Source organism: Lentilactobacillus sunkii DSM 19904, assembly GCF_001435575.1.
GTDB lineage: Bacteria > Bacillota > Bacilli > Lactobacillales > Lactobacillaceae > Lentilactobacillus > Lentilactobacillus sunkii.
Genome location: NZ_AZEA01000006.1, coordinates 1 through 57671 on the forward strand (window position 1 = coordinate 1; position 57671 = coordinate 57671).

Annotated in this window: 45 protein-coding genes (1 of these 45 running past the window's edge); 32 read left to right on the top strand and 13 right to left on the bottom strand. The window is 41.4% G+C overall.

Translation table 11 applies throughout. The features are described from left to right. On the bottom strand, positions 1–425 hold a 425-nt coding region (locus tag FD17_RS13185), incomplete at its 3' end, for a transposase (RefSeq protein ID WP_477218324.1). Between the two features lie 520 nt (positions 426–945). Next, positions 946–1908: an AraC family transcriptional regulator gene (locus FD17_RS05445; protein WP_057824400.1), complete on the bottom strand. Its 963-nt coding sequence runs from the start codon at positions 1906–1908 to the stop codon at positions 946–948. A gap of 253 nt (positions 1909–2161) precedes the next feature. On the opposite strand from FD17_RS05445, the gene FD17_RS05450 reads away from it, so the two are divergent. The 3 genes from FD17_RS05450 to arfA are packed head-to-tail and all read left to right on the top strand — an operon-like array spanning position 2162 to position 7109. Then, a complete protein-coding gene (locus FD17_RS05450; protein WP_057824403.1) occupies positions 2162–3577 on the top strand; it encodes a glycoside-pentoside-hexuronide (GPH):cation symporter in 1416 nt (471 codons plus the stop codon). Positions 3578–3605: 28 nt separating this feature from the next. Continuing rightward, positions 3606–5567 carry a glycoside hydrolase family 127 protein gene (locus tag FD17_RS05455; RefSeq protein ID WP_057824404.1) on the top strand — a complete coding sequence of 654 codons (1962 nt, stop codon included), beginning with the start codon at positions 3606–3608 and terminating at the stop codon, positions 5565–5567. Positions 5568–5606: 39 nt separating this feature from the next. After that, positions 5607–7109: an arabinosylfuranosidase ArfA gene (arfA, locus tag FD17_RS05460; protein ID WP_191983128.1), complete on the top strand. Its 1503-nt coding sequence runs from the start codon at positions 5607–5609 to the stop codon at positions 7107–7109. Between the two features lie 617 nt (positions 7110–7726). On the opposite strand, the gene FD17_RS05465 is transcribed toward arfA, so the two are convergent. The 3 genes from FD17_RS05465 to FD17_RS05475 all read right to left on the bottom strand — a co-directional run bounded on the left by FD17_RS05465 (position 7727) and on the right by FD17_RS05475 (position 10626). Beyond that, positions 7727–8245, bottom strand: coding sequence for a hypothetical protein (locus FD17_RS05465; RefSeq protein WP_057824407.1), 519 nt, complete (start codon positions 8243–8245; stop codon positions 7727–7729). A 29-nt stretch (positions 8246–8274) separates the two neighbouring features. Beyond that, the gene (locus tag FD17_RS05470; protein ID WP_057824409.1) at positions 8275–9333 is read right to left on the bottom strand and encodes a lipoate--protein ligase; all 1059 of its coding nucleotides are present in this window, start codon (positions 9331–9333) and stop codon (positions 8275–8277) included. 99 nt (positions 9334–9432) lie between these two features. Next, positions 9433–10626, bottom strand: a complete 1194-nt coding sequence (locus FD17_RS05475) for an MDR family MFS transporter (RefSeq protein WP_057824411.1) — start codon at positions 10624–10626, stop codon at positions 9433–9435. 191 nt (positions 10627–10817) lie between these two features. Between FD17_RS05475 and FD17_RS05480 the strand changes: the two genes are divergently transcribed. After that, entirely contained in the window at positions 10818–11243 is a 426-nt protein-coding gene (locus tag FD17_RS05480; RefSeq protein WP_057824413.1) for an OsmC family protein, read from the top strand. Positions 11244–11504: 261 nt separating this feature from the next. On the opposite strand, the gene FD17_RS05485 is transcribed toward FD17_RS05480, so the two are convergent. Then, positions 11505–11999: a C40 family peptidase gene (locus FD17_RS05485; RefSeq protein ID WP_057824415.1), complete on the bottom strand. Its 495-nt coding sequence runs from the start codon at positions 11997–11999 to the stop codon at positions 11505–11507. 36 nt (positions 12000–12035) lie between these two features. After that, the gene (locus FD17_RS05490) at positions 12036–12935 is read right to left on the bottom strand and encodes a DUF5776 domain-containing protein (protein WP_057824417.1); all 900 of its coding nucleotides are present in this window, start codon (positions 12933–12935) and stop codon (positions 12036–12038) included. A 411-nt stretch (positions 12936–13346) separates the two neighbouring features. Here FD17_RS05490 and FD17_RS05495 point away from each other — a divergent pair, with 411 nt between their 5' ends. Both FD17_RS05495 and gnd read left to right on the top strand, forming a co-directional pair. Next, complete coding sequence (locus FD17_RS05495; RefSeq protein WP_057824419.1) at positions 13347–15941, top strand: YfhO family protein; 2595 nt, start codon at positions 13347–13349, stop codon at positions 15939–15941. A gap of 229 nt (positions 15942–16170) precedes the next feature. Beyond that, on the top strand, positions 16171–17073 hold the full coding sequence (gene gnd / locus FD17_RS05500; RefSeq protein WP_057824421.1) for a phosphogluconate dehydrogenase (NAD(+)-dependent, decarboxylating): 903 nt from the start codon (positions 16171–16173) through the stop codon (positions 17071–17073). A gap of 329 nt (positions 17074–17402) precedes the next feature. Here the strand turns inward: gnd and FD17_RS05505 are convergent, their stop codons facing one another. Next, positions 17403–18245 (bottom strand): AraC family transcriptional regulator, encoded by an 843-nt coding sequence (locus FD17_RS05505; protein ID WP_057824423.1) that lies wholly within the window; start codon positions 18243–18245, stop codon positions 17403–17405. Between the two features lie 510 nt (positions 18246–18755). Between FD17_RS05505 and FD17_RS05510 the strand changes: the two genes are divergently transcribed. The 6 genes from FD17_RS05510 (at position 18756) to FD17_RS05535 (ending at position 28111) form a co-directional block, all read left to right on the top strand. Beyond that, on the top strand, positions 18756–20351 hold the full coding sequence (locus FD17_RS05510; protein WP_057824425.1) for an MFS transporter: 1596 nt from the start codon (positions 18756–18758) through the stop codon (positions 20349–20351). A 44-nt stretch (positions 20352–20395) separates the two neighbouring features. After that, on the top strand, positions 20396–20758 hold the full coding sequence (locus tag FD17_RS05515; protein WP_057824427.1) for a hypothetical protein: 363 nt from the start codon (positions 20396–20398) through the stop codon (positions 20756–20758). A 137-nt stretch (positions 20759–20895) separates the two neighbouring features. Then, positions 20896–22956, top strand: coding sequence for a glycosyl hydrolase 115 family protein (locus tag FD17_RS05520; protein ID WP_235803177.1), 2061 nt, complete (start codon positions 20896–20898; stop codon positions 22954–22956). A gap of 47 nt (positions 22957–23003) precedes the next feature. Next, a complete protein-coding gene (locus FD17_RS05525) occupies positions 23004–23822 on the top strand; it encodes a sialate O-acetylesterase (RefSeq protein ID WP_057824432.1) in 819 nt (272 codons plus the stop codon). 154 nt (positions 23823–23976) lie between these two features. Continuing rightward, on the top strand, positions 23977–24999 hold the full coding sequence (locus FD17_RS05530; RefSeq protein ID WP_057824434.1) for an AraC family transcriptional regulator: 1023 nt from the start codon (positions 23977–23979) through the stop codon (positions 24997–24999). Between the two features lie 439 nt (positions 25000–25438). Next, positions 25439–28111, top strand: coding sequence for a family 78 glycoside hydrolase catalytic domain (locus FD17_RS05535; RefSeq protein WP_057824546.1), 2673 nt, complete (start codon positions 25439–25441; stop codon positions 28109–28111). A 244-nt stretch (positions 28112–28355) separates the two neighbouring features. Here FD17_RS05535 and FD17_RS05540 read toward each other — a convergent pair whose 3' ends face one another. Together FD17_RS05540 and FD17_RS05545 are read right to left on the bottom strand one after the other, a co-directional pair. Next, the gene (locus tag FD17_RS05540) at positions 28356–29663 is read right to left on the bottom strand and encodes a PstS family phosphate ABC transporter substrate-binding protein (protein ID WP_156653608.1); all 1308 of its coding nucleotides are present in this window, start codon (positions 29661–29663) and stop codon (positions 28356–28358) included. Between the two features lie 316 nt (positions 29664–29979). After that, the gene (locus FD17_RS05545) at positions 29980–30642 is read right to left on the bottom strand and encodes a GntR family transcriptional regulator (protein WP_057824438.1); all 663 of its coding nucleotides are present in this window, start codon (positions 30640–30642) and stop codon (positions 29980–29982) included. Positions 30643–30850: 208 nt separating this feature from the next. Here FD17_RS05545 and FD17_RS05550 point away from each other — a divergent pair, with 208 nt between their 5' ends. The 10 genes from FD17_RS05550 to FD17_RS05595 all read left to right on the top strand — a co-directional run bounded on the left by FD17_RS05550 (position 30851) and on the right by FD17_RS05595 (position 42676). Further along, positions 30851–32476, top strand: a complete 1626-nt coding sequence (locus FD17_RS05550) for a mannitol dehydrogenase family protein (RefSeq protein ID WP_057824439.1) — start codon at positions 30851–30853, stop codon at positions 32474–32476. Between the two features lie 17 nt (positions 32477–32493). After that, positions 32494–33918, top strand: coding sequence for a glucuronate isomerase (uxaC, locus tag FD17_RS05555; RefSeq protein WP_057824441.1), 1425 nt, complete (start codon positions 32494–32496; stop codon positions 33916–33918). Between the two features lie 25 nt (positions 33919–33943). Continuing rightward, a complete protein-coding gene (locus FD17_RS05560; protein ID WP_057824443.1) occupies positions 33944–34825 on the top strand; it encodes an aldose 1-epimerase family protein in 882 nt (293 codons plus the stop codon). A gap of 95 nt (positions 34826–34920) precedes the next feature. Further along, positions 34921–35913, top strand: coding sequence for a D-isomer specific 2-hydroxyacid dehydrogenase family protein (locus FD17_RS05565; protein ID WP_082617140.1), 993 nt, complete (start codon positions 34921–34923; stop codon positions 35911–35913). Between the two features lie 150 nt (positions 35914–36063). Continuing rightward, positions 36064–37608 (top strand): gluconokinase, encoded by a 1545-nt coding sequence (gene gntK, locus FD17_RS05570; protein ID WP_057824446.1) that lies wholly within the window; start codon positions 36064–36066, stop codon positions 37606–37608. Between the two features lie 228 nt (positions 37609–37836). Next, complete coding sequence (locus tag FD17_RS05575; protein ID WP_057824447.1) at positions 37837–39006, top strand: acetate/propionate family kinase; 1170 nt, start codon at positions 37837–37839, stop codon at positions 39004–39006. Between the two features lie 310 nt (positions 39007–39316). Next, entirely contained in the window at positions 39317–40207 is an 891-nt protein-coding gene (locus tag FD17_RS05580; RefSeq protein ID WP_057824450.1) for an ABC transporter ATP-binding protein, read from the top strand. After that, positions 40207–40950 (top strand): ABC transporter permease, encoded by a 744-nt coding sequence (locus tag FD17_RS05585; RefSeq protein WP_057824452.1) that lies wholly within the window; start codon positions 40207–40209, stop codon positions 40948–40950. Before FD17_RS05580 ends, FD17_RS05585 begins: the two co-directional genes overlap by 1 nt. Further along, positions 40947–42071, top strand: a complete 1125-nt coding sequence (locus FD17_RS05590; RefSeq protein WP_057824459.1) for a sensor histidine kinase — start codon at positions 40947–40949, stop codon at positions 42069–42071. The genes FD17_RS05585 and FD17_RS05590 overlap by 4 nt, the downstream gene beginning before the upstream one ends. Next, positions 42068–42676, top strand: a complete 609-nt coding sequence (locus FD17_RS05595; RefSeq protein ID WP_057824461.1) for a response regulator transcription factor — start codon at positions 42068–42070, stop codon at positions 42674–42676. Before FD17_RS05590 ends, FD17_RS05595 begins: the two co-directional genes overlap by 4 nt. A 68-nt stretch (positions 42677–42744) precedes the next feature. On the opposite strand, the gene FD17_RS05600 is transcribed toward FD17_RS05595, so the two are convergent. Together FD17_RS05600 and FD17_RS05605 are read right to left on the bottom strand one after the other, a co-directional pair. After that, on the bottom strand, positions 42745–43755 hold the full coding sequence (locus FD17_RS05600) for an Abi family protein (protein WP_082617143.1): 1011 nt from the start codon (positions 43753–43755) through the stop codon (positions 42745–42747). Between the two features lie 174 nt (positions 43756–43929). Continuing rightward, the gene (locus FD17_RS05605) at positions 43930–44946 is read right to left on the bottom strand and encodes an aldose epimerase family protein (RefSeq protein ID WP_057824465.1); all 1017 of its coding nucleotides are present in this window, start codon (positions 44944–44946) and stop codon (positions 43930–43932) included. A gap of 185 nt (positions 44947–45131) precedes the next feature. Between FD17_RS05605 and FD17_RS13330 the strand changes: the two genes are divergently transcribed. The 7 genes from FD17_RS13330 to FD17_RS05635 all read left to right on the top strand — a co-directional run bounded on the left by FD17_RS13330 (position 45132) and on the right by FD17_RS05635 (position 51795). Next, positions 45132–45308, top strand: a complete 177-nt coding sequence (locus FD17_RS13330; RefSeq protein ID WP_164479006.1) for a hypothetical protein — start codon at positions 45132–45134, stop codon at positions 45306–45308. A 32-nt stretch (positions 45309–45340) separates the two neighbouring features. Further along, positions 45341–46423, top strand: coding sequence for a GntR family transcriptional regulator (locus FD17_RS05610; RefSeq protein WP_057824467.1), 1083 nt, complete (start codon positions 45341–45343; stop codon positions 46421–46423). Between the two features lie 240 nt (positions 46424–46663). Beyond that, a complete protein-coding gene (locus FD17_RS05615) occupies positions 46664–48025 on the top strand; it encodes a sugar porter family MFS transporter (protein ID WP_057824469.1) in 1362 nt (453 codons plus the stop codon). Between the two features lie 58 nt (positions 48026–48083). Further along, complete coding sequence (araA, locus tag FD17_RS05620; RefSeq protein ID WP_057824471.1) at positions 48084–49508, top strand: L-arabinose isomerase; 1425 nt, start codon at positions 48084–48086, stop codon at positions 49506–49508. A gap of 323 nt (positions 49509–49831) precedes the next feature. Next, positions 49832–50389, top strand: coding sequence for a sugar O-acetyltransferase (locus FD17_RS05625; RefSeq protein WP_057824473.1), 558 nt, complete (start codon positions 49832–49834; stop codon positions 50387–50389). Positions 50390–50403: 14 nt separating this feature from the next. Next, positions 50404–51261, top strand: coding sequence for an aldo/keto reductase (locus FD17_RS05630; RefSeq protein WP_057824475.1), 858 nt, complete (start codon positions 50404–50406; stop codon positions 51259–51261). 171 nt (positions 51262–51432) lie between these two features. Further along, the gene (locus FD17_RS05635; RefSeq protein WP_235803178.1) at positions 51433–51795 is read left to right on the top strand and encodes a hypothetical protein; all 363 of its coding nucleotides are present in this window, start codon (positions 51433–51435) and stop codon (positions 51793–51795) included. A gap of 52 nt (positions 51796–51847) precedes the next feature. Here the strand turns inward: FD17_RS05635 and FD17_RS05640 are convergent, their stop codons facing one another. Beyond that, complete coding sequence (locus tag FD17_RS05640; RefSeq protein WP_057824479.1) at positions 51848–52669, bottom strand: ZIP family metal transporter; 822 nt, start codon at positions 52667–52669, stop codon at positions 51848–51850. 185 nt (positions 52670–52854) lie between these two features. Here FD17_RS05640 and FD17_RS05645 point away from each other — a divergent pair, with 185 nt between their 5' ends. From FD17_RS05645 to FD17_RS05655, 3 genes are all read left to right on the top strand, one after another. Next, positions 52855–53514: a histidine phosphatase family protein gene (locus tag FD17_RS05645; RefSeq protein WP_057824481.1), complete on the top strand. Its 660-nt coding sequence runs from the start codon at positions 52855–52857 to the stop codon at positions 53512–53514. A 157-nt stretch (positions 53515–53671) separates the two neighbouring features. Further along, on the top strand, positions 53672–55297 hold the full coding sequence (locus FD17_RS05650; RefSeq protein WP_057824483.1) for an ABC-F family ATP-binding cassette domain-containing protein: 1626 nt from the start codon (positions 53672–53674) through the stop codon (positions 55295–55297). Between the two features lie 362 nt (positions 55298–55659). Beyond that, positions 55660–57671, top strand: partial view of a MucBP domain-containing protein gene (locus FD17_RS05655; RefSeq protein WP_235803179.1) — the 5' portion only. It continues 904 nt past the right edge of the window; the window shows 2012 of its 2916 coding nt (coding positions 1–2012); the start codon lies at positions 55660–55662; its stop codon lies off the right edge, out of view.

The following is a 57671-nucleotide window of genomic DNA, read 5'->3' on the forward strand; positions in this document are numbered from 1 at the left end:
AATAGAGCTCTCGTTTTTTGATCAAGCTTACATTCAAAGTTTTCAATGCTTTTGCGCCAAACAAATGAATATTTATTGGCATCGGCAAGAATTTTAGTACCATCAATGAAAATGGCCTCATCACTTAACAGATTGTTGTCAATTAAAGATTGCCGGAACTGAAGATACATGAGGGCAATGTGTTTGGTTGTTTGCTCATCAGTACGGAAACGATCGATTGTTCGGTAACTGGGGACCACATCAGGATCACCAATTAACCATTTCATTGGAATGCTTTCCTCAGCCATTTGTTGAATTTTGCGGCCAGAAAACACTTTGCGTGAGTAAGCAAATAACGTCATTTTAAGCATCATTAGTGGTGAATATTGTGGTCGCCCGAAGGTCGATTCCTCACCATAGATTAATTTATATGGAATGGTATCCACAAAGGCACTAATCGCACGAACAACATGAGTTTCTGAAATCTAAATTTCTAACGGCAATGTTAAACTGGTTTGATTATTGTTATAATATCTATACATAGAGATTCACTCCTATCCTTGGTTCTAGTCGATTTAAGAATAGCAGAGTTGAATTCTCTGTGCTACATAAAATTCAAAAAAAGCCTCGGAAAATTAATTCCGAAGCTTTTTCTGTATCCACTGGGACTTTTGTCCCAGCCTCGTGTTTACTAAGCTGTTTCTTGAGGCTTCTTTGATTGTTGATGACTGNTTCTAGTCGATTTAAGAATAGCAGAGTTGAATTCTCTGTGCTACATAAAATTCAAAAAAAGCCTCGGAAAATTAATTCCGAAGCTTTTTCTGTATCCACTGGGACTTTTGTCCCAGCCTCGTGTTTACTAAGCTGTTTCTTGAGGCTTCTTTGATTGTTGATGACTGCTATCATGTTTTCACAGACTTTCAGGCGCTAAATGTTGATAGTGATAATATTCTCTGGATGTGGCTATCATGACGTTAAGTTATCTTCTAACCTTGCATCTACCGATTCATTAATTGAGTCTGCAATCCGCGAAGGTACCGGGATGAATGGATCAACGTGGGTATTATTCAAATGGATATTGCTGTAGAGCCCACGATATTCACTGGGTGACAATCCGGTATCCTTTTTAAACCGTCGCATAAACACTTTTGGATTTGTGAAGTAAGAACTGTAAGCAATTTCTTTAATTGACATTTCTGTGCGAACTAATAGGAGTGAAGCCACATCGATTCGTTGCTTGTTGATGTATTGCAAGATCGTCATTCCAGTTTGCTTCTTAAAAATACGAGTCAAATAATCCCTATTCAGGTTCACACTATTTGCAACAACCTCAACGTTGATTTTGTTAGACATGTGGGCACGAATCCATTCCTTGATATAGTCAATCTTGGCATTTTCTTCGTTCGGATTATGTTGGTTCACATAAGAATCAAATAATTCAATTAGTAACGCAGAGGTCAAGAAATCACGTTTCTCCATATAAGTAATTTTCTTCTTGGCTGCTAAAATCTTGTGAATAGTAACGACCGCATCTTCATAGTCAGGAAGGTCAAAAATAATTGGCAAAGTAACATCATCATGTTTTCCAGACGTGTTTGTCTTCAAACGGCTAATCACATCACTTTCTTTAGCGTCAAATTCTGACACTTTCTCCTGTGGGAAAAAATGTAGCCAATAAAAATCTGCACCGCTTGGGTTTTTACGATACCCAAAATAATGAGTAAATGGGGGCACAATTAACACTTGATTTTTGTTCAATATATACTTATCGTCACCTACTTGTAAATATATTGGTCCACGATTACAAAAAATAATTTCATAATCACCTTTATGAAACAATGCCCGGTGTTGCCAAGACTCGTTAACCTTAAATTCACCACCCATGTAATACAAGACAGGTTTTGCGAGTACAAAAGAATAAAATTTCATGAAACCGCCCTCCTAAGTGTATCCACATAATTCACGTATCGTAAATGAACACCATATGTTCAAAAAAAACGACCAACTATGATTAGTGTACTAAATACAAGTCGTATATTGATACCATTGGTGATATTATAGACCTTTTTTTAAAATATGTAAGCGGTTAATATATAAAATGTAATCGTTATCAATGCGCATTGAGACTGATTCACTTTTCAATTTATTTGTTTTGACTTTACACATAAGGGAGACGTAATCAATGGAAAGTTCAGATCAAAAAGCAGCTGCGGCTGTTTCTAACATCAGTAGCCATGGGGCGGTCAAGCTACCATTATCAGAAAAGCTTGGTTATTCATTCACTGATATGGCCGGGAATCTGCTATACGTTACTATCACAAGTTATATTCTTTATTTCTATACAGATGTTTTTCAAATTTCAGTCGCTGGAGCGGGATTAATTTTACTGGTTGCCCGAGTAGTGGACGCAATTAGTGCACCTGTTTGGGGATCAATTGTTGACCACACACACACCAAATGGGGACAAAGTCGACCATTCTTCTTATGGTTGGCCATCCCATTTGCAATTGCAACCTTTTTGGCATTTACTGCACCAAATCTTCATGGAACATCAAAACTTATATACGCTGGTGTGACTTATATCTTAGCAGCAGGCATTATCTATACAGGAATTCAAACACCTATCACTGCTATCCTACCAAGTTTAACCTCTGATCCAACAGAACGAATCAGTGCCAATACCTGGCGAATGGCCGGTGGATCAATTGGTGCCTTCATTACCAGTAGTTTTGCGTTACCACTAGTTGCCTTCTTCGGAAAAGGAAACGATAAAGTTGGGTTCATGTGGGTTACTGCTATCTTTGGTGTAATTGGTGTCCTTATGTTATTCTTCGCCTTTAGTCACTTAAAGGAACGAACAGTTGCTGTCACCAAGTCCTTACCGTTCAAGGACAGTTTGAAAGCAACTGTTGGTAACAAGCCTTGGTTCATCTTAGTTATCTCATTTGTCATTTACTGGATTGCACAATCAGATCGGAATGGGATTGCCGTTTACTACGCTAAATACAATTTAGGAAACGAACAATTAACTTCTATTTTTAACGGTGTTGGTATTTTAGGCCTCTTTGCAACAATTTGTATTCCATTAATTGTTAAAGTAACAAATAAAACCACAACTATGCTTATTGGGCTCGCCGTTGGTGCCTTTGGTCAAATGATGGTTGCCTTCGTTGGTAATAACTTTGCGTTAGTGATCACTGCATGGATCATCGGAACCCTTGGCGCTTCAGTTGCCTGTGCAATGCCATTTGCCATGTTGGCTGATACCGTTGATTTTGGTGAGTGGAAGACGGGTATTCGCGCTTCCGGATTCTTAACCGCCGTTGGATCCGCTTTCTGTATCCAATTAGGTTCAGGATTTGGTAGCTTTATCCCCTCAAAGATTATGGCCGCCGCTGGTTTCGTTGCCAATAAGAGTCAAAGTGCTGCTTCACTTGCTTCAATTCACTTCTGCTTCGTTTGGCTACCAGTTATCATTTACGCAATTGTTGCCGCAATCATGCTTCTCTATTTTAAGTATGAAAGAAACGAACCGGTTGTGAAGGCCGATCTCGATAAACGCCATGCACTTGCTGAACAAGCTGCTCAAGAAAATTAGTAATTTGAATTTAGAAAGGTTGAGATAAATGGACATCGCAAACAAAATAAGATTAAAAAATGTTGAAGTTACCTCCGACTTTTGGAAACGATACCGCGAATTGGTTGTCAAAGAGGTATTACCCTACCAATGGAAAGTTATGAACGACGAGGCTGACATTTCAATTTCCGAGGATCCACAAAACAATGGCCGTGATCAAAACAGCCATGCGGTTGCTAATTTGAAAATTGCTGCTGGTAAAATGTCCGGTCACCACTATGGTTTCCCGTTTCAAGATACGGATGTTTATAAATGGCTGGAAGCAGCCGCTTATTCCTTTGGGTATCACCCAAATGCCGATTTGCAAAAAATTACAAATAGCTTAATTGATCTCATTGCTGAAGCTCAAGATGATGACGGCTATCTGTCCACCTATTTTCAAATTGATGCCCCTGAAAGAAAGTTCAAGCGCCTTCAACAGTCTCATGAATTGTACACCATGGGACACTATATTGAAGCTGGGGTTGCCTATTATCAAGCAACCGGCAATCAAAAGGCGTTAGACATTGCCACACGAATGGCCGACTGTATCGATGATCACTTTGGCCTTGAGGAAGGTAAAATTCCCGGCTACGATGGCCATCCAGAGATCGAGTTGGCACTTTCACGCCTATATGAAGAAACAGGCAAACAAAAATATATTGATTTAGCACATTACTTTTTAAAGCAACGTGGTCAGGATCCCGATTTTTTTGATAAGCAAAACCGCGCTGATGGTTGGGATAACGACATTCTTGAAGGGATGCGGAACTTACCAAAATCCTACTATCAGGCTGCAGAACCAATTATTGATCAACAAACAGCGGACGGTCACGCTGTTCGGGTTGTCTATCTATGTACAGGAATGGCTTACGTTGCCCGATTTACCGGTGATAAAGACCTATTGGCCGCCTGTCACCGTTTCTGGAAGGACATCGTACGACGAAGAATGTACATCACTGGAAATATCGGTTCCACAACAATTGGTGAAGCGTTCACTTATGACTATGATTTACCAAACGATACGATGTATGGTGAAACCTGTGCGTCAGTTGGAATGTCTTTCTTCGCCCGTCAAATGTTAAACATTGAAGCAAAGGGAGAATATGCGGACATTCTTGAAAAGGAATTATTCAACGGTGCCTTGAGCGGAATGGCCTTGGATGGTAAGCACTTCTTCTACGTTAATCCACTGGAAGCCGACCCAGCTGCCAGCAAAGGCAATCCGGGAAAGTCACACGTTCTGACTCATCGTGCGGATTGGTTTGGTTGTGCTTGCTGCCCGGCAAATTTAGCCCGACTCATTACGTCTGTTGACCAATATCTATATACGGTTAACGGTGACACAATTTTATCTCACCAATTTATTTCTAATAAGGCTGAGTTCGATGATCATGTTGAGGTTGTCCAAACAAACCATTTCCCATGGAGTGGCGACATTCACTATGAGGTACGTAATCCCGAACAACACGCTTTCAAGCTTGGCATTCGAATCCCAAGTTGGTCAGCTAAAACGGAAATTGCAATCAACGGAGCAATTCAATCCCTGCCAGTTAAAGACGGCTTCATTTACTTAAATGTCACTGAAAAATCACTCGTCATTGATTTAAAACTGGATATGAGTGTCAAGATAATGCAAGCCAGTACTAGAGTTGAATCAGACTTTGGAAAAGTTGCGGTTCAACGCGGTCCTGTGATTTACGCGACTGAAGAAACTGACAATCAGGCTCCACTTTGGTTGTACAAGGTTTCCCCAGAAGCAAAAACAACTTACCACTACGACAAGACATTGTTGAATGGTGTTGGTGTTGTTCAAATCGCTGGAACAAGAACATCCCTAGCCGAGGATGGTGTACCACTTTACACTCCCGCTACAAAACGGGTTCAAGACCCCATTACCATGCAACTCATCCCCTACTACGCTTGGGCTAACCGAAGCGACGGCCAGATGCGAGTTTGGTTAAATTCATAACCTTAGTTTGATTTACAGAGAGAAATGATTGGAGGACTGATGATTATCAAATCGACATTATCCATTGATTTAAATGAACAAATTTCGAAAATTGATCCAAGAATTTGGGGATCGTTTACCGAACACCTTGGTCGCTGCATATACGAAGGTATTTATCAACCAGAACACAAGACCGCTGATGAGGATGGCTTCCGACAAGATGTGATTGAGGCCGTTAAGAAGCTTCACGTTCCGTTAATTCGCTATCCAGGTGGCAACTTTGTCTCCGGTTATAATTGGCAAGACGGAATTGGGCCTAAAGACCAGCGTCCAACTCGCCTAGACTTGGCCTGGCGCAGTATGGAAACCAACCAGTTTGGCCTCCACGAATTTATGAAATGGTGTGCCAAAGTAAATGCAAAGCCCGACATGGCGGTAAATTTGGGTACTCGTGGTGTTGATGAGGCCCGCAATTTGGTCGAATATTGCAACTTCCCAAAGGGTACTTATTGGAGTGATCTCCGTCGCAAAAATGGAGCTGAGGAACCTTTCAATATCAAGGTCTGGTCCGTGGGTAATGAAATGGACGGCGATTGGCAAATTGGTCATAAAACCGCTCATGAATACGGTCGGTTAGTTCACGAAACTGCTAAGGCAATGAGATTAGTTGATCCAAGTGTCGAATTAGTTGCTTGTGGGAGTTCTAACCATCAAAACACGACTTTTGGCACCTGGGAAGAGACTGTGCTTGATAATGCATATGCCGACGTGGATTATCTGTCACTACACCAGTACTATGATAATTTTGATGACAACTTAGAAGAATTTCTTGGTAAGTCAGTCGACTTCGATCGCTTCATTACGGATGTCGTAGCCATTTGCGACGCTGTCAAAGCTCGCAAGCACAGTGACAAACAAATTAACCTCGCACTTGATGAGTGGAATGTTTGGTATCATTCAATGGAAGATGATAAAAAGCAAAAGCCTTGGACAAAAGCACCCCATTTGCTCGAAGATCATTACAACTTCGAAGATGCTTTATTAGTTGGCAGTTTAGCAATTACGTTATTGAAACACGCTGATAGAGTCAAAATTGGTTGTCTCGCCCAATTAATCAACGTAATCGCCCCAATCATGACAAAAACTAGTGGTGATCCATCCGTTTGGTATCAATCAATCTTCTACCCATTTATGCAAGTCTCCAATTATGGTCAAGGCATCGCCTTAGCGCAAAAAACAGATGTGCCAACCTATAAATCTAAGACTTATGAAGTGCCATACACCGACTCAATTGCTGTTTATAATCCAAAAACTCATGAGACTGTTGTTTTCATTGTGAATAAGGCAAAAGACAAGATCCCTTTCACGCTTAATTTAGCCAATGCTCAATTTGATAGTCTTGTTGCTGCAACACAATTTGCGGGATATGACATTCATCAAACTAATGAAGACCAATCGATGAAGCTCACCCCACTAAATAATCTGACAGTATCGAAAGATCATGTTAATGCTGACCTTGAACCATTGTCATGGAATATGATCCGCATTAAGACGGAGGTTTAGCACATATTTGATTGTGTATCTTTAGCACCCCCAAAACAACCGATCAGATAGCCTTCACTGGCGATGAGCTGGAAGTAATTAACTCTTACAAATGTCATTACAAAAGCATTCACTTGCTGCGAACATTAGGAATCCATCTGCACCAAATGGTTGACGAAACTAAATTCTTTTACAGTTCAAAACTGGTCATTATTCCCATCGTATGATAAATCTACTCAATCCCACATCAATTTTCTGCACCCCAGAAACTGATGTGGGATTGTTTTTAAGGACCTAAGTCAAAATGTATTGATAAGATCACTCAAGCTCACAGGGTAGACAGCCCAACTCATTATTAAGTTTCTCATCAAAACAAACTATCGTTGAAGAAGGTCACTGAATTACAAAAAAGCTCTTCACAAACTTAAAAATCAAAAGATAGATCCTAACAATCCATGGCCAACAACCATTTATAAAAAATAATTATAAAAAACAGCCTCGGCATCTTTACCTAGACTGTTTTTTATACATCTATCTTTTTATAATCATTGTTGCTTTAAAACCCGAATTGTTCCAATGAACTTTCTTTTACTAATTGGAACAATTCAGACTACCACTGCATTTAACTTGTATATGCGCTAAGCCATTTCTTGAGGCTTCTTTGATTGTTGATGACTGCTATCAAGTTTTCGCAGACTTTCTGGCGCTAAAATAACATCATCCAACGGCACATCGTCTACGTCGGGATAGTTCTCAGTAATTGGCAAATATTCAGGAGCACTTAGAAGCTCTCGCTGCTCATCATCAAAAGAAACGATCACGTCATCACTGGCGTTATCCGTATCGTGACTTAACGAACCAAGGGGATGATATTCCTTAACAGTGCCAACCAAGCCTCGGTAATCTTCCACCGGCTCGACAACTTGTACTCGATCCCCGTATGCAAACGGGGCATGATACTCGAGAAAGTCCAAGGTTTGATCTAAATGAACTAATTCTTCAGGATAAAATGGAATTGCTGCAGTCGGTACTTCTTCGGCATACCCACCATACGCATCAACCATTGTGTCAATTTCTTCTTGAGTTAGTAGTGGTTGATAATCTTCAAAATCTACTCGAATTACTAAATGATCCTTACCATTATCATCTGACTGCACTTCCTCCTTTCGTGGATAATTCATAAAAACTATTTATTCTGTCCAATATTTTCAAAATCAGGGTTGACCATCAACTCTGCGAGTTCCTTTGGGTTCACGTTGCCAATATTGTCTGTCAGATGGCTGTTTTCAAATGCTTCGATTAAATTATCACGTTCAAATGGGACTCCAGTAATGTGTTCTTCGATCTCTGCCAGATTCCCGTTGGCCTTGTTAAAGTCGCCAAAAATTTTAGCATGGGTCACAATGCCGTTATTGACCGAAAAGCTGACTTCAACATTGCCGACACCATCAAAGTGGTTTGAATGGAAGTAGTTGTCATGAAGTTTCTTACCCATGATCCAATCATCACCCGGATAGTCTTTTTGACGCATGGCTTCAATCTTGTCCCAGTCTTTCGAGTCAAATCGGTAGGTTGGAACATCTGCCAAGTCATCAACTTGAAAGATTTCTTTTAAAATCATCCCAAGAATATCTTCGATTGAGATATCTTTGTATTGGTCGCTGAAGTATGGCCGCAGGTTGGTCACCCGGCTGTGCACGGACTGGACACCCTTGGACGCCAGTTTTGATTTGGTTGGGTTCAGTGCTTTGGCAGCTGCGTCCAGATCAACGTCGATCATTAAAGTACCGCCGACATAAAACCGGCTGCCGGCTTTAAACGTTGCCATCCCGGAGAATTTCTTACCATCAACCGTTAAGTCATTTCTCCCACTTAATTCAGCATCGACTCCCAAACGCTTGAGAACGTTAATGACAGGGGTCGCATATTTTTTGAAATTCATGTAATTGGTGCCGTCATCGGTATCGATAAATGAATAGGTGAGGTTACCCGAATCCACATAGACGGCACCACCACCGCCTGCTCGACGGGCAATTTGAATATCATGGGCTTTGATATAATCCAAGTTCAGTTCTGAGTAAATATTTTGATTGCCGCCAATGATCACAGAAGGTTTCATTGGCCGGGACCAGTTGAACAACGTTTCGTCAAAACGATCGTCAGCCATTAGGTAACGAGAGGCGATTTCAAAGGTCATTGGATTGCCGGAATAGTCGGCTTTTGAAGACAGATCAGTATAAAGCAAAGTATCACTCCCTTACATTAAGTAACCGTTTATGGCGCTAAGTATAGCATCTTATCGGCTTACTCAGGATGAATTTGCTTGCTTCAATGTCCAAGGGATTTATCGATACATGACCAATTTTCCGTGCATGGTGTTCCATAGGATAATAATCCCTATCAGGACCAGTAAAACAGCGCTGGTAGCGATTATAAACAGGGCGGTGTACGAAGACATCTCAATGACCAGACCGCCAAATAGAGGGCCGAGAGCCCGTCCTGCAGATGCCCAGGATTGAATCAGACCTTGGTATCTGCCTTTTGCTTCAATCGGTGTCAATGTATTGACCAAGGCAGGAATGGTTGGCAGGGCGGTTGCCTCGCCAATTGTCAGGGTGACCATTGCCAACACGAAGAAAGGATAGGTTTTTGCGAAGATCAAGACCACAAAGGATAACGACATCATGAAAACCCCGAAGAAAATCTCCAGAATCATATTTTCGTGGTACCTTGAGATCCAATTAATGATGATTTGAGCAATTACAATCACCCCACCATTAATCGTCCAAAGCAGACTGTAATTACGAAGTGGAATACCAATTCCGGTCATATAGACAGATAAGTTGGACACCCATTGCTGGTACATAATCCAAATAATGAATAATGAGAGAAAAAATGTAAAAAGCATAATTGCGTTGGGCTTTGGCAGACTTTTCGACGACCAAGTGGTTTTTTCGGTGTCGGAGACCTTCTTGCGTGATTCATTGGCAGCGGGCTTAAACTTCAGCACGACAATCAGCAGGAATATGGCAAAGAGGGTTGTTGCAACAATGAACATCAACGTGACACTGATACTGTAAATGAAGCCAACCAGAGAAGTACCAATGACAATCCCCAAATTTTGAGCGAAGTACAGCATATTGAAAACATAGCGGCTGTCCTGAGATCTAATCCCGGTTCCAATCGAATTGACAACAGCGATGTTCCAGCCACCGGCAATTCCATTGAAGAAAAGGATGATTCCAAATGCCGGCCAACCATGGAAAAAGACCAGCATGATCAAGGTCAGCGTTGTGGAGGCGACCCCACCAATCAATAGGTGATAAGGATTCTTCCGGTCATATAGGTACCCGCCGAGATAACTGCCCAACACACTTGCCAGGGAGTTGAACAACAGAACAATCCCAATGACAGTCAGAGAAACACCCAACCGATCATGCAGATAAACACTGGTTAACGGCCAGACAAAGCTCATTCCAATACTACTGAACATGCCACCGATGATCAGCCATTTTAATTTCATTTCATTTGCGGGCATTTAATTGACCTTCTTTCATTCGTTTTTTGCGCCAAGGTCCAGTGTATCAAAAATAGACAGGGAATGGGGCACATTTGCGATAGTAAGCGCTAACAATTACAAGTGCTGTTTGATGGACTTCACCAATTAAATCACATATGATTAAGGCGTTGGATGAAGTATTGAGTTTGTTAAATTAGGAGGAATAAGATATGGCTGTTGACGGATCACTTTATCACACTGAAGTCGTTAATGAACATGGATTAGTTGGTGAGAGTTTTGTTCGAGGTAATGAAGGCCTGGCATTGGGTGTAAGTAGTTCATTGATTAATAGCCCAGGTACCAACCCGGAACAATTCATCGGCTTTGCTTTGAGTACTTGTTTTAATGCAACTATTGGCTTAGTTGAGCGGGGCCACAATTTGAAACCGGATACGGTTATTCACACCGCAGTGGATAACTTGAAGGATACCCAAGGATATAAATTCGTAGTTCGTTGTCAGATTCTTTTCCATGAGTTGGATAACGAGCAGGCTCAACAAATGGTCGACGAAGCCTTGGATACATGCCCAGTAGCCAAATTGTTGAAGGCAAATGAGGATGTAACGTTTGAGGTAGTGGATAAGTTCTCGTTTTAGGAACCAGAGTGTGAGCCGGAGCGGTTAGCAACTGGAGTCTAAGCCAGCTTTGGTTGAAATCGAGTTTGATTTCGACCAAAGCTGACTTAGATGCAAGTTGCTGCTCCGGCGAACACGTTTCGGCTAAGTACCAGTGAACAAATAAACAAAATCAACCACAAACAAGTACCACAAACAAGCACCACCCAACTCAATTCTACGAAAAAAGCACCAGCAGCAAACCATTCGGTCTGTTGCTGGTGCTTTACTGTATCTATTTAATTAATCGTCATAACTTAAAGTAGCAGGACGTGAGAATCCAACAACGTGCCACCATGGTGAGTAAACTTTTTCAGTGATCACACCGCGGTTTTGTGAATCGATCATCTTACCATTACCGATATACATACCAACGTGTGAGATGCTGTGTTTGCTGCCGCCGAAGTATACCAAATCACCTTTTTTGATGTTGCTCTTTGAAACTTTCTTTGTTCCGTTGTATTGTGCTTGAGCAGTTCTAGGAATTGATTTTTTGATTGAATGCTTGTAAACATATTTGGTGAAACCTGAACAATCAAAATGAGTAGGACCAACAGCGCCATATACGTAGCTTGCGCCAAGATGCTTCTTGGCAACTTTCAGAACCTTTGAATATGATTGGTTTGAAGAGTCGGCGTTTGCGCTGGTTGCTGAAGTATATGATGTTACAGCGAATGCAAACAATGCTGCGAGCAATAATACTGGTTTTAAGATTGATTTGATAATACTGTGTGACAAGATAAATTCCCCTTTACTTTGCGTAGTTTCGTTAAATTAGTCTGTTACGTATGCTTTATTAGCTGTGATGTAATTTCCGTTTGAAAGTTGGAACCGATAAGCTCCACCGTTTGAACGAGTGATTGATTTAACTGAAAGCTTCTTGCCTGCAGTAACCTTTGAAACCCGACTCTTGAAATTAGCATCGTTATATTCATAGATGTTTTTTGATACTGAAACTTCTTTATCACTTGGAAGTGATGTGAAGTAGGTTGGCTTTGCGGTGTCTGCGGATGAAGTTTTGAGCCATGAGTTAACGACTGAACTGTTAACCACTTTACTCAAATCAACTCGACCGCTGATTCCACTTAACGAACCGTGTGACGTATATTGCCAAAGATCAGTTGAAACATTTGGCTTGGCGGAATAATTTGCAATCCATGAACCGTCAAACTTGGAATAGTTGATCTTGTGGACATTGACGTAGTTTTGGTATGAGTAGTAAACCAAAGGCTTATTGGTTAACTTTCTCATCTGAGCAAGCCATGCGTTCACGTATGACTGTTCCGAGCCGCTGCCTTTACGATGCTCGTTATCCAAGACGTAGAAACGCGCTTTGGAACTTGAACGTTTGTAAAAATCTTTGGCTTCTTTTTTGGCGTCGGCCACGCTGCTGAACTCTGCGTAACCATATTGGCCGAATGGCACGTTATATTTATATGCGCCGTTTGCGTTGATATCTTTATGAGTATCAATTCTGAAATCTGCATCGCCGGTGTCACCATGTTGAACCCGGATGATTGCAAATTTTAATTGCTTAGAAGCTTTGCTCCAATTGATATTTCCTTGATACTGGGAAACATCAGCAATCTTTGTCTTGGCAGCGGATGCGTTAATCGCAAATGTGAATGCTGCCATAGCACCCATTAATAGGCCGGCTATCTTTTTAAATTTCATATCAGTAATAGTCCTCCTCTAAAAACTTACAAGTACAATTATATGAAATGAATGCTACCAACCAGTATCAGGATTGTTTCATAAATGTTAAGAAAAATTTCACACTTTCTTCGTATGTGTGTGATCCCCATGAGGACGGCCATCCCCGTGGTAATTTAATGTCATTAAAAGAATGGATTTATTCGATATATTTTGGAAATAGTCTTAATATCATGACAAATTGACCAGAAATTGCTTGTTTGTTACAAGTTAAGGGGGTTAAGTGTAACAAAACATCTAATTTCTTTAATAGTTGGTAAAACAAGTTGGCTATATTAACAGTGTGATTGTGTGAAAAGCTATAATTAAGCATAGATATAGCAACTCGGTGACTTTTTCGGCCACTGGGAATTCATTTTGGGGTGGATGCATATGCTGTTACAGCGTGGCCGTCATGCGAAACGTAACTTCTATATATTAGCGGTACTGATTCCAATCTTATTGGTCAGTGCTTTATTTGTGATGATCGGGATTGCACCTTTTGGGCCCCACAATCTGCTGGTCAGTGACCTTTCAACTCAATATTTACAATTCTTTTCTGAATTAAAGCGCCAACTGACCCACTTTTCATTTTCAGGATATTCATTTCTGATGTCGCTTGGTGACAATCTGGTGCCAATTTATGCTTACTATTTGTTGAGTCCACTGAACATCATTACTTTGTTCTTTGGGAATGCCCAGCTTCCAATTGCCATTGATCTAATCATCTGGATCAAGCTCATCTTGTGCTCAATTAGTATGAGCTGGTTTCTCGCCAAAAAGTACCAAGCCTATGATTTGATGGCCGTATATGGCGGCGTGGCATATGGCCTCTGTGGTTTTGTCTCGATGTATTTCTACGATCTGATGTGGCTGGATGCTTTGATCTGGCTGCCGGTAATGGTTTATGGCTTGGAAAAGCTGTATTACAGGGGCAAACCTGCGATTTACATCATTGGGCTGATCGCAATCATCATGACCAACTTCTACATGGGATATATCATCTGCATCTTTAATGTCTTATATTTGGCCTTTTTGATAAAGAAAAATCAACCATTCAACCTCACGTTCACTCAGAACCTGGATGCCAACCGAAGCAAAATTATCCGGTTTATCTGGTATTCATTACTTTCGGCGATGTCAGCAGCTGTTGTGCTGATACCAACTGCAATTAGCATGTTGGCAACTGGCAAGAAAAATTTATTGAGTGCAAACTTTTTATTCAAGGGAACTTTCGGTCTCAGTTTTCCGGTCAATCTGGGTGTTGGCGGAAACGACTTTGCCGGCCGACTGGTCCATAATCCCAGCTTTTTCACTGGTTCACTGTTCATTATTGGTTCAGTCGTCTACTTCTTTTCCAAATTCATCAGCAAGCGGGATAAGCAGGCGGCCGGAATATTGATTGGCGGCATTTTTGTTGGGATGTGGTTTCTACCATTTAACACAATCTGGCACATGATGCAGCAGCCGGCCGGCTTTCCGTTCCGAATGGTTTTTCTCTTCAGCTTTGCGATTATCATGATTACATATGAAGGATATCTTCAGGGGATGTTTGCCGAAGAAAAGCTGTTGATTCGTTCATCAATCGGGATTGCTGCTGCCATTTTGATTGGCTATGTTTTTGCTAACATTGAAGGTCAGAAACTGATGGAATTTCGCTTTGACATTCCCCAATTATCCGTGCGGAACATTGTCTTTGCCTTTGTTGCCGGATTTATGATTGTGACGACCATTGTCATGATTGGGGTCGGTAAGCATCAGCGGATCAGTACAATCCTTCTTGGGTTTATTTTGGCTGCAGAGCTTGGACTGAACTTTATGATTGCGACAGATGGCGCACCATTTGGGAATCAAAAAGATTTTGAACAGACGTATGCCCAATCAACGAAAAAAATCGGCGCTGTTGAGAAACGATACCGATCGGATGATGGCTTTTATCGTTTTCTGGTGATTAATAAGCCGTTCCGAAATTTGTTCAAGGTTCCTTATAATGGATACAACGATTCGTTCCTCTATCGAAATCACGGCATCAGCTCATACAGCTCAACGTTAAACGCCAATACTCACCATGTTCTGGGCGACCTTGGATTTTCCACAAGAAATATTCGCAGAATTGATTTACTTGGTGGAACGACCATTACCAATTATTTCTTTGGCTTGAAATACTTCTATTTCATTGGAAATCAAAGCCAGCATTTGATTGTTAGAAAGCAGACTTCCGGACTTGGATTCATGGCAAATGACCAGATTCAACATCTTAAGCTAAAGCGGGACCGGACTTTTGACAATCTGAATCACTTTGTGCAGGCAGTTTCCGGCACCAACAAACAATATTTGGTTAAACCAACGATTGTCAGTACTGCAAAATATGTCACCCGAGACTACTTTGGGTATAAAGTGCAGTTTATGGCTAACACCAAGGGACCTCACTATTTGTATATTCCGAGAACACGGCTGATTGGTGTGTCGTTTTACGTAAATGGGCAAAAATTATCCAATCTATATAGTGGGTTGGGAACTGAAATGATCCCAATGGGTTACATGCAAAAAGGGCAGGTCTCCACGGTTACAATTCATGCCAATAAAGAGCTGTCGAAGATTCCCCAAGACCTGAGCGGAATCAATATGACCAATTTGAGACGCGTAGAAGCTTATCAAAATACCCACAAATTCAAGTTGCAGCAGCCAAATCAACTTAATGAACATGGGGCTCATTTTAAAGGTCATGTTAATGTGTCAGGCAGGGCGAAGACATTGGTGCTTACAATTCCGTTCGATAAGGGATGGCGGGTTAAAGTGGACGGTCATCAACAAGCAGTCAAGAAAGCTGCCGGTGGACTGGTCGGCGTTCAATTGTCGCCCGGTCGACATGAAATTGCCTTTAATTATCATATAAAGGGGCTCTTGGCAGGCGCCCTTGTAACGCTGGCAGGCCTGCTGGGACTATGTGGTACTGCAGTTTGGCGGCGCTTTCAGCAAAAACTGTAAATCATTTTCAACAAACGCCGTTGCCGGTGATATGGGTAATGGACTGACAAGATGATTAATAATCCTAATGTAGCAGTGTTTGAAAAGGATGCTTGTCTGTCTTTTTCAGAATTATCAATCTTTTTGAAAATAATTATCAATAATGCTTGCGAAAATTCTTTTCAAAATATATAATATGTTTGTAGTCAAGTAACTAACTAATATATAAGACGAAAGAGGTACAATTATTATGCAAATTGGTATGATTGGTCTCGGAAAAATGGGTCTTAACCTTGTTAAGAACATGATCCGTAACGGTAACGAAGTTGTTGCATTTGATTTGGACGAAGCAAACATCAAATTAGCTCAAGAAGCCGGTGCAACTCCAGCTTCAAGCAACAAAGATCTTGTAAGCAAGTTGGATGCACCACGCACTGTCTGGATCATGGTTCCAGCAGGCAAGCCAACTGACTCAACTGTTACTGAACTCGTTGGCCTTCTTTCAAAGGGTGATTACCTCATTGATGGTGGTAACTCATTCTATCAAGACTCAATTCGTCATGGTAAGATTGCTGAAGAAAAAGACATTAACTTCTTCGATTGTGGTACTTCAGGTGGTAAGAACGGTGCCCTTAATGGTGGTAACTTCATGATCGGTGGTACCAGTGCTGAAGCATTTGAACACATCAAGCCATTATTCGAAGGAATTTCACAAAAAGACGGCTACCTTTACACTGGCAAGCCAGGTTCAGGTCACTACTTGAAGATGGTTCATAACGGTATCGAATACGGTATGATGGAAGCCATCGGTGAAGGATACGACGTTTTGGACCACAGCCCATACGACTATGACAACGAAGCAGTTGCCAAAGTTTGGGTAAACGGATCAGTTATCCGTGGATGGCTCATGGAATTGGCCCAAGAAGCATTCGCAAACGATGCCAACTTGGATCAAATCAGCGGCAAGATGTTCTCATCAGGTGAAGGTAAGTGGACTGTTCAAGAAGCCCTTAAGCAAGGCATCCCAGTTCCAGTTATCACTGATTCATTGTTCGCACGTAACCGTTCAATGGAACAAGATACATTTACAGGTAAAGTCGTATCAGCATTGCGTCACGGATTCGGTGGCCATGCGATGGATATGAAAAAATAAGAGTGCAACAAAGCCCGGTTAACCCCGGTGTATAAGGAAAGAAGGTCAATGATGAACTTGTTCATCGTTGACCTTCTTTTCTTATACATTAGGGGTTGGGCTGCAGGCGCACGTTTCCGCTAAATAACAGTAAAGCTGAGGTCAGGGCTGTAGCCGAGTAGGCTAGGCAGGCTTTCGGCCGGTCGTCGGAGCTGTCCTTAAAGGCCGACTAAATCAGAATAGATGCTTAAATATCTAACTTATTCATGTTGATATGCAGTGTGACGACAAGCATTACCGGAATAACGGGTAGCGATGTGCGGATTATGCACATCGCTACCCGTTTGAATTTATCGTTGATACTTCTTCTTATACTTTCCAGGCGAAATTCCAACAATATTATTGAATGTTCGAATAAAATTACTGTAATTTCCAAAGCCGGATTTTTCACAAACTAATGTCACGCTGGTGCCTTTTCGCAAGAGCTGTTTGGCAAGCTCAATGCGCTTTTCAATGACATAACGGTGAATTGATAAACCCGTGTACTTTTTAAATGAACGGTCCAAGTAATTTGGATTCATAAAGAATTGATCAGCAAATGCAGACAAGCTTAGGTTTTTAGCCAAGTTCTCGTCTATAAACGATGTTACTTTTTCCAAAAACGGTGGCATAACATTTTTGGGTTGTTCTTTTACAGGTTGGATTTTATTTGCAAGAAGCAAAATTTGAGAAAGAAGAATTCTTATTTTGACATCATTTCCATAACTGTTTTTATTTAAGCTTGAAATAATTTGATCAGCAAATCCAATATAATCGTCTATAAAGTCCTGATCAGGATTAAGAATATTAACATCCTTAGCGCTACTGGTCTTAAAGCAATCGAACAAATTAGTTTTTGGGGTGGATAGTTCATCAATTAAGTTGACTTTGATATTTAAAAAAATTCTTTCATATGGGTCTGCATTTTTTGTAACTACGCGGTGCCACACGCCATTGGGAATGGCAATCAGATATCCCGGCTTTATCGGGAACGCTTTGTGAGGTGTGTAGAATGTGACATCACCTGAAATGAATAAAATGAGTTCAATATGATCTGTATGTTGATGAAAAGGACTGTCATGGTGCCGGCTTCTGTTATGGGAACAGACAATGTCGGTTGGAAGAGTTCCATCCAATGGTAAATCAATGATCATTAATGTCACCTACCTTTTTGCAATATTTCAGTATAGTATGCCGGTAATCGACTTATTCAATACGAGTGGAATCTCGCCATTTTTGAGCAATAGTGAACGTTACATGCCAGATGGCACTTATTATAGTCCGCTAGGGTATAAAAAACTTGACCATCGAATTGTTGGCGAATTGATTAGGTACATGACTTAAGGGGCTGGGAAAAGAGTTTCAGATCGAAATTTATCTGTATTCTAGTATATTACCTACGTTTTTGCAATATTATTGTCAAAATTTGCAAAGAATGTACCTTATAAAGCGTTTACAATTTTAGTTGTGGTAAAAGTTAACGCATTGTAATTTATTGGCCAGATTTAGCTATTATTTCTTTCGATACTTAGGATTGCTTATTCCAAGGATCAACGGTCATTTGATTGCAATGCATGAGATAGATACATTTGTGTCTGTCTTTACTTTTTACAGCAAGCTGTAAACGGATACAAAATTATATGTAATTTTTAGGAGGTTACAAAATGGACAGTCAAAAGCAAGTTGTTCACGATGGCTGGGATGAATATGCCAACAAACGGATTTATAAAAGTCGTGGAAAGATCGGAATTTGGCGATCACTAGGGTTTGGTGCATTTTCATTCTTTAGTATTTCGATGCAGGGATTAGTTGGTGCCTGGTTGATGTTCTTCTATACCACATTTGCCGGCTTAAGCGCTGGGCAAGGTGCCACGATCTTCTTAATCGGTCGTGTGGCCGATGCCATTGTTTCTCTGGTTATGGGTAACATTTCCGATAACATTTACAAGTACAAGCTCGGTCGGATGTTTGGTCGCCGCCACATTTTTATTTTAGCAGCGGCACCATCAGTTCTGATTGCTATTACAATGTGGGTTGCCGGAATGAATTTCTGGTACTACCTGATTACTTACTTGATCGTTACTGTTTTGATGTCAACCTTACAAATTCCTTGGGAGACATTACCAAATGAAATGACCAAGGACTTCAACGAACGGACTAAGATGTCGACTACCCGGATGGTACTTGCCGGATTAGGTGGAATGTTGACACAATTCGTTCCAGCTCAGTTATTCAAATACTTCCCAAAGACTTCACCAGAACCATACCTGTTGATGCAGGTTATTTTCTCAGTTGCCACCTTCTTCCTGGTATTGGTTACTTACCATACCACTTGGGAACATTTTGTTACCAAGGCAGAAGCTAAGAAATTGGAAGCTGAAGCGCTCGCTGAGAATAACGGCCAGAAGCCTAACTTGAAGTCTGAGTTAAAGAATTACTTCTCAACCTTTAAGATCAAGACTTTCCGTCTTCACATGGGTATTTATTTAAGTTCATACTTCGCAACAATTTTATTCTCAACAGTGTTCGTTTACTACATTGTTTATGTTTTAAAGATGTCAACTAGTGTTTCCGGATTCCTACAATCATTGAGTATTGTATCAATTCCAGTTACCATTATTGCTGGGTTTGCGGTTACCAAGTTCACCTATCGTTCACTTTATCTGTTTGGTTACTCATTAATTTTAGTGAGTGCTGCCAACTGGGCATTCGTTGCTTTGACCCGTCCAGCCCACATGATGGTTTGGTTGATCGTTGGTATGTCATTCTATGAAGTTGGTCTGTACATCTTGTACTTCGCTCCATGGAACGTCTTCCCATTCATTCCTGATTTGGATACTTTGGTTACAGGTAAGAACCGTGCCGGATTATTTGCATCAGTTATGACTTTCATTAACCAAATCAGTCAAGGACTGGCATCAGTTGTTGCCGGATACTTACTTGACTTTGCACACTTCCGTCAGTCAGCCAGCGGTGCCGTTTCACAGCCTGCCAGTGCCACCAACATGATTATCTTCATTGTTTCCGGTGGTGTTGGTTTCATGATCTTATTGGCAATGTTCTTTGCTGCTCGTTTCCACTTAAGCAAGAAGACCTTTAAAGTTTTGGCTCAAGAATTGGGTCGTCTTCAAAAGGGTGGCAGCATGAAAGATGTTGACCCACATACCAAAGCAGTTTGTGAAGATTTGACTGGTGTTAAATATGATTCAATTGATTTCTGGAAGAAGAATGATCAATCAAAACAAGACGCTAAAGAATAATTTTGACTGATTGACTTCTACTTCTATAGAGGGGAGATATTAATATGGCTGATAGTAACAAATCAAGCTGGAAAGAAGCACTTAAGTCAAAAGATGCTTTTGCCGACTTTATCACTGATTACTTTAAAGAGCATAAAGAACTGACTGGTTCGTATGATATTCCATCATATTATGAACACTATACTGTTCATCTGGATAGTCATGACGGCATTGTTATCGCGCTGATCACTGGCGTTAACCAAGTGGGTGAAAGTGCTGCATCCGCGCTTCCATTCAAACAAAAAGAAACGATGAGCATCGAGGACTTTCGAAATTTGATTCTGCATAAGAAGTTTGCCGATCAAGACATGTCTCTTGCAGACGTATTTCAAACTGTTGCAGGTGTTCCGGATTCAGATGACAAATAAATTATCGTGTTATGAAACTGATTCATAGCTCGGCGACAAGGCGGCTATAACGAGGCAAATACCTTGCATAGCCGCCTTGTTGACATTAAAACCATGATTACTTCGAACTGGATATAGAATAAAGAAGCCATGAAAGGATGGAAATATTGTCTAATAAAGAATTTACAATCTCACAGGGGACAAAAGTTGTTGCCCAGGATTTACGTAATTCGGTACTAAAATATGCCTGCGAAATTCTTCAACGGGATGTCAACAAAGTAACTACCGAAAAAGATGTCGATAACGAAATCTATTTGACTGTTGATCCGCAAGCACCGGTAGACGGCGATGATTTTCAAATAGATCTTACATCTCCTGATAAGGTAACAGTTTCGTCAAAAACTTCACTTGGTGTGATGTACGGTGCCCTCGCAATTTCACGAGACATCTTGAAAATTGATGACTTTTGGTACTGGATGGATACAGTAGCACAGGTTAAAAAGACCATTGAGTGGACCAATTTTGACTTGCATCTTCCAGACTATCAAACAGAATATCGTGGCTGGTTTGTCAACGATGAACTGCTTCTTCGGGGATGGAACGATCATGATTCTCAACAGTATATTTGGCAAAGAGTCTTTGAAACAGCCTTACGAGTGGGATGCAATGTAATTGTTCCCGGAACCGACGTTCAATCGCAGGTTAACCGTCAGCCGGCTAAAGAATTTGGCCTGATGATTGCCCAACATCACGCTGAGCCACTTGGTGCCAAAATGTTTGCTCGTGAGTATCCGGACTTGGAAGCCTCATTCTTAAAGTATCCTGATTTGTTCAGAAAGCTTTGGCGCGATGCAATCAACGAACAAAAGGGAACCCCAACCATTTATAGTTTGGGATTCCGTGGCCAAGGCGACAAGCCGTTTTGGGAAGATGATACCAGCAGAAAATGGGACGACAAGGCCATCGCCGATGTTGTTAATGGCGTTATCAAAGAACAATATGACATGATTCAAGAATTGGATCCCGGTGCTCCAATGGCACTGAATGTCTATGGAGAATTGGCCGGTCTGTATAAGAAAGGATTGGTTGATGTTCCTGGTGACTTGATTGAAATCTGGGCCGATAGTGGTTATGGCAAAATGGTTTCAAGACGACAGGGATTAGATAATCCGCGTTCACCATTATTGGACATTCCAAATCCTCACAACCGTAAACGCGGCCTCTATTACCACGTTGCCTTTCATGACTTGCAAGCATCCAACTTCTTGGGATTACTTTCAAACAGCCCAGAATTTGTCTCATCAGAATTGATGAAGGCTCGAAGCAAGGGGCTTGATACACTTGAATTGGTTAACACAGGAAATATCAAACCACACGTTCTTTATCTACGAGAAGTTGCCAAGACTTGGGTAAAAGGATACAAGGCTCGCACCAATGATGAGATTCTTGATGACTATGTCAAACACTACTATTCAGAACATCAAAAAGAGATTGTGTCATTGTATGAGGATTACTGGAAATCCGTTGTTCAATACGGTACTCACTCAGACGAAACTGCCGGTGACGAGCTTTCCCCATTCTTAATCAGGCGGATTATCAAGACCTGGCTAAGCGGTAAAGACAAGCTGTCGGACGCAGGTTGGATTGTTGGCGATGATTCATTAGCTGATGGTGTTAAAAAGATTGATGGTATGATCACACCCAAACTTCCTAATTGGGAAAAATTAGTTGTAAACCTTAAAAAGTTAATGCTGGATCAAAACGAGCAGGATGCCAAGACACTTTATGGTGATTTATACTTGAGTACGCTTTATCAGGCAGACGGTCTCAAAGCACTGCATCTTGTCATTCAAGCCTATGAATTGTCAATGGCTGCAAAAAAGGACGACGATTACCTGAAGCCATTCCTGCTTGCTGATGAAGCTTACCACACGATGGACGAAATCAATTTTGCTCAGAGTCATCACAAATCAACAAAGTGGTATGACTTTTACAAGAATGATGGTTACGATGATATGCCACTTACAGCGATCAAGCTGCGGTTCTTGCGTCATTACCTAAGAACACTTGGTGATACTGCCGATGAGGATGACTGGGAACGTCGCTTCATCAAAGCACCTGGTGATGCCCGAGTCATGACACTTTGGACGATTGCACGAGAATTTTCTGATGATGATCTCGCAAAGAAATTACGTGAACGATTAATTGATAAGCTTTAACATGTTGGATTCATGCAAACCTGTCAACGATCAGAAGGGAGAAAGAAATGGAAACTGAACGTAAACCACTGACTGTCATTTCAGCCGGACAATCAAATATTGATGGTCGAGTTCCGATTGCGGAACTGCCAGATCCAATTTCATTACCACTAGCTGACTGTCACTACTGCAGTAACTACACACCAAAGCATGAGGAAGGGGTCTTCCAGGATTCAATTAAAGTGAGTGACCTTTCCGATAAGCGCTGGGGCTTTGACCTGGTAACCTATTACTATCTGACGAAGATAGCTCATTATGATTTGCACGTCATGAAATGTTCTGAAGGTGGAACTTCGGTTGCCCCAACCGGTGAAGGCGGCCATCAAGGCCATAATCATTGGACAACTCATATTGATCAGTTGGACAGCCCAAGTAATTCCTTGTTGCTTCAATTTAAGCAAATCATTGAAGCGTGTGAGAAAAATGCCAAGGAAAATTTGGATGTCAAAGCAATGATTTGGCATCAAGGCGAAGGTGATCGAGCTACGTTCTCACAAGAAGCGGCTGATAACTACTACCAGAACTTAAAGGATGTATTTGAGGCTTGCAGAAGCTATGTCAACAAGCCGGACTTACCGATTTTCTGTGGGACAGTTAGTCACAACTCTGAACAATATGATGCCAAAGTTGAAGCTGGGCTATTGAAAATTGCTAAGGAAGATCCAAATGTTCACGTGGTTGATATGCAAAAGGGAACTTTGCTTGATCAATTCCATTTCGATCCTAAATCCAGCATGTATTTTGGCAAAGCCATTTATAATGCTATGATCGATCAACATATTATTGAAGGCCCACATGCTGATATTGGTGAATATCGGGTATATTAATAAAAACGTAAAAGTGCTTTAATGATCCACTGATAGGGTGGTCATTAGAGTACTTTTGTTTGTCTGGCGATGTTATCAAAATAAATAGATAGGCAATTGTAATTTAAACGCGTTATCATACTATAAAAGCGTCTAAAAGGGGGAAACAGATAATATGCTCGATACAATCCTTAACACGCTGATGAAGCCGACAGAGTTGGAAAAAAAGCAACTTAAGAGTTTGGAATTTCATAACGACATGCCAATCGATGCGTATGATACGGCATTATCGCAGAAAGAACAGACACCGATTATTAGTGACGCGTTGTTCAAAAACAAGAATATTTATGTTAGCAAGCACAATCGCTATGCGCCATATCCAACTCATTCGCATACTTTTTTGGAGATCAATTATATGCTTCGGGGATCTTGTGATGAAGTGGTGGAGGGGCAAAAAGTTCATCTGGAGCAGGGGGATGTACTGCTTCTTGATGTCGGTAGCAAGCATTCGGTTGGGTATTTGGGCACCAATGATTTGTTGATCAACGTGTTGTTCAGAGATAAAGAAATTAACTTGGACTTGTTAAGCGACTTACGAAGCAGTAAAAGTGTTTTATATGAGTTCTTGTTGAACCGTCGGATTGGCGATGACAGTAAAATTCATTTTCTGATCTTCGGTCATGAAGACGAGAAGGAAGTTCAGGAAACATTGGATAGAATTATTGAGGAGTATTTCCTTGAGCGGGATTTCTCTGATACCATCATCAGCTCGTATTTATCTATTTTGATTGCTCAATTGGTTCGAAATTATAAGGTGGATATGAACAAACCAATGTCCAAGCCCCAACAGATTGCCGTTCAGATGCTTAAAGAAATTAATACCAATTACCAAGATATTTCCCTTGAAAAATTGGCTGCGAAATACGATTATAACCGCAACTATCTTAGCAATCTATTCAAAAAGGAAGTCGGCGACACCTTTTCAAACGTCCTCACAAAGCAGCGATTGATCAACGCAAACATCCTCCTTACGTCAACTACCCTACCAGTTGCCAAAATTATTACCAAGGTTGGGATCAAGAATCGGACATTTTTCTATAAGAAGTATATCAGTTACTATAAAGTAGCTCCGGGATCTAGCCGAAAAAAAGTTTCGAGTCCAGTTGAATTCACACAAGAAGACCGCCATAATCATTGATCGTTTGCTTTTTTACAGCGCAAGCGAACGATCAATGATTGAGGCTTTTTTAATTGTAACTGTGCATTATTAATGTTTTGGGCAGTGTGAAATGGTAACCCATCTTCTTTACACCTGTATCATATATACATATTTCGGTTGGCTAAGAAGAATTCAATAGTTGTCGAAAACTCCGTCAACTTGGCATGTCAAAGGCAACTGATAAGAAATTATCAGATTTTTTGAAAACGCTTTATTGACCAATTGTATATCACAAGATAAGCTAAAGAATGTTCATATATCAGTTTTATGCAATTGAAGAAATACGCTTCTGTTGATGGTTTGATATATGAATAAGTAATTTTAAATTAATTCACTAGGAAAACTCTCAGGAGGTATTATTGTGTCTACTAAACAACAGCAGTCTTTATTAATTCCAACCCACTTAAATGTGAACTTAATGCCATTTGCATATAACGTTGATCAATCCCCACAGTTTAGTTGGTGGGATCACAGCAACATCTCCAATAGTATTCAAACAGCCTATCAGATTGTTGTTTCCAAACGACTTCACCAGCTGATCAATCAAGAATTTGTCTTTGACAGTGGCTGGGTCGATTCTTCAAAAAACACTGGTGTTGTGGTTCCTGGGATTGAAAAGGATCTTAAAGCAGGCGAACTTTATTATTGGCAGGTTCGGGTTAAAGATAACTTTGGCAATGAAAGTGGGTTCTCACAACCTGACAAATTTATCTGTACAGATCCGCATGAATCGACACCTAAGAAGGGAATCTGGGCAAAAGCCACCCCTAAAAAAGACAATGAACTACCAAAGTTGGGCAATGTTGTTTTCATTCGTAGTCCTAAATTTAATATTAATATGAATAATGTCGACACTGCGATTGTTACAGCATTCTCACGTGGAAATGAACCGCTCTTTATCCAAGGGTTTGATCTCTTTGTTAATGGCACCAATGTTGGCGTTGGCTCAGCTCATCAGCAAGCTCATTACCTCGGATCTGATAAAACAGGTATTTACTATAACAAGTACGATGTAACTGAAAACTTAACCAGTGGCGAAAATGTCATTTCTGCACTGGCAACTGCTGAATCGGACAGAAAAGCTTTTTGGGCGAAGTTGGAAGTTTATCTAAATGATGGTTCAAAAAAACAAATTCTTCTCACTAATGATGACTGGAAAGTCTTGGACGGCAGTACCGCATTTGGTGATTATGGTGTGAAAATTCGAAGCATTTACTTCGGCATGATTTCGGAAAACGTTGACATGCGATACTATCCACAGAATTGGTCTGAGGTGGATTTCAACGATGATACATGGGACCAGGCATGGATTAATCCGGAACCTGCAATTTCTAATGATGAAGTTTTGATTCCATATCGAAGTCAAAACACCCATCGTTTCGAAACCAACGAACCCAGCAAAAAAATTATCAAGTTGGGTGAGCAGGATTATCTGATTGATCTTGGAAAAGAAATCATTGGAAGCCTAAAAGTTAATCTGAACAGTCCAATTGACCAACGAGTAACAGTATTAATGGGTGAGCAGCTTCAAGACGATGGTCATGTTCGTCATGAATTGGCTGCTGGACCGGACTATGTTGAAAACTGGACCTTTGTCAAAGGTTCCAACGAGTTCACAACGCTTCAGGTCAAAAACTTCCGTTACATTGAGTTGGTCGGTTTCCAAGGCGATTTACATGAAAACGATATTAATGGTTGGGCAATTGAACAGCCATTCGAGTCGCAAGAATCAAAGTTTGATAGTGATAATGACCTACTAAATCGTGAATACGAAATGTCAAAATATACAATCAAAGCGACTAACCAGGATGTGTATGTTGATTCTCAGGCTCGAGAAAGACGACCATACGAAGGCGACCTTTTAGTCAACGGGAATACCAGTTTTGTCGTTTCCTCAAATTATTCTCTTAACCGGCATAGTATGGATTATTTGATTGACAATCCAACCTGGCCGGAAGATTACAAGCTTTATAGTATTGAGATGGCTTGGCAGGATTACTTGTATACCGGAAATGATGAGTTTATGAAATCACGATATAAAGATTTAACATACAAGCTAAACCGAGGAAAGAATGAGGAAAGCTTTGACGGTGCTTCGGAGAGTTTTACCGGTTCACTGAAAAATACTAAAGGCGTTGACAACTTTGACGAAAAAGTCGGTTTGGTTACCAACGATGGCTTGATCGATTGGCCGATTCCAGAACGTGACGGCTTTGTCGAAGGGGAATATAACGCACCGTTCAATGCAATTTTCTATGGTGCATATCTGAGCATGAGCAAGATTGCTGAAGCCACCAGGCACACTGCCGATGCCGAACACTATCGCAGTCGGGCAGCTCGAATTAAGAAAGAAATGATTGACCGTTTGTACAACCCCGAAACCGGCCGTTTCTACGATTCTTTAAATGCCGATCTCTCAGTTAACAAGCATACAGCTCATCACTCTACCGCATATGCACTTTGCTACGGCGTATATGATGACCAGGCAATGGCTGATAAGATGAGTAAATTTGTGGCCAATGATGGTAAATTTGTCGGCAGCATTTACTTCATCTACTTCATGCTTAAAGGTTTGATTGACAGTGGGCACGCTGATGATGCAGTTCGCTTGTTGACGAACCCCGATGATCGTAAAGACCAAAAAACGTTTGCTGCCATTTTGAACACTTTGAAGGCTACCATTGCCCCAGAAGCCTGGAGCAATCACTACAAGCCAAATATGACAATGTCTCATCCTTGGGGTGCCACACCCGGGTTGACAATTGTCCAAGGAATTATGGGAATTAACCCAACTAAGCCGGGATTTGAAACGTTTAATGTTAAGATTCGTTCCGGGAACGTCCAGCACGTAAACGTTGAAACACCATCTTCAAAAGGAATCATCAAAGCCGCTTTGTCAGCCAATGGTGAAAAACAAATCGTTACCGTAGATGTCCCAATGAATTCAAAGGCCACTGTTATTCTTCCTGAAAATAGTGAATCGGTTGAAGTAACCTCAGGTAAGGGTAGAACTGATGCGATGTCCGAAGATTCCGTCCACATTGTCCTTGGTTCTGGCAAATATCGTATTTCGTATAAAGCAGAGAGCTAGAAGTCAGATACTAACTTGCAACAAGCATAGCTATAATCGGATTGAACACGAAATAGGATATTCAGATTTTTGATTTAGGGCCAAGAAACCACAAGGACATCGCTTGGTTTTCAGTGTGTGAGTTGGAGTGCTTTCTGAAGCTAATTGGATCGAATAAGAAATTTAATATGTTTAGCACAAAATAGAAGCTGGGACTTTTGTCCCAGCTTCTATTTTGTATCATTTGACAAATTAACACCAACATCTATTTAATGCCAACATACCCTGTGCGATCAATCAACTTCTGCCCCTGATTAGTTGTAAGCCAATCGATCAAACGCTGACTGTTCTGTGATGGATGGTCCCGGGTGATGGCATAGAAACTGCCAACCAGCGGATATTTACCGTTTCGGATATTAGCTGCGGTTGGGGCAACTCCATTAACTTTTATGACTTTAATCTTTTTATTCTGCTTCATTTGGGTCGCATAAAATCTGAACGAATAGCCAATGGCGTTTGAATGATTATTGTAGCCAGCCACTTCATCAATTAAGAATCCCATGCCATCGGTACTTTGATACCTCAAAGGCTTAACCAGCTTTTTGCCTTTCATGACCTGCTGTTCCATGGCCGTCTGGCTGCCGGAGCCCTCAGCTCTCTGGAAGGCCTGAATTGGGCTAAAATTACCGCCGACGTTGGACCAGAAGATCGTCTTGCGCTGGTAGATCGATTGAATTTGAGAGATCGTTAAACTGTTGACTGGATTTTTCTTATTCACAAAGAAAACAAAAGCTTCAGTCCCGAGCTTGGTCATCTTCAAATGCACGTGAGATTTTTTAGCCGCCTTCATTTGTACAGGTGAAGGTTGAGCCATGAAGCTGATATCAGATTTTTTATGGATTAAGCTATTGAAAGCTTTTGGTGTTGTATCAACACGGATTATCTTTTTAGCCTGCTTGGTGTTCATTCCTGAATAGACTGCCTGGGCCGCGGCTGAATATACTGGATAAAGGGCGGTTGCGCCATTTAACCTTGGGTAGTGTTGAGTGATCCGAAGCTTGGCAGGGGATCCCAGCTGGGCGAGTTGTTTGTTTTTCATGAACGGCCGATATTGTCTGAGGCTGAGCTCGCTGGACATCCCATAGTCTTGAGTAAATCGAAGGTCTGTCGCAAAGTGTTGATAGAAAGGCAGAAGACTGACGAGCACCAAGATAATCAGGGCACCAATTCTTCGATTATTCAATTTTGGCAGTTTGTGGATCTTAAGCTGATAAATCAACATGCCAATGATCGATGACCAGAACGTCCCGATGAACATCCAGCCCAAATTGTGGTAAAACATGAAGCCACCTGCGGCGATCGTTGATAGGTTATACGGAATAATTAAAAATGGATAGTAGATCGAAATTTGATAGAAATTGTAGCGGTTGACGATCAGGATAATTGAAAATATTCCGAAGTAATAAATGAACCCGATGACCAGTGCCCGAATTTCTTTTGAAAAATCTGAAATAGAAAGCTTACTGTTATACCGGTACCAATAAAGACAGTTCAACAGAAGAGCCGGAATCATTGCCCACCACCAGCCAAGGCCAAATGCCCCGGTGGAGCCGACGATGAGTGGCGAAACAATTAAAACACGAAATAACAGCCACCTCATGTTTTTACGATAAGATTTGTTTTTTGCGATGATGAATCCCCCTTTTAAAATATGAATGATTACTCATAGATATTTTAGCGTAAATGGAATGGTGTGACTCACTAAACATATGTTAGTTGATTGTAAACGTTGACTTGACAGCAAAACGAGGACTACCAGGATAAGCATGAGATCACTTATCTTGACAGTCCTCGTTTTTATATATCGATTATTTTGAAAATTTAATTTGTTAGTTCTTGAAATAATCTGGGTAGGCATCGACAACCTTCTGCTTTTCCAGCAACATCAAGTGCAGGTGTTGGGTAACCAGAAAGCTGAGATCATCGATATCTTTGTTGTTCACGGCATTAAAAATTGCCTGATGCTGGTTGGTAAGTGTATCCCAATCCAACTCGGTTTCCTTTAACCGCAAACGACGGAAGCGGTTCAACTGGGTGTTGTTAATCTGCAGCCAATTCCAAACAGTGTCTTTATCAACAACTTTATAAAAGGCATGGTGAAATTCCTGATCCAAATCAAAGAAATTGTCCGGCTCATTTTTCAAAGCCGTTTGTTGCTGTTGATCCAAATTCTTTTGGATTGCACTAATGTCGTCGTCAGAAATATTGACTGCAGCGTCTACCATGATTTTTGGCTCGATGCAGCTGCGAACAAAACGGGCATTTTTGGCATCTGCCATATCAATCTTGGTGATATAGGTCCCACTCTGAGGTATCACTTCGATCAAACCCTCACGCTCAATTCGAATGATTGCCTCTCTGACGGGGGTCCGGCCAAGGTTTAATTCTTGGGAAATCATTTTTTCCGAGATCTTTTGGCCCGGAATATAGTCAAAATGAATGATTCGATATTTAATTTCATTGTAAGCGTCGCTGCGCATATTATCCAACATAATAACTCTCCTTTAGATACCATAATATTAGCATAGATTGGTGAAAAAGTTAACGAGGATCGTTGAAAAAACTAGGGTATTGACAATCTGATATATCAGAATATAATAAAAGCGAAAGCGTATTCAGGAGACTGGTGTACCAGTTCTGATTTTTCACTCATACGCCTCAAGTTTTAACTTATGTAACGCAATACGGGAGGTTTAATTAATGGTAAAAATTACGGATGATTACCTGAACAACAAGAAGGAATTTACCGACGCTGGAATTAAGGTTCCAACCTATGATATTAAGCAAAAGAGTGGCGCCACCAAATGGGTCCACTTCGGCGGTGGTAACTTGTTCCGAGCTTTTCACGCAGCTATTGCGGACCGCTTGCTAGAATCAGGCGATCTGGATGCAGGTATTGTCGTTGCCGAAACCCACGATAAAGACGTTGTCAAAGACGCATACAAAAAATTTAACGATCGAATTTTAAGAGTGATTACTCACGAAGACGGCAAGTTTGAAAAAGAATTATTTGCTTCAGTTGCCGACTCGCTCTTCTTCGACCAAAGCAATCCTGATGGCTGGAAGAAATTATTCAGCATCTTCGAAAATCCAGCCCTTCAACTTGCTACTTTCTCAATTACTGAAAAAGGCTACAACCTTTGGGACAGTCAAGGTGACTTACTTCCAGCTATCCAGGACGATATCAAGAATGGTCCCGAAGCTCCAAAGAACAACATGGCTTCACTAACTGCCTTGATGTTTGCCCGATTCAAAGCCGGCAAGTACCCAATGGCTTTACTCAGCACAGATAACTTCTCACAAAATGGTGAAAAACTGCAAAAGAGTGTCTTGACCATTGCTGAAGGATGGGAAAAGAACGGTTTGGTTCCGGCAGAATTTGTCGCCTATCTCAAAGACGACAAGTCTGTCAGCTTCCCACTTTCAATGATTGACCGAATCACACCGAACCCTTCAGACGCCGTTTCAGACAAGCTTAAAACAGACGGTTTTGAAGACTATCAGATCTTCCATACCCCAGGTCATACCAACATTGCTGCATTTACCAATACTGAAGAAGTGCATTACCTGGTTATCGAAGACGACTTTCCAAATGGCCGTCCAGCATTGGATAAAGCATCCGGCGTTACTTTAACGGATCGCCAGACAGTTAACGATGCCGATGAGATGAAAGTAACGACTTGTTTGAACCCACTGCACACCGCATTGGCGGTTAACGGCAGTCTGCTTGGTTTTGATTCGATTGCCAAAGAAGTCAGTGACCCCGACATGCTCAACTTGATCAAGCAAATCGGTTACGTTGAAGGCCTGCCGGTAGTTAAGGATCCCAAGGTTATCAACCCCAAGACCTTTATCGACCAACTGGTTAACAAGCGTCTTCCCAACCCATATATTCCTGATATGCCACAACGAATTGCTTCAGACACCTCACAGAAATTGTCTGTCCGTTATGGCGTAACAATTCAGCATTATATCGACGATCCAAAACGTGATCCTAAAGACTTGCACTTTATCCCACTTGTCCTTGCAACCTGGTGCCGTTACCTGATGGCCATTGATGATCAGGGCAAGCCGTTTGAACCAAGTCGGGACCCAATGTTATCAGAACTCCAGCCTAAAGTTGCCGACATTAAGCTCGGTGAAAAGACTGATGTTCACGCTCATTTGAAGGACATTTTATCCAACAAGAAGATCTTTGGTCATGACCTTTATGCCATCGGCCTGGGAGAAGTTGTTGAAGGATACTTTGCCTCACAAATTGCCGGTGTCGGTGCCGTTCGAAAGACACTTGAAGATACATTGTCAAAGTACGCTAAAGAAATTTAATTAAGGAGAACGTAAATATGTCATTATTGGATGATGATTTTCTGTTAACAACCCCAATGGCTAAAAAGTTATTCCATGATCACGCTGAAAAAATGCCGATCATTGATTTTCATTGCCACTTGGATCCTAAAGAGATTTATGAGAACAAGAATTACAAAAATATTTCCAGAATTTGGATTAATGAAGGCAGCTTTGGTGACCACTACAAATGGCGCTTGATGCGTGCCAACGGTGTTCCTGAGGACCTCATTACCGGCGACGGTGACGATTATCAAAAGTTCCTTGCATGGGCCGGAACCATTGAAAAAGCCCTTGGTAACCCATTATTTGAGTGGACCCACCTTGAGCTTCGCCGCTTCTTTGGCATCAATGATGTCTTCAATACCAAAACAGCTCCTGCAATTTGGGAAAAGGCCAACAAACTTTTGGCTACTGAAGACTTCAAACCCCGTAATTTGATTAAGCGTTCAAACGTTCAGGTTGTCTGCACCACTGATGACCCTGCGTCTGATTTGAAATATCATAAATTGCTCAAAGAAGATGAAGCTCGAAACGGCTTCAAAGTATTACCAGCAATGCGTCCCGATAAGGCGTTCAACCTGACTGCAGACAGCTATGGCGATTATCTTGATCAATTAGCCAAAGTTTCCGGTAAGAAGATTACGTCATTCAAGAGCCTGGTTGGTGCTTTACGTCAACGTTTCGAATACTTTGAAAGCCTGGGCGGTCACCTTTCAGATCACGGCCTGAACTTCTTCCATTTTGTTAAAGCTTCGGATGATGAAATGAACGATATCATCGACAAAGCCCGTAACAACAAGAAACTCACCAAGACTGAAGTTGACCAGTATCAGACGATGTTGGTTGAAGCCTTGATGCATTTGAATAAGGAGTTCAACTGGACAATGCAGTTCCATATGAATGTCATCAGAAACGCCAACAAGCCAATGCTTAAGAGCTTTGGTACCGATGGCGGCTTTGACTCAATGGGAACTCAGCCTGATTTGGCTCAAGAATTCATGAAACTGTTAATGGACGCTCAAGAACAGGATCAGATCCCAAAGATGATCATTTACTCATTGAATCCAAACGACTGGATGCAACTGGCAACCGGTATGGGTGACTTCCAACAAGACGGTGTCCAAAAGTTTCAATTAGGTGCTGCTTGGTGGTTCAATGATACTTTTGACGGGATGAAACGCCAGCTGACAATTATGGCTGAGCAAAGCCTTCTGCCTAACTTTGTTGGGATGCTGACCGACTCACGAAGCTTCTTGTCATATCCACGTCACGAATACTTCAGAAGAGTATTGTGCAATGTGATTGGTGAGTGGGCCGAACGTGGCCAGGCACCTGATGATGAAGACTATCTGGGCAAGATCGTTGAAGATATTTCCTACAACAATGCCCATGACCAGTTCCATTTCTTTGATAAAGATTAGTTCGACACATTAGGAGTGCGGATAGATGCAAACAATAAAAAGCAGTCGGTTTACTGCAGAGATTGACGAGCATGGTGCTCAATTGACCCACCTGTATAGCAACAATGATCACTTTGACTATATCTGGAACAACCCGCTTTGGGAAAAACATGCGCCAATCCTGTTCCCAGCGATCGGTCGATCCAATGATGACGCTTATTTGGTTGATGGCAAGAAGTATGAAATGCCACAGCATGGGTTTGCCGGTGATCACGATTTTGAGGTGGTCAGTCATCAGGATGATCAGGTTGAGTTATTGCTTCGATCTGATGGATCAACAAAAAAGTATTATCCGTTTGATTTTGAATTCACGGTAACATTTAAACTGAATGATTCAGGCCTACAAGTTGCTTTCAAGGTTGACAATAAGAGTAATGGCGACCTTTCCTACTCGCTGGGATTTCACCCGGCATTTAACGTTCCGATCAACGGTGAAGGGTCATTTGACGATTATCGTTTGGACCTTGCACCTGCATCACAATCTTTGGACACGTACGAAATCGTGAAAAAACCCAACCCTTATCGTTCTGGGAAGGTTACCAAGTTAGTCAACTATAAAAACGGCATTGTTGATCTTGACCACAACATGTTTGAAAAAGGCCTGGTTATTATCAAAAATACCGGTATTAAGTCGGTCAAGCTGTACTCAGACGATACTGAGCACGCTGTTTCAATTGATGTATCAGATTTTGATCACGTCACCCTCTGGACAAAGGAAGGTGCCAACGCGCCATTCCTATGTATCGAGCCTTTTAACGGATTACCCGATGTTTATGGTGATTTGGTAGAGTTAAGCCAAAAAGAAGGGAACCACCACTTGTCTGTTGGTGATTCCAAGACATATCAGTGTTTAATCAATCTTCACTAGAAATAGATTGACAATGTGGTTTTTGAAAACTAGTATATCAGTAGACAGTGAATCAATGATTTTTTGATTCATAATATAAATAAGGAGAGTTTATGATGGAATACAATATTGCGGTCGTTAATTCAAACAGTTTTGGACAGGTTTTTACTGAACATTGGAAGGAACTGGAAGAAATTGGAACTGTTAAGCGTTTCATGTTACCAACTGACATCGATGGTAAATCATTAGCTGAAAAGCTTCACGGCTTCAACGTGATCATCGCCAGTGTTACCCCATTCTTCAACAAAGAATTCTTTGATAACAAAGATGATCTGCTGTTGATCTCACGTCATGGAATTGGCTTTAACAACGTTGATCTTGAAGCAGCCAAGAAGCATGGCACTCAAGTTGCTATCGTGCCACAAAAGGTTGAACGTAACTCAGTTGCCGAAAATGAACTTGCCAACTTGATGGCATTGGTTCGTCAGGTTGTTCCTTCATCAGAACGTGAACGTGCCGGCCGCTATGAAGACCGTGCCCAATTCATGGGTAACGAATTCAGTGGTAAGACATTTGGTGTTATCGGCTGTGGAAACATCGGTAGCCGGGTTGCTGAATTATTCAGTATCTTTGGCGGTCCTGTCTTAGTTAACGATCCACATCCCGCAACTGAACCAGAATGGTTTACCAACAATAACGTTGAACGAGTAGATCTTGAAACTTTGCTCAGCCGTTGTGACTACATTTCATTGAATGCTTCACTTGATGACACCAGTCTTCATATGATCAATTCAAAGACCATCAAGAGCCTTAAAAAGGGTGCTTACATCTGTAATAACGCTCGTGGTGCTTTGGTTGAAGAAGACGCTATCAGTGCTGCAATCAAGTCTGGTCAACTCTCAGGTTACGCTGCCGATGCAATGGAAGTTGAACCTGTTAAGGCAGACCATCCATTCTTGAAGAACGACCGTATCCTGGTTACACCACATACTTCTGCTTATACTTACGAATGTCTTCACGGCATGGGCGAAAAATGTGTCAGCGACGTTAAGGCAATTGTTGCCGGCAAACGTCCTGGACGTGAATTGACTCATACTTTAGACGACTAAAGGAAACCCAGCTCGGATTCCTTGCCACTAAGCCATGGACATGATGGAGCGCAGTCGTGCGTTTGATTACTGCTTCATGGCTTAGATGTTGAAAAAGGTCGTTTGAGTACGTTATGACAGAGTTACATTGAAGCTGAAACGGAGATTATTATGGACTATATTATTGGAATTGACGTTGGGACCACCAGCACAAAGGCGTTGATTTATGATACCGATGGAAATATCTACGGCAAGGCCAATAAAGGCTATCCACTTTACCAGGATACCCCTGACATGGCCGAAGAAGATCCCGATGAGATCTTCAATGCCACTGTGTCTGCAATGCAGGAAGTTGTCGCCAAAGCCAACATTACAGATGGTAAAGTGATTGCTATTTCTTGGTCGGCCCAACAACACAGCTTGATCGCACTTGATAAAGATTTTAAGCCATTGACCAGATCCTTAACTTGGGCAGACAACCGTTCACAAAAGTATGCTGCTGAATATAAGGAAAACGGTCGCGGAATGGAAATGTATAAGCGAACCGGCTTACCGATTCACCCAATGGGACCATTTTATAAGCTGCTGTACTTCAAGAATGAACAGCCGGAAGTCTTCAAACAGGCAGCCTACTGGGTTGGAATCAAAGAATATATCATTTGGAAGTATACCGGCGTCCTTAAAGAAGAAGTGTCAATGGCAGCCGCAACCGGCTTGTTGAACATGAATTCTTCCGAATGGGATGTGGAAGCACTCAAAGAAACCGGCATTACTGAAAAACAACTTCCTGAATTGGTTGATACAACTGATAAGTTCCAAGGAATCAAATCAGAGTATGCAAAGGTTATCGGCATTGACAAGGATGTGTACTTTGTCATGGGGGCAACTGATGGTGCCCTGTCAACAATTGGCGTCGGCGCCATTCAAACTGGTGTATTAGCCATTAATATCGGAACATCAGCTGCAGTCAGAACCTTTGTGGACAAGCCACGGGTTGATCCCAAAGCGCGTCTATACTGTTATCCTGTCATGAAGGGTAAGTACTTGATCGGGGGCCCAATCAACAATGGTGGAATTGTCCTTAATTGGGCTCATGATTCACTGTTTGGCGGTGAAGTCGAAGCAGCCAAACTGCTGAACATTGATTCGTATGACATGCTTTCAAAGATTGCTGCGACAGTTCCTGCTGGATCAGACGGCTTGATCTTCCATCCATATCTTGGTGGAGAACGGGCACCACTGTGGGATGCCAACGCACGGGGTTCATTCTTTGGCCTCAACCGTAAGCATACCCGAGCTCACATGATTCGTGCTGTAATGGAAGGTATTATGTACAATCTATATTCAGTTACTCTGGCACTCAAAGAAGTTACCGGTGAACCCAAAGCAGTTCTGGCTGCCGGCGGTTTTGCCCGTTCGACTCTTTGGACTCAGATGATGGCTGACATTTTTGAACACAATATCGTGATTCCTGAATCATACGAAAGTGGCAGTTTAGCAGCAATGTTTCTTGCCAAGATGGCCTTGGGGATGGAAGACAACCTTGAAGACATCAAGAAGTACATGGGCAAAGAAACCGTTTATAAGCCAAATGAAGACGTCTTTAAACGTTACAGAACATTGATGCCGATTTATTTGCGGCTGAGTCGCGATCTCTCTAAGGAATATCAGGGAATCGCGGATTATCAACGTGAATTTACCGACCTGGATGATTAAATAATTGAAGCACTTAACCAACCGGCTGTTTTCAGTGGCCGATTGGTTGGGTGCTTTTTTGCTGCTTCCTGTGGAGTTGTCCTACCTTGTTTCAGTTTGTTAGTAATCCGTTGAAATTAAAAATAGCTAATGTTGTCACAAGGTGTTAACAAATAGTATACTTTTAGTTGTGGTTACGTTTTCATTTCGAAAGAAAGTTTCCAATTTAAAACAACGGAGGTACTGATTATGTCCAAAGTTCTGATTGTTAATGCAGGAAGTTCGTCTTTAAAATTCAAGTTATTCGATATGCCTCAAGAAACCGTGCTGGCCGATGGTGAAGTTGAACGGCTGAACATGCCGGGTTCAAAGGTTAAAATCAAGTATGGCGATGGTAAAGTATACAAATCCGAAGAAGACAAAATCGACTACGAACGCTCAGCTGCGATCATGCTGAACAATCTCAAGGATCTGGGTGTCATCGATCACTTGAGAGATATTGACGCCATTGGTAACCGGGTTGTTGCCGGAAGCGATATCTTTGATAAAGTGGTTAAAATTGATGACGACAGCTTGTCTCAGATTGTCGAATTGGGAGATATTGCCCCCATTCATAATCCGGTTGAAGCTGAATACATTGAAATCATTCGGCGAATTCTTCCTGATACTGATCAGTACGCGGTCTTTGACAGTGCCTTCTTTAAAGACGTGCCGGAAGTCAACTCGATTTATGGGATTCCCTATGAGCTGACCAAGAAATTTACTATCCGCCGCTATGGTGAACATGGAATTAATCATGGCTTTATTACCCAGGAAGCCCAAGAAATGTTGGGCAATGACAAGGCTAAGCTGGTAACCCTTCATTTGGGCTCAGGAGCGTCTGTGGCCGCTGAGAAAAATGGCAAGTGTTATGACACCTCAATGGGCTTCACACCGATGAACGGCCTTGTAATGGGGACACGTTCGGGGGATGTTGACCCGGCTCTGGTTCCGTTCTTTATGAAGAAAATGGGCGCCAGTGCTGACGAAGTGATCGACATGTTCAACAAGCGTTCAGGCTTGCTTGGTGTCTCCGGTGTCTCCTCTGATATGCGTGATTTGGAGGATTCGGATGCTGATCGGGCTAAATTAGCATTGGACATGTTCGTCAATCGAACGGTTAAGTTTGCCGCCAGCTACATCACTGAACTCGGTGGTGTTGACGCCATTGTCTTTTCTGGTGGAATTGGTGAGCACGACAAATGGGTTCGTGAACAGGTCTGCGAGAAGCTTGGGATTTTTGGCATCAAGCTCGATGGTCAATTGAATGAAGAACAAAAACCCGGTGATCTTGGAGCTAAAGATTCATCTGCACGAATCTTGTTAATTCCTGCTAATGAGGAATTGGCAATGGTGCGGGATGTGGCAAAAGAACTTTAATAGGAAATCAACGAGAGGCTGGGACAAAAGTGTAAACTTTTGCCTCAGCCTCATTTTTGGTGGTGTCATTATTACTTAGCAAAAACGTGCTCAAATCGGCTGATCCCGGCCATTTAAGGGAATACACCAACCATTCCAGAACCGGGAATAATTGATGTATTCCCTTAAATTCTGGGATCAAATCGCCTCTTTTCTCACTCTCTTTTTGTGACATTTGTCATGTTAGATAGTGACAATAGAATCTATTGTCCAACCCCAAAATTTTATATTCTATATACATCAAGAACACATAGGAAAGAGGTTGGACAACATGGCAACAATTGTTAAAGCAAATAATATTTCAAAACATTTTGGTCAGAAATTAGTATTAGATGGTGTGAGCTTTGGGATTCACAAAGGCGAAATTGTTGGATTAATTGGTGAAAACGGTGCTGGTAAAAGCACGTTAATCAACATTATCCTTGGACTGGATTCTCCTTCAAGTGGACACGTTAGTTTGTTTGATAAGAAGAATGATGATAAGTCTGTTAAAGACAAAGTAGGGGTTATGTTTCAAGATAGCTACGGACTAAGTCGAATTCGGGGTACTGAAATGGTAGAACTTGTTCGAAGCCACTTTGCCAATCCATTACCCATCGCAACGATTAACGAATTGGCTGGATTAGGCCCGGATATGCGCACGATGGTTCTCAAAATGTCAGGTGGTCAAAGACGAAAGCTTAATTTTGCACTCGCAATGGCCGGAGATCCCGATATTTTGTTTTTGGATGAACCCACTGCGGGAATGGACTCCACAAGCCGGTATGAGTTTTGGAATCAGGTAAGGCAACTCTCACAAGCGGGCAAAACAATCTTTGTCACCAGCCATTATTTGGAAGAGATTGAAGATATTGCAAGTCGCATTATATTTTTGAGAAATCATCAGATCTTGTTTGATGGGACGATGGCTAATCTGAAAAATCGGTTTACCAAGTCGATTGTTGAATTTGACACTCGGAAGCCGGAGAAAGAAATAATTGCTTATGTTCATACGGGCAGCCTGGATTCTGATAACCAAGGCCACTATACATTCACAACTGATGACCCTGATAAATTAATTCAGGAATTGGTGCCAGTCATTTCTGAAATTCAGCATATCAAAATTACTCAGAATACTTTAGACCAGATATTTAGAGAAGTTATGAAAGAAGGACAAAACTGATGAAATCATATACTACACAATTAAAAATGGATATTAAACGCTTGATTATGCGTAATCCGAAATTTGTCATATTTGATGTTGGAATTCCGGTTGCCTTCTACGTCTTGTTCACCAAAGTGTTGAATGCTGGAATGCCGAGTTCTTTTGACAAGTCATATATGGTCAACATGGCAATCTATGCGACGCTATTATCTTCGATTGTAACCGTTGCAAATAATGTTTTGTCCGATCAGGAAGAAAAGTATCTCCGCTTTATTGATGTATCTCCAGTCTCTCGAATCGTGTACTATACTTCTATCGGAACGGCACTGATGATTCTAACATTACTTGAAGTGTTGGTAATCGAACTGGTTGGATATTTTTATGTCGGGGTTTCCCTGCCGATTAGCAGTTTGTTGTGGGCGCTCGTTATCGTGACGATCGCCAGTATTCCACTGACAGTGTTTGGTGTCCTTCTGGCGTATACAGGATCAAGCAGTTTAGTAAATCTCCTTGTTTATCTGATCGTATTTCCTGTAGCAATTTTGAGTGGCCTTTGGTGGCCGTTACAAATGCTCCCAGCTTGGGGTCAACATATTGGTAAACTCTTACCAACTTATCAAACTTCTGTTATTGTTAATAATGTGATACAGAATCAGTCATTTTCTATGAAGCCGATCATTATTTTACTGAGTTGGTTGATAGTTGGGGCTTTTGCGATAATCGGTACCCAGAAAATCCAAAAGATGCGAGTAAGTAAATGAAATTTTTAAAGGAACACATTTTATTTCCAAAGCGCTTCGGAGTCTATCCATACTTCTGGTTACTTTGGATTACATTCCCGGCGATGGAGATTTGGCCGTTTGATTCGATCAAAAAGATTGTGGCAACACTTTTCCTGCTTACATTTTTACTTTTTTATCGAAATGGCTTTTTAGTGACAAAGTATTTGTCAGTGTGGATATATGGCCAATATGCGATTGCCATCATATTGACAATTACTAACCAGTGGCAATATCTCTTATTGTTCACAGCTTGGGAAATCGGTTCACTGCCGATCACTCAAAGATTGTTTTATCGATACCTGATTGCCTACTATTTAACAGTGTTTTTAACAGTGGGATCTGTTATCTATCTATACCAGGTTAACGTATTTGACTTAAATGGTTCATCATCTGTCAATTTCATTATGGTTCTGTTTGAACTGTTCTCACCTTTGGCGGCTAAATCCATTTCAAATTCGTATCGGCGGACTCAGGAATTGCGGATGCAGAATTCACGTTATGCTGATCTGATTAAGCGAGGTGAACGTGAGCGAATTGCCAGAGACTTACATGATACGCTTGGCCAATCATTTTCAACTATTACAATAAAAGCTGAATTGGCCTCAAAACTCTTAGAGAAAAAGCCGGAGCAGGTAAAGACTGAATTGAATCAGATTGCTGAAGCATCAAGAAATAATCTTCAAGTGGTTCGTGAGATTGTAACTGGATTGCGGCAATTATCGATTTCCGAGATGATGATTGAATTGACGGATTCATTTGATCCCGCCAATATCATGATGGATAGTGAAGGTGAAGAAACAGCTCAAACCTGGCCTGCCAAAGTTCAAACTGCCATTGCAGAGGTTTTAAGAGAGGCTGGAACAAACATTATTAACTATAGTCATGCACGCAATGTCCAAGTATCTTTTAAAGAGGAATCAGATACCTACATTGCTCTGATAGCTGATAATGGTATTGGAATTGGAACGGTTCGAAAGAATGCTCATGGTATATCCGGTATGAAGGAACGAGTAAGTATTGCGGGCGGGAAAATTGACATTCAAACTAGCACAAAAGGGACGACGATTCGCATCGCCTTGCCAAAGGAGAGTGTTAAATGACAATTCGAATTATCTTAGCTGAAGACCAAAGCTTATTAAGCAGTGCCTTATCACAGCTTCTGAATTTAGAAGATGATCTTGAAGTAATTGGGACTTATTCCAATGGTGAAGATGCATATAGCCATATTAAATATGAATTGCCAGATGTTGCTATTTTAGATATTGAGATGCCTAAAAAAACAGGACTCGAAGTTGCGGAACAAATCGCTGAAGAGCAATTGAATGTAAAAACGATTATTTTAACCACTTTTGCTAACAAACAGTATTTCCAAACTGCTGTTAAAGCTAACGTTAAGGGATACTTGCTTAAGGATATTCCAAGCGATGAACTTGTTCAGTCAATTCGTGATGTTGTTGAAGGCAAAACGATTTATTCTCCTGAGTTGGTTAGTTCAATTTTGGGGGATGTTGCTAATCCACTTACCACAAAGGAAACCCAAATTCTCAAAGAAATACACAAAGGGAAGTCCACCGCACAAATTGCAAGTACCTTGTTTCTTTCCAACGGAACCGTTCGGAATTACATTTCTTCGATTCTTAGCAAGCTAGGTGCTGCAAATCGTATTGAAGCGTTGAATATTGCTGAAAAACGTAATTGGATATAATAAAGAAATCTGTAACTGAAAAGCGGCAGCCAATTTAAATTGGCTACCACTTTTCTTTGATCAATTGCTTAGCTTTGAATTTGTAATGAACTCTCCCAATTATTTGGGAAACCCATTAAATTGAGTATCGCTTCAAGCTTTACATTAACTAAAGCTCTTTCTAAGTCGGAGAATGTCAACTTAATAGATGAAATCATCTGTTCGAAATGTTCAGGGGTTAACAACAGTGCCATCATTGAGATCATTGTGAACAGATCAGTTTTATTGTTGTCCGTATTGGAGAAGATAGGGTTGCTGATAAAAAACTTATTGAATAGGGAAAGTTTTAATCTAGATTTCACCTTAAACGTATAAAGGCGTTCATCATGGGCACATTTATTTCTGAAAAAATTAGCAGCTTGAATAGTAGCCTTTAGTTCTGTTATATCAATTTTTTGAGTGGAAGACCATCGCTTTTTAAAGTGCAAACTGAAATCTTTTGCTATCGATTGTTTAACCTTGTCCTCTAACGAATCAAAAAAGTGCTGGACTTCACCAAAGGTCATGCTGTTAATTAGCACCCATATGGGCACATGATCATATTGTTTCACATAATGCTTTATGTAATCTAATCCATTCCAGGAACTAGACCCGTTTTTTAAGCGCCGACTTAATGAGTTTAGGTTGTTTAGTACTAGATTGAATGATTTTTTATCATCACGATAGGAGTGTATATCTAAGTATGCATATGGCTCACTGTGATATTTTGCAAATTCATATGCAACAATAGATTTCAATTTCACTTCAATCAAAAGCAAGTATTCCAACAAGATACTTCGTAATTTTGAATCCATTATATATACGGAAAAGAGTTCATCAAAAAGTGCATTGGTAATGAAGACTTCAGGTTTTACGACCTGCCCTAAAGTATCTTTTTTCAAGAATGGATCTTTATAGCCATTGATAACATTGTAATAGTTGTTGTTTAACAGTAGTTCCTTCGTGGAATCTGGGTCAGTAATTGTAAGGCCTCTTGTTTCTAAAACTTTGATTTGATCATCAAGTGATTTGAATGGTCTTTTACTTAATCGGTTCATCATAATCTCCTAAAAAAAAGCGCCAGTCCGCGGACGGAATCTGGCAAGGTCTCTTCATGTATTATATCAGATCCGTCAATTGTTCCACAAGCTTTTTTATTTAATCAAATAATAAAAAACGAGGATGCAAAGTTTTTGACTTTACATCCTCGTTGCGTTATCAAAGGTACTGAAGAATTAGAATTCCACCTTGTACTTAATTGAATAAGTCTTCTCTTCACCAGCTGGCAAAGTAACATCACCAAAGCCTTCATGGTTAGGTGTATCCGGCAGGTTCTGGGCTTCCAAAGCAATTGCCATGTAAGGACCGCCTTGGCCTCGTAAGTAATTAGTCCCGGTTAAATCATCAGGTGTGAAGACAACCAGAGCGTTACGGTTTGAGCTGATTGAAACGCTGCGGCCACTTTCTGGGTCTGATAATTTAGCAACTGGTTCATCATCTTTGTGCTGATTAATTTCAAAGACTTCATCGTAACTGTGGCCAACTTCAGCCTTCATGTCGTCAATTCCAACTTTTAAGTTCTGGTTGTCACGGAAGTCGTATGGTGTGTCATCAACGGCGACCTTTTTGCCTGAAGGAGTCTTGTCAGAGTTGAGCTCCAAGTAGTGATCAGCATTGATTTGGAGTGACTGGCCATTGATGCTGTCGCCTTCACTCAAGTTGAAGTACATATGTTGAGTTGGGTTGAACAGGGTATCGGCGTCACTCTTGGCACTGTATGTTGCAGTTAATTCATTATCATTGTTAAGTGAGAATGTAATCTTAACGTCAATGTTGCCAGGGAATGAATCCTCGGAAGAATCGATGTGTTTGGTAAAGACGATTGTGTCACCGTCAAATGAGCCATCCCAAATCTGGGTATTGAATCCGTGAGGGCCACCATGCAAAGTGGTTGTGCCTTCGTTTGAATCAACGTGATACTCTTTGCCCTTGATCTTGAAAGTTCCATTAGTGATTCGGCCGGCAGTTCGTCCAATTGCTTGGCAGAAATATTGATTCTTCATCAATTCTTCACTACTTGGGACGCTGACTAAAATGTTAGTGGGCTTACCATCAGGACCCGGAACGTTGAATTCTTCCAGGGTTGCACCAAAGGTGATTGCAGAAACGGAAACATCATGATCGTTGGTGATCGTGAACTTTTGAATATCTTGACCGTCTAACTTATCGAACAATTCTTTCTTTGTATTCATATAGATAAATCTCCTTAGAAAATAAATTGTGGTTGTGAAACCGCTTTTATATGTATTATAATATGTTTTTGTACGGTGATGCAATACCAATTCTTTAATTTATCCGTATAATTCTATATTAATTTTCACCAAAGTATGATATTTTTATTACTAGAGTGATTTAACGAAACGCGAGAGGGAATACGATGAAAACTTTATTGTACGGATTATCAGGCTTTACAGATTTATTGATTATTGTTTTTATTTTCATGGGAATGTATGAATTTGCCCGTAAGGATCAGACTAAACGCAACCATCATTTCATTATATGGGCATTTGTTTGCGTATTCATCACCTATGGTTTGTTAATGTTAACAGAGTAGAACCAGCAATTTGAACGCGGGGGGATAGTATCATGGAAACAAAGTATGTCATGGTCAAAAAAAGCATCAAATCAAACATCATTAACGGAAAATACAAGATTAACGATAAGATCCCTACCGAGTCTGAATTGATGGCGATGTACAAGGTCAGTCGGTACACGATTCGACGGGCAGTTGGTGATCTTGAACACGAAGGTTACATCTATCGGGTTCAGGGCGGCGGGATGTATGTCAATGACTGGATCAACAATAAGGTGTCGTCCGATCGTTCCAACCAGAACGTTGGGGTTGTTACAACCCATATTGCCAATTATATTTTCCCAAGCATCATTAGTGGGATTGACCAAGTCATTTCTGATGAGGGACTTTCCATATTAATTGGCAATACCCATGATGAGTACGAGAAAGAACGTCACAACTTATTGAATATGTTGGACAATGATGTCGTTGGCTTCATCATTGAACCAACCAGAAGTACATTGGACAACCCCAACCTGGACGTCTATCAGATGATTGTCGACTCGGGAAAGCCGGCTGTATTCATTAATGCGCATTATCCACAATTGAACTTTCCATATGTGGAGACCAATGATACTGATGCCGAAAAGGCTTTGGTTGATTACTTACTGGATAACGGTCATGAACGAGTCCTTGGTGTTTTCCAAGTAGACGACCTTCAGGGAGTTCACCGGATGAACGGTTTCATCAAGTCGTATCAAACTCATCCGACTGTTTCAACCTCTGGCGATATTATGATGTATCGTTCAAGCGATAACATCAACGATGTCCTGGAAAAAATTAAAAATCGGGTTAAAGTCGAGATGAACAATCTGCCGACAGCCATCGTTTGCTATAATGATCAACTCGCCATTGAGGTGATTGGGATGTTAAGCAAAGAAGGAGTTGCTGTTCCTGATCAGGTGTCTGTTGCCGGGTTCGATGACTATCAAATTTCGAAGTATATTGATCCAACTTTGACCACGATGATTCACCCTAAGCGAAAAATGGGTCATACAGCTGCTCAGTTGTTATTGGATATGCTGGATGGTAAGGATGGCGAGTCAAAGATTTTGGATTCGGAATTGATTGTCAGAGGCTCAACAAAAAGTATTTAACTCAAGTCACACAAATAATTTAGTATGATCACTTTCCATGAAAGGGGGTGACACACCGCGGATTATCCCATCCGTGTTTTATTTTCCTAAAAATTTTGTGCTAACAAATAAAATATATCTTGATTTATGCGTATAAATATTTTATACTCTTTTTGTAAGCGATGTCAGAAACCGTTTACAGTGCGCACAGAGTTTTTGCAATACATTTTGGAAATATAAATTACGAATGGGGTGCTCGTTTTGAAAAAGGTCACAAACAATGGCTTTATCTATACATTTGGAGCCTTAGGCGGTTTGCTCTTCGGTTACGATATCGCGTCAGTTTCAGGTGCGATTCTGTTTATTGAAAAGCAGCTTCACTTAGGACCATGGGAACAAGGTTGGGTTGTTAGTTCAGTTTTAATTGGTGCCATTATCGGTGCCTTGGCAACCAGTAAGTTTTTGGATACGTACGGACGTCGTAAATTATTGATCTGGGCTTCAGTTATCTTCTTCATCGGAGCCATTACATCAGGATTTGCGCCTAACTTTGAGATTTTGGTTGGAACGCGTGTTGTCTTAGGTATTGGTGTTGGTATTACATCAGCATTGATTCCTGCCTACCTGCATGAACTTGCACCAAAGAGCATGCATGGTGCGGTTGCCACAATGTTCCAGCTGATGATCATGATTGGTATTTTGTTAGCCTACATTTTGAACTACACATTTGCTCATATGTACACTGGCTGGCGTTGGATGTTAGGATTCGCTGCTTTACCTGCCTTCATTCTTTTCGTCGGAGCGCTCTTCCTTCCAGAAAGCCCTCGATTCCTTGTTAAGATTGGTAAGCTTGATGAAGCACGTGAAGTTTTGATGGATACCAACAAACATGATACCAAAGCTGTTGATACAGCCCTTGGCGAAATCGAAGAAACTGCCAAGCAACCTGTTGGCGGCTGGAAAGAATTATTTGGTAAAGGCGTTCGTCCAGCATTGATTACCGGACTTGGCGTTGCGATTTTCCAACAAGTTATTGGTAGTAACAGTGTTATCTTCTATGCACCAACAATCTTTACTGATGTTGGTTGGGGAGTTATCGCCGCATTGCTTGCCCATATCGGAATTGGTGTTGTTAACGTTATTGTTACCGTTGTTGCTATGTTGCTCATGGATAAAGTTGACCGTAAAAAGATGCTTGAGTTTGGTGCTGCAGGAATGGGTCTTTCACTGATCGTAATGTACACCGTTCTTAAGTTCGATAACGGATCACACACTGCCGCTATTGTTAGTGCCCTTGCACTGACTGTTTACATTGCCTTTTATGCAACAACTTGGGCACCAGTTACCTGGGTTCTGATTGGTGAAGTCTTCCCATTGAACATTCGTGGGTTGGGAACATCACTTTGTTCAGCAACCAACTGGTTGGCCGACATGGTTGTTTCATTAACATTCCCAATGATGTTAAGCTCATGGGGATTGGATAATGCCTTCCTGTTCTACGCAGTCATCTGTGGAATTGCCATTTGGGTATGCCACAGCAAGTTCCTTGAAACCCGTGGTAAATCACTTGAAGAGATCGAACTTGATCTTCACAAGGCCGCTGGAACGGAAACTACAAATTAGTTAACCATTTTTAGACAATCTGTCTAAAATTAATAAATCATCAAGAGGAGAGAAAACTATGTTACAAGTACCTGATTATGAATTTTGGTTTGTTACTGGTAGTCAACATCTTTACGGAGAGGAACAATTAAAGTCCGTTGAAAAAGATGCCCGAGACATGGTTGATAAGTTAAACGCTTCTAAGAAGCTACCTTACCCAATCGTGTTCAAGATGGTAGCTACAACTGCTGACAGTATTACTCAGTTAATGAAAGATGTTAACTACAATGATAAAGTAGCCGGTGTGATTACTTGGATGCACACATTCTCACCAGCTAAGAACTGGATCCGTGGTACTAAGTTACTCCAAAAGCCATTACTTCACTTGGCAACTCAATACTTGGATCACATTCCATATGACACCATTGATTTCGATTACATGAACCTTAACCAAAGTGCTCATGGTGACCGTGAATACGGCTTTATCAATGCTCGTCTTCAAAAGCACAACAAGATCGTTTACGGCTGGTGGGGAGATCCAGAAGTCCAAGACGAAATTGCTGATTGGGAAGATGTTGCAGTTGCTTACGACGAAAGCTTCAAGATCAAGGTTGCTCGTTTCGGTGACAACATGCGTAACGTTGCTGTTACTGAAGGTGACAAAGTTGAAGCTCAAATCCAATTTGGCTGGACTGTTGACTACTACGCACTTGGCGACTTGGTAGAATCAGTTAATGCTGTTCCTGAAAGTGACATTGACAAGAAGTACAAGGAATTACAAGATAAGTATGAACTTGTACAAGGCGACAATGACAAAGACAAGTACGAACATTCAGTTCGTTACCAAATCCGTGAATACTTCGGAATCAAGAACTTCTTGGACAAAGGTAACTACTCAGCATTTACTACTAACTTCGAAGACCTTTATGGTTTGGAACAATTACCTGGCCTTGCAGCACAATTGCTCATGGACGAAGGTTATGGTTTCGGTGCCGAAGGTGACTGGAAGACAGCTGCTCTTGACCGCTTAGTTAAGATCTTAACTCATAATCAAGCTACTGCATTCATGGAAGACTACACTCTTGAATTACAAAAGGGTAAAGAAGCTATCCTTGGATCACATATGCTCGAAGTTGACCCTGGTATTGCCAGTGACAAGCCTCGTGTTGAAGTTCACCCATTGGATATCGGTGGTAAAGCTGATCCTGCACGTCTGGTATTTACTGGTCGTGAAGGCGATGCAATGGACATCACCATTTCAGACTTCGGTACTGAATACCGTATGATCGGATATGCTGTTGAAGGACACAAAGCTCCAAAGCCAACTCCACATCTTCCTGTTGCAAAACAAATGTGGACTCCAAAGATGGGCTTGAAGAACGGTGCCACTCAATGGATCCAAGATGGTGGTGGACACCATACCGTATTGACATTTGCTGCTAATGAAACTCAAATCCAAGACTTGGCAACAATGTTTGGTTTGAAGTTTAACGATATCAAGTAGCAGAGTGTGAGCCGGGGCGGTTAATAACCGGAGCCTAAGCTGACTTTTGGTAAAATCGAGTTTGATTTTGCCAAAAGTTGGCTTAGGTGCAGGTTATTGCCCTGGGGAACACGTTTCGGCTAAGTAATAGTAGTGTGTGTGAATAAAAATCACCTGCCCTAAGAGTAACCCCGAGAGATTACTCACTATAAAGTTCCAATAACAAAGTTCCGAGAGACTTATAATGGAACTTAATGAAAATTGAAATGAGGTTGAGACAAATTTGCGTTTGCCTCGACCTCATTTTGTACATATCTGTTTTAAATTATAGGAGGAAATTGATAATGCTTACTGAAAAAGAGAAGATGTTGGCTGGCGAGAAGTACCTGAACATTAGTGAGGAGCTGGCTGAAGATCGCCGCACCAACCGACTGCTGGTTGATAAATTCAACCGGGTTGCCAGAGAGGATCCAAAGCAAGGCAGTGAGATCATTAAACAGATGTTCCACCACACAGGTGAAAAAGTCGACATCCAATCACCGTTTCAGTGTGATTATGGGTACACGGTTTCTGTCGGTGAGAATTTCTTTGCCAACTATGGCTGTACTTTTATTGATGTTGGTAAGATTACCATTGGTGACAATGCCTTATTGGGACCGAATGTTCAAATCTTCTCGGTTAACCATCCACTCGACGTTGACGATCGAAAAGCCGGGTATGAGTATCCAGCCGATGTGACGATCGGTGACAACCTATGGGCCGGCGGCGGTGCCATTATTGTGCCCGGTGTTACTTTAGGAGATAATGTTATAATTGCAGCAGGCGCTGTTGTCACCAAATCATTTGGCGACAACGTTTTGATTGGCGGAAATCCTGCCAGAGTCATTAAAAAATTGAAATAGCACGGAGGATTTGCATGAGTAAAGAGAATATTGGAAGCAGAATTGAATTGGCAGATGGCAATAAGATGCCCCAAGAAGGTCTTGGTGTTTATCGGATGACTGATGAAGATGAATTAATTAAGTCGGTTAAATCCGCATACTCCGACGGTTATCGGTTGTTTGATACCGCCCAGATGTACGGTAATGAAGCAGCGGTTGGTAAAGCCATTAAAGATCTTGATGTTCCTCGTGACGATGTCTTTATTACCACTAAGATTGCCGAAGACAACCAAGGATACGACAAGGTTATGTCTTCATTTGAGGAATCATTGAAGAAATTACAGTTGGACTATGTTGATATGTTGATGGTTCACTGGCCGATTCATACCCACTTCTTTGAAACTTGGCGCGCATTTGAAGCTCTCAAAGAACAAGGATTGGTTAAGTCAATTGCAACCAGCAACTATGGCATGCTTCACCTGCAGTATTTAGCAACCAAAGCTAATGAAATGCCGGTTGTTAACCAGTTGGAAGTTCACCCATACTTGTCACAGAAGGCGATGATTGATTTTGATCGTGAAAATCACATTGTCACCCAGGCCTGGGCACCACTTGGACGAGGCAAAATTTTTGATGATCCAGTAATTGTTAAAATTGCTAAGGAACATGGTAAGTCAGCTGCTCAAGTCATTTTGAGATGGCATTTCCAACGTGGAGATGCATTTATTCCCAAGTCAGTCCATCCAGAACGGATTAGGCAGAACGCTGACATTTATGACTTTGAGTTGAGCACGGATGAAATGAAACAGGTCGATGGGTTGAATCGGAATACCCGGATCAGTCAGGAGCCTGAGATGGTGTATGAGATTGGGCATCAGTATCCGCATCATTAATATGTTTTGAAAAGAAGGGCTTCGTTGATGAACTTGCTGGTTTTAGAGTTCATTACGAAGCCTTTTTGAATAATCATTTAAGCTTGATTTATTCTCAATGAGCGATATAACGGAATTGGGTTTCAACTTTTTGCTTTTAGACAATAAATTATGTGCTTGGGAGATAATAGATTGGATGCAAGGAACAGGAAGTTATCTAAAATATTGATTGGACTACTGCTGATACTGGCTGGTGGGGTTGTCATATTCTTCAGCATTTTCGCCATGGGTCCACTACCAGTTTCCAAAGGCATGGCAGCCATTTATTGGCTTATATTCACCGGTGGAATGAATGTCGTTGGCGGAATTGGCTACTTGTTCTTACATAATAGGGCGATTGTGTTAACACTTGCTGGTGTGCTAATCATTGTGAATTTAATTCCAGCTGTTCAGCAGGCAATGTCGGGGAATTACTTTTTGTTCCCAATGATTGTCATGCTCATCATTTTAGCAGTTGCGGTTGGTGCAATATCTTTATGGAATGAATCAAAATAAGCCTTGGTGAAAGCAAACCCAGCTTCCATCAAGGCTTTTGTTATGATCATTTTTACCCCAGTGCTACGTCTAGCACCATCATCAACGTGAACCCGGCCATAATCCCAAAGATTGCCCAGTGGGATTCTTCTTTGGTTCTGGCATGGGCTTCCGGAATTAGTTCCTTACATGCAACGTAGATCATCGCACCGGCCGCAAATGACAACGCATATGGCAACAGTGAGTTGACCGACGCCACCAGCAATGCGCCCAAGACACCCGCAATTGGCTCAACGGCACCACTTGCCTGACCATACATAAATGCTCGAAAGCGACTCATCCCGTTTTGACGCAGGGGAATCGAGACCGCGGCTCCTTCAGGAAAATTCTGCAGCCCAATTCCGATGGCAACCGTGGTGGCCGCAAGAAGCATCGCCGCCTGCTCACCATCTGCGGCAGCCCCGATCGCCCCAAAGGCAACTCCGACTGCCAGTCCTTCCGGGATGTTGTGCAGTGTGATGGAGAAGACCAGTAGAATGGCACGTTTAACTGCTGCCCGAGAGCCACCCTCTGTTCGGGCCCGTTTCAAATAAATTGCCGGAATAATTTTGTCAGCTAAATATAAGAAGAAACCACCGGCTGCAAATCCAATGCCAACTACCAGCCAAGGAATGCGGTCCTGAGTTTCAGCTAAATTAATTGCAGGATCCAGCAATGACCAAAACGATGCCGCGATCATCACGCCGGCTGCAAACCCATACATCAACGCCAGTGCGTGACTGCGGATTGTTTTGAAGGCAAATACCAATGCGGAACCCAAAGCAGTGACTGCCCACGTGAATAGCGTGGCGAAAAGGGCCTGCTGCCAAGGGACAAAATTTGTTAGTGTGTCCATATATACCTCGCTTTATAAGTAAAGTTCAGTTCCTATGATAAGTATAACAAGAAGCATTCTATGAAAGCCAGTCAGTTCTCGTTAGAAATTTTGTTGAATTCAAAGTGACTTTTAATGTCAAATAATCACTTATCCGCTATACTTGATGTATGTGAAAGCAAATTTTTGAGAAATGGGATGATTTTTTGACAAAGGTTACTGCTTACTTGGTCCGACATGGTCAGACATACTTGAACATGTACAACAAGGTTCAGGGCTGGATTGATTCTCCGTTGACTGAAAAAGGAATTCAAGATGCTAAGAGCGCTGGTAAACGACTTGCCAAGATTGACTTTGCCGCTTCATTTACGAGTGATTCAGGTCGGGCAATCGACACTGGCAAGTTGATCCTGCGGGCCAACCCACATAACATGAACATAGTAAGTTACCAATATCCCGAATTACGAGAACAATTTCACGGTTATTTCGAAGGAAATGACCTTAACCAAATGTGGCAGTTCGTTGGTGCCCAGGTTCAAGAGACTACTGAAAAGGAAGTCTTGACCAACTTCGGGTTGGAACGTGCCAGAGACTTGATTCACCGGGCGGATTTGTACAACAACGCTGAAAATAACGCAATGTTCTGGGAACGTCTCGATCATGGGTTTGAAAAAATTCGTCAAAACACTCATGACGGCGAGGATATTCTGATTGTGTCCCATGGGATGACAATTCGATCAATCGTTGATCGTTATGCGCCAAAGCTGGATTTGGGTGTTGCAACCAAGAACGGCAGTGTGACCAAATTGATTATTACCGATGACGATATCAAAGTCGAATACTTTAATAATCTCGGCGAAGTCTAGTTGTTTAGTACCATTTAATATGATATATTTATAAGACATGTGTTGGTCAGGACAATTATGCCCTGGCTTTTATTTTAGAGTGCAACGAGAACCAGCTTAGAGGGTATCATCTGGTTCATCGGCACCCTTTTCGGTAGAACAGTGAGGTACTATATTAATGATTACGATTCAAGACATGGGACTACAACTCTCAGGTAAAAAACTGTATGATGACGTGAATTTGAAGTTCACCCAAGGTAACTGTTACGGTGTCATTGGCGCTAACGGTGCCGGAAAATCAACCTTTTTGAAATTGCTTCGGGGTGATTTGACACCAACCACTGGTGAGATTCATATCGACAAGAACGAACGGATTTCCAGCTTGAGCCAGGATCATTATGGCTTTGAAGAACAGACTGTGATGCAAACTGTGATTCAGGGTTACAAGCATTTGGCTGATGTCATGGAAGAAAAAGATGCTTTGTACGCCAAGGCTGACTTTTCGGATGAAGATGGTATTCAGGCGGCTAATTTAGAGGCTGAATTTGCCGAGATGGATGGCTGGAACGCTGAAGCCGACGCGTCACAACTGTTACAGTCATTGGATATTCCAGAAGAACTTCACCAACAGTTGATGAGTGAACTGACTGAGGGCCAAAAAGTTAAAGTGCTGCTGGCACGGGCATTATTTGGTGAGCCTGACATCCTACTTTTGGATGAGCCAACCAACGGACTTGATGTGTACAGTATTGAATGGTTGGAAAACTTCTTGGCAGACTATCCCAAAATTACGATCATCGTTTCTCATGACCGTCATTTTCTGAACCAGACCTGTACCATGATGTGTGACGTCGATTTTGGTGAAATCCGCATGTACGTCGGAAACTACGATTTCTGGCTTCAGTCCAGTCAATTGGCTGCCAAGATGAAGGCAGATTCCAATGCTAAAAAAGAAGACAAGATAAAGGAGCTCCAAGCCTTCGTTGACCGATTCAGTGCCAATGCCTCCAAGTCAAAGCAGGCAACGTCCCGAAAGAAACAATTGGAAAAGATTTCTCTGGATGACATCAAGCCATCTTCAAGAAAATATCCATTTATTAAATTTGAAGAAAACCGACCATTAGGGAATGATTTACTCCGAGTCGATAAGGTTTCCAAATCAATCGACGGCGTTAAGATTCTTGATAATGTCACCTTCACCTTGCGTCCCGGCGATAAGACGGCCTTGGTCAGCCGAAACGATTTGGCAACTACGACCTTAATGCAAATCTTGGCAGGTGTCATCAAACCCGATACCGGTGAAATCAAGTGGGGTCAAACGGTTGAGATATCTTCATTGATGAAGGACTTTGCTTCTGAATTTAACAACAACGACCAACGGATCATTGACTGGCTGCGTCAGTTTGCCGAGAAGGGCAGTGACGATGATGCATTCCTTCGTGGATTCCTTGGGAGAATGCTGTTCTCTGGGGATGATGTGAACAAAGAAGTCAGTGTTCTATCCGGTGGCGAAAAGGTTCGTTGTGTGTTATCCAAGATGATGCTGCAAAAGGGCAATACGCTGCTCATGGATGACCCAACCAACCATTTGGATTTGGAATCAATCACCGCTTTGAACGAAGCCTTGGTTTCATTCCCAGGCTCGATTATCTTTACCTCTCATGATCATGAATTCATTCAAACCATTGCCAATCATATTATCGAAGTATCCAACAATGGGATCATTGATAAGGCGGATACCAATTATGATGAGTTCATTAATCACCCTGATGTTCAGAAAAAGTTAAGTGATCTATATAGCTAAATTGCATCGCAAAGCCGTTTCCGGGGTTCTCGGAGAAGGCTTTTTCTTTTACACAAAAGTATTAACAATTGTCCAGCTCTGACTAAATATTGGCGCATCCCGATACTGCAATTAAAGAGTCAAAATATCACATTTAATGAACGGTTTCATGTAGAATACAGATGTAGGAATAGGTAATAGTTTCTATAATTAATTCAGCATTTTATCGTGGGATCTTTTAACCGAGGTGGCCTAATGAAATGGATCATATTTTTTAAAAGGCAAAAATGAAAGCGCAACCATTAATGACTAAAAGATAATAATGATGTTTTATTAAATTGCATGGCAATATGAATTGTTGATTCAGGAGGGGGATGATTCATTTGAAAATTGCTAATTACTTGGGGATTGTTATTTTTGGGCTTGGTTCGGCTTTTGGTTTGATGTTGATGGATCAGCATACTGACTCTTTTTATAGTCCACAGACTGTTCAGGCTGCCGATGGTCAGAACAATGTGGCTGCTGATGCAGATGGCACAATCATTACGCCAACAAAAATTGTTAAGGCACCGGACCCAGCAGATAAAACCAATAATCCAACGATTGATCCGAAGCAGCATACAGATGCAGCCGATACCAATTTTTATCAGGGAAGCAGATTTCATCAAGCACCAGTCTATATTGATGGTAAGTTAGCCAACCCGATGGGAAAAAATGCTGTAGTTGGGGGTCAAACGATTTCTGACGTTCAAGGAACGATTAATGAAAATGATTATATTGATCCGCCAATAGAGAACGAGGTTATCAACTATGGATACTACAGCGGGTCGAACGCTTGGATGATTGGCTGGACTGAAGATAATAAGACTGCCTACATTCATAAAGTAAATGAGGCGGGAACCCTTTTGGAGACCATCAAAGTGCCGGCACCCGGTTCTCCAGATTTTAATGCAAATTGGACAACTGGTGGGGATGGGCTGACTTTTTCCTGGCTGGGAGATAAAATTCATATTTCCTTTGATCGAGGCTCATTACGTTCCTCAAGTACAGCAGGTTCTTTGGAATTCCTCACTGGGATTCCAGTTAAGTTTGTTGATGCCAGAGGAAACGAACTGGCACCAACTCAAACAGTTTCTGGCCATTCAGGAACCTTTGTAAATGTCGATTATCCAACGATTTCCGGTTATCGATTAGTTCGGGTTCCATATATGAACAATGCTCATAAGTTCTTAATTAATAACACGACGGCAACAAAGCCCTCAACAGATTGGTTCTCCTCGCAAATCAATCAATATGTGACCCTTTACCAGAAGATAATTGATGATAATAATACTCGTCAAATGTACATGGTGTTTGATTACAGCAAAGTGACAGGCGCTGGTTTCTCCGGTACTGAAACCAGTAAAACTGTGACGGTGAAGGCAACTCAGGGTGGGGCAATCGCTGCCGCATTTTCAAATGGGATTGTTCGGGCAACATCCACAGCATCGATGCCGACACCTGTCGGCAACCCACTCACATTTGTTTACGAACCAATCACCGAGTATCATTTAACCATCAATTATCTCGAAAAGGGCACCGATAAAGTGATGGCCGACCCTTACAAGGCCAGCGGAGCCGGTACCTATGAGATCGAATCTCCAGTGATTTCGGGATACACTGCCGATAAAGCAACTGTCAAAGGTGTTTTGGGTTCCGATTCAACAATTAACGTTTATTATGATAAAAAAGATGTTCCGCCAGTTGAAGATACTTCATTAAACATTAAGTATATCGACGAGGAAAGCAACAAGCCCCTCAAGACTGAGACCCTAAAAGGCAAAGTTGGCGATGACTACCACGCAGATGGCCAATATCAATTGGAAACAATCACAGTTGATGGCACCACCTATGAACTGAACAAGACTAACTTACCGACGAACGCAACCGGCAAGTTTGCCAAGACCAACGCTGACGTTAATTACTACTACAAGAAGAAAGCTGCTCCAGTTGAACAATCTTCATTACTGATCAATTACATTAATGAAGATGGCAACAAGATTCTTAAAACCGATTCACTTGATGGTAAAGTTGGGAATCCATACGAAGTTGACAGCAAATACCAGCTGGAAACCCTGACGATTGATGGGGTGACCTACAAATTAAACAAAGGTCGTCTTCCATCAAACACCAAGGGTACTTTTGCGACAAAGAACGATCCGGTCAATTACTATTACACGAAGCAGAATGACCCGGTAGACACGAATTCTTCACTGATTATTAACTACATCAATGAGGAAAATAACGGACTGTTAAAAGTTCAGACCATTCAAGGCAAAGTTGGCGATCCTTATCAGGCTGACGGTCAGTACCAACTTCAAAACATCACAGTCAATGGCGTCACATACGTTTTGAA

Coding starts and splice junctions, on each gene's coding strand:
- FD17_RS05510 (WP_057824425.1), top strand. CDS start 18,756: ATGGACAGTCAAAAGCAAGTTGTTCACGATGGCTGGGATGAATATGCC.
- FD17_RS05525 (WP_057824432.1), top strand. CDS start 23,004: ATGGAAACTGAACGTAAACCACTGACTGTCATTTCAGCCGGACAATCA.
- FD17_RS05610 (WP_057824467.1), top strand. CDS start 45,341: ATGGAAACAAAGTATGTCATGGTCAAAAAAAGCATCAAATCAAACATC.
- FD17_RS05450 (WP_057824403.1), top strand. CDS start 2,162: ATGGAAAGTTCAGATCAAAAAGCAGCTGCGGCTGTTTCTAACATCAGT.
- arfA (WP_191983128.1), top strand. CDS start 5,607: ATGATTATCAAATCGACATTATCCATTGATTTAAATGAACAAATTTCG.
- FD17_RS05630 (WP_057824475.1), top strand. CDS start 50,404: ATGAGTAAAGAGAATATTGGAAGCAGAATTGAATTGGCAGATGGCAAT.
- FD17_RS05530 (WP_057824434.1), top strand. CDS start 23,977: ATGCTCGATACAATCCTTAACACGCTGATGAAGCCGACAGAGTTGGAA.
- FD17_RS05625 (WP_057824473.1), top strand. CDS start 49,832: ATGCTTACTGAAAAAGAGAAGATGTTGGCTGGCGAGAAGTACCTGAAC.
- FD17_RS05515 (WP_057824427.1), top strand. CDS start 20,396: ATGGCTGATAGTAACAAATCAAGCTGGAAAGAAGCACTTAAGTCAAAA.
- FD17_RS05550 (WP_057824439.1), top strand. CDS start 30,851: ATGGTAAAAATTACGGATGATTACCTGAACAACAAGAAGGAATTTACC.
- uxaC (WP_057824441.1), top strand. CDS start 32,494: ATGTCATTATTGGATGATGATTTTCTGTTAACAACCCCAATGGCTAAA.
- FD17_RS05475 (WP_057824411.1), bottom strand. CDS start 10,626: ATGCCCGCAAATGAAATGAAATTAAAATGGCTGATCATCGGTGGCATG.
- FD17_RS05490 (WP_057824417.1), bottom strand. CDS start 12,935: ATGAAATTTAAAAAGATAGCCGGCCTATTAATGGGTGCTATGGCAGCA.
- FD17_RS05600 (WP_082617143.1), bottom strand. CDS start 43,755: ATGATGAACCGATTAAGTAAAAGACCATTCAAATCACTTGATGATCAA.
- FD17_RS05580 (WP_057824450.1), top strand. CDS start 39,317: ATGGCAACAATTGTTAAAGCAAATAATATTTCAAAACATTTTGGTCAG.
- FD17_RS05640 (WP_057824479.1), bottom strand. CDS start 52,669: ATGGACACACTAACAAATTTTGTCCCTTGGCAGCAGGCCCTTTTCGCC.
- FD17_RS05505 (WP_057824423.1), bottom strand. CDS start 18,245: ATGATCATTGATTTACCATTGGATGGAACTCTTCCAACCGACATTGTC.
- FD17_RS05545 (WP_057824438.1), bottom strand. CDS start 30,642: ATGTTGGATAATATGCGCAGCGACGCTTACAATGAAATTAAATATCGA.
- FD17_RS05535 (WP_057824546.1), top strand. CDS start 25,439: ATGCCATTTGCATATAACGTTGATCAATCCCCACAGTTTAGTTGGTGG.
- FD17_RS05595 (WP_057824461.1), top strand. CDS start 42,068: ATGACAATTCGAATTATCTTAGCTGAAGACCAAAGCTTATTAAGCAGT.
- FD17_RS05575 (WP_057824447.1), top strand. CDS start 37,837: ATGTCCAAAGTTCTGATTGTTAATGCAGGAAGTTCGTCTTTAAAATTC.
- FD17_RS05650 (WP_057824483.1), top strand. CDS start 53,672: ATGATTACGATTCAAGACATGGGACTACAACTCTCAGGTAAAAAACTG.
- FD17_RS05495 (WP_057824419.1), top strand. CDS start 13,347: ATGCTGTTACAGCGTGGCCGTCATGCGAAACGTAACTTCTATATATTA.
- FD17_RS05605 (WP_057824465.1), bottom strand. CDS start 44,946: ATGAATACAAAGAAAGAATTGTTCGATAAGTTAGACGGTCAAGATATT.
- gntK (WP_057824446.1), top strand. CDS start 36,064: ATGGACTATATTATTGGAATTGACGTTGGGACCACCAGCACAAAGGCG.
- FD17_RS05520 (WP_235803177.1), top strand. CDS start 20,896: ATGGAAATATTGTCTAATAAAGAATTTACAATCTCACAGGGGACAAAA.
- FD17_RS05445 (WP_057824400.1), bottom strand. CDS start 1,908: ATGAAATTTTATTCTTTTGTACTCGCAAAACCTGTCTTGTATTACATG.
- FD17_RS05455 (WP_057824404.1), top strand. CDS start 3,606: ATGGACATCGCAAACAAAATAAGATTAAAAAATGTTGAAGTTACCTCC.
- FD17_RS05480 (WP_057824413.1), top strand. CDS start 10,818: ATGGCTGTTGACGGATCACTTTATCACACTGAAGTCGTTAATGAACAT.
- FD17_RS05565 (WP_082617140.1), top strand. CDS start 34,921: ATGGAATACAATATTGCGGTCGTTAATTCAAACAGTTTTGGACAGGTT.
- FD17_RS05540 (WP_156653608.1), bottom strand. CDS start 29,663: ATGATTCCGGCTCTTCTGTTGAACTGTCTTTATTGGTACCGGTATAAC.
- FD17_RS05590 (WP_057824459.1), top strand. CDS start 40,947: ATGAAATTTTTAAAGGAACACATTTTATTTCCAAAGCGCTTCGGAGTC.
- FD17_RS13330 (WP_164479006.1), top strand. CDS start 45,132: ATGAAAACTTTATTGTACGGATTATCAGGCTTTACAGATTTATTGATT.
- araA (WP_057824471.1), top strand. CDS start 48,084: ATGTTACAAGTACCTGATTATGAATTTTGGTTTGTTACTGGTAGTCAA.
- gnd (WP_057824421.1), top strand. CDS start 16,171: ATGCAAATTGGTATGATTGGTCTCGGAAAAATGGGTCTTAACCTTGTT.
- FD17_RS05560 (WP_057824443.1), top strand. CDS start 33,944: ATGCAAACAATAAAAAGCAGTCGGTTTACTGCAGAGATTGACGAGCAT.
- FD17_RS05585 (WP_057824452.1), top strand. CDS start 40,207: ATGAAATCATATACTACACAATTAAAAATGGATATTAAACGCTTGATT.